At 74.4% G+C, this 55,767-nt stretch carries 50 protein-coding genes (1 of these 50 only partly in view); 33 read left to right on the top strand and 17 right to left on the bottom strand.

Annotated elements, in window-relative coordinates:
• The 4 genes from ACIQKA_RS30845 to ACIQKA_RS30830 form a co-directional block, all read right to left on the bottom strand.
• Positions 1-322 carry the 5' end (the start) of a 1,4-dihydroxy-6-naphthoate synthase gene (locus tag ACIQKA_RS30845; RefSeq protein WP_383430276.1) on the bottom strand. 530 nt of this gene lie to the left of the window's left edge, so only the first 322 of its 852 coding nucleotides appear in the window; the start codon lies at positions 320-322; its stop codon lies off the left edge, out of view.
• Positions 319-1,092, bottom strand: a complete 774-nt coding sequence (locus tag ACIQKA_RS30840; RefSeq protein ID WP_391094343.1) for a futalosine hydrolase — start codon at positions 1,090-1,092, stop codon at positions 319-321. The genes ACIQKA_RS30845 and ACIQKA_RS30840 overlap by 4 nt, the downstream gene beginning before the upstream one ends.
• Before the next feature lie 7 nt (positions 1,093-1,099).
• A complete protein-coding gene (locus ACIQKA_RS30835; RefSeq protein ID WP_383158640.1) occupies positions 1,100-1,579 on the bottom strand; it encodes a DUF2771 domain-containing protein in 480 nt (159 codons plus the stop codon).
• Positions 1,580-1,845: 266 nt separating this feature from the next.
• Positions 1,846-3,222, bottom strand: coding sequence for an MFS transporter (locus ACIQKA_RS30830; protein ID WP_383158637.1), 1,377 nt, complete (start codon positions 3,220-3,222; stop codon positions 1,846-1,848).
• A 757-nt stretch (positions 3,223-3,979) separates the two neighbouring features.
• Between ACIQKA_RS30830 and ACIQKA_RS30825 the strand changes: the two genes are divergently transcribed.
• On the top strand, positions 3,980-4,909 hold the full coding sequence (locus tag ACIQKA_RS30825; RefSeq protein WP_383158635.1) for a DUF3027 domain-containing protein: 930 nt from the start codon (positions 3,980-3,982) through the stop codon (positions 4,907-4,909).
• Positions 4,910-5,200: 291 nt separating this feature from the next.
• Positions 5,201-8,356: a sacsin N-terminal ATP-binding-like domain-containing protein gene (locus ACIQKA_RS30820; RefSeq protein ID WP_402543020.1), complete on the top strand. Its 3,156-nt coding sequence runs from the start codon at positions 5,201-5,203 to the stop codon at positions 8,354-8,356.
• Positions 8,357-8,372: 16 nt separating this feature from the next.
• On the opposite strand, the gene ACIQKA_RS30815 is transcribed toward ACIQKA_RS30820, so the two are convergent.
• On the bottom strand, positions 8,373-10,781 hold the full coding sequence (locus tag ACIQKA_RS30815) for an HAD-IC family P-type ATPase (protein WP_383159373.1): 2,409 nt from the start codon (positions 10,779-10,781) through the stop codon (positions 8,373-8,375).
• A 145-nt stretch (positions 10,782-10,926) separates the two neighbouring features.
• Entirely contained in the window at positions 10,927-11,211 is a 285-nt protein-coding gene (locus ACIQKA_RS30810; protein ID WP_402543019.1) for a DUF2530 domain-containing protein, read from the bottom strand.
• A 145-nt stretch (positions 11,212-11,356) separates the two neighbouring features.
• Between ACIQKA_RS30810 and ACIQKA_RS30805 the strand changes: the two genes are divergently transcribed.
• Positions 11,357-12,808, top strand: coding sequence for an NCS2 family permease (locus tag ACIQKA_RS30805; RefSeq protein WP_383159377.1), 1,452 nt, complete (start codon positions 11,357-11,359; stop codon positions 12,806-12,808).
• Here the strand turns inward: ACIQKA_RS30805 and ACIQKA_RS30800 are convergent.
• Positions 12,778-13,032 (bottom strand): hypothetical protein, encoded by a 255-nt coding sequence (locus tag ACIQKA_RS30800; RefSeq protein ID WP_121828227.1) that lies wholly within the window; start codon positions 13,030-13,032, stop codon positions 12,778-12,780. The genes ACIQKA_RS30805 and ACIQKA_RS30800 overlap by 31 nt on opposite strands.
• A 242-nt stretch (positions 13,033-13,274) precedes the next feature.
• On the opposite strand from ACIQKA_RS30800, the gene ACIQKA_RS30795 reads away from it, so the two are divergent.
• Both ACIQKA_RS30795 and ACIQKA_RS30790 read left to right on the top strand, forming a co-directional pair.
• A complete protein-coding gene (locus ACIQKA_RS30795; protein WP_062753095.1) occupies positions 13,275-13,718 on the top strand; it encodes a MarR family winged helix-turn-helix transcriptional regulator in 444 nt (147 codons plus the stop codon).
• 26 nt (positions 13,719-13,744) lie between these two features.
• The gene (locus ACIQKA_RS30790; RefSeq protein WP_383159381.1) at positions 13,745-15,082 is read left to right on the top strand and encodes an MFS transporter; all 1,338 of its coding nucleotides are present in this window, start codon (positions 13,745-13,747) and stop codon (positions 15,080-15,082) included.
• Between the two features lie 149 nt (positions 15,083-15,231).
• Here ACIQKA_RS30790 and ACIQKA_RS30785 read toward each other — a convergent pair whose 3' ends face one another.
• Positions 15,232-15,732, bottom strand: a complete 501-nt coding sequence (locus ACIQKA_RS30785) for a GNAT family N-acetyltransferase (RefSeq protein ID WP_383159383.1) — start codon at positions 15,730-15,732, stop codon at positions 15,232-15,234.
• A 221-nt stretch (positions 15,733-15,953) separates the two neighbouring features.
• On the opposite strand from ACIQKA_RS30785, the gene ACIQKA_RS30780 reads away from it, so the two are divergent.
• A complete protein-coding gene (locus tag ACIQKA_RS30780; protein ID WP_383430291.1) occupies positions 15,954-16,943 on the top strand; it encodes an aldo/keto reductase in 990 nt (329 codons plus the stop codon).
• 15 nt (positions 16,944-16,958) lie between these two features.
• Here the strand turns inward: ACIQKA_RS30780 and ACIQKA_RS30775 are convergent, their stop codons facing one another.
• Positions 16,959-17,642, bottom strand: coding sequence for a GDSL-type esterase/lipase family protein (locus ACIQKA_RS30775; RefSeq protein WP_402543018.1), 684 nt, complete (start codon positions 17,640-17,642; stop codon positions 16,959-16,961).
• A gap of 69 nt (positions 17,643-17,711) precedes the next feature.
• A complete protein-coding gene (locus tag ACIQKA_RS30770; RefSeq protein WP_402543017.1) occupies positions 17,712-18,551 on the bottom strand; it encodes an alpha/beta fold hydrolase in 840 nt (279 codons plus the stop codon).
• 69 nt (positions 18,552-18,620) lie between these two features.
• On the opposite strand from ACIQKA_RS30770, the gene ACIQKA_RS30765 reads away from it, so the two are divergent.
• Positions 18,621-19,634, top strand: coding sequence for a WD40 repeat domain-containing protein (locus ACIQKA_RS30765; RefSeq protein ID WP_383159392.1), 1,014 nt, complete (start codon positions 18,621-18,623; stop codon positions 19,632-19,634).
• Here ACIQKA_RS30765 and ACIQKA_RS30760 read toward each other — a convergent pair.
• Positions 19,621-20,364 (bottom strand): TetR/AcrR family transcriptional regulator, encoded by a 744-nt coding sequence (locus tag ACIQKA_RS30760; protein ID WP_390110642.1) that lies wholly within the window; start codon positions 20,362-20,364, stop codon positions 19,621-19,623. The two genes, ACIQKA_RS30765 and ACIQKA_RS30760, sit on opposite strands and share 14 nt — an antisense overlap.
• 157 nt (positions 20,365-20,521) lie before the next feature.
• Here ACIQKA_RS30760 and ACIQKA_RS30755 point away from each other — a divergent pair, with 157 nt between their 5' ends.
• Both ACIQKA_RS30755 and ACIQKA_RS30750 read left to right on the top strand, forming a co-directional pair.
• On the top strand, positions 20,522-21,652 hold the full coding sequence (locus ACIQKA_RS30755; protein ID WP_402543033.1) for an ATP-binding cassette domain-containing protein: 1,131 nt from the start codon (positions 20,522-20,524) through the stop codon (positions 21,650-21,652).
• A complete protein-coding gene (locus ACIQKA_RS30750; protein ID WP_383430300.1) occupies positions 21,649-22,479 on the top strand; it encodes an ABC transporter permease in 831 nt (276 codons plus the stop codon). The genes ACIQKA_RS30755 and ACIQKA_RS30750 overlap by 4 nt, the downstream gene beginning before the upstream one ends.
• A gap of 72 nt (positions 22,480-22,551) precedes the next feature.
• Here the strand turns inward: ACIQKA_RS30750 and serC are convergent, their stop codons facing one another.
• The gene (gene serC, locus ACIQKA_RS30745) at positions 22,552-23,670 is read right to left on the bottom strand and encodes a phosphoserine transaminase (protein WP_383159450.1); all 1,119 of its coding nucleotides are present in this window, start codon (positions 23,668-23,670) and stop codon (positions 22,552-22,554) included.
• A gap of 51 nt (positions 23,671-23,721) precedes the next feature.
• On the opposite strand from serC, the gene ACIQKA_RS30740 reads away from it, so the two are divergent.
• Entirely contained in the window at positions 23,722-26,544 is a 2,823-nt protein-coding gene (locus ACIQKA_RS30740) for an FAD-linked oxidase C-terminal domain-containing protein (RefSeq protein ID WP_391094351.1), read from the top strand.
• A 32-nt stretch (positions 26,545-26,576) separates the two neighbouring features.
• Here ACIQKA_RS30740 and ACIQKA_RS30735 read toward each other — a convergent pair whose 3' ends face one another.
• On the bottom strand, positions 26,577-27,446 hold the full coding sequence (locus ACIQKA_RS30735; RefSeq protein ID WP_383159444.1) for a LysR family transcriptional regulator: 870 nt from the start codon (positions 27,444-27,446) through the stop codon (positions 26,577-26,579).
• Positions 27,447-27,680: 234 nt separating this feature from the next.
• On the opposite strand from ACIQKA_RS30735, the gene ACIQKA_RS30730 reads away from it, so the two are divergent.
• Both ACIQKA_RS30730 and ACIQKA_RS30725 read left to right on the top strand, forming a co-directional pair.
• Positions 27,681-28,511 carry a DMT family transporter gene (locus ACIQKA_RS30730; protein ID WP_383159460.1) on the top strand — a complete coding sequence of 277 codons (831 nt, stop codon included), beginning with the start codon at positions 27,681-27,683 and terminating at the stop codon, positions 28,509-28,511.
• Between the two features lie 201 nt (positions 28,512-28,712).
• Positions 28,713-29,006 carry an SCO0607 family lipoprotein gene (locus tag ACIQKA_RS30725; protein WP_383159457.1) on the top strand — a complete coding sequence of 98 codons (294 nt, stop codon included), beginning with the start codon at positions 28,713-28,715 and terminating at the stop codon, positions 29,004-29,006.
• Positions 29,007-29,112: 106 nt separating this feature from the next.
• Here the strand turns inward: ACIQKA_RS30725 and ACIQKA_RS30720 are convergent, their stop codons facing one another.
• Complete coding sequence (locus ACIQKA_RS30720; RefSeq protein WP_390110646.1) at positions 29,113-29,697, bottom strand: hypothetical protein; 585 nt, start codon at positions 29,695-29,697, stop codon at positions 29,113-29,115.
• A 137-nt stretch (positions 29,698-29,834) separates the two neighbouring features.
• Here ACIQKA_RS30720 and ACIQKA_RS30715 point away from each other — a divergent pair, with 137 nt between their 5' ends.
• The 13 genes from ACIQKA_RS30715 (at position 29,835) to ACIQKA_RS30655 (ending at position 44,024) form a co-directional block, all read left to right on the top strand.
• Positions 29,835-30,026 (top strand): DUF1272 domain-containing protein, encoded by a 192-nt coding sequence (locus ACIQKA_RS30715; RefSeq protein WP_383159455.1) that lies wholly within the window; start codon positions 29,835-29,837, stop codon positions 30,024-30,026.
• Between the two features lie 398 nt (positions 30,027-30,424).
• Entirely contained in the window at positions 30,425-30,730 is a 306-nt protein-coding gene (locus tag ACIQKA_RS30710; RefSeq protein ID WP_402543016.1) for a hypothetical protein, read from the top strand.
• A gap of 85 nt (positions 30,731-30,815) precedes the next feature.
• Positions 30,816-31,235, top strand: coding sequence for a hypothetical protein (locus ACIQKA_RS30705; RefSeq protein WP_402543015.1), 420 nt, complete (start codon positions 30,816-30,818; stop codon positions 31,233-31,235).
• 130 nt (positions 31,236-31,365) lie between these two features.
• On the top strand, positions 31,366-32,184 hold the full coding sequence (locus tag ACIQKA_RS30700) for a TIGR03084 family metal-binding protein (protein WP_391094360.1): 819 nt from the start codon (positions 31,366-31,368) through the stop codon (positions 32,182-32,184).
• Positions 32,184-33,881, top strand: coding sequence for an acyclic terpene utilization AtuA family protein (locus ACIQKA_RS30695; protein ID WP_391094362.1), 1,698 nt, complete (start codon positions 32,184-32,186; stop codon positions 33,879-33,881). The genes ACIQKA_RS30700 and ACIQKA_RS30695 overlap by 1 nt, the downstream gene beginning before the upstream one ends.
• Before the next feature lie 34 nt (positions 33,882-33,915).
• Positions 33,916-35,514, top strand: a complete 1,599-nt coding sequence (locus ACIQKA_RS30690; RefSeq protein ID WP_402543014.1) for an acyl-CoA carboxylase subunit beta — start codon at positions 33,916-33,918, stop codon at positions 35,512-35,514.
• Positions 35,515-35,522: 8 nt separating this feature from the next.
• Complete coding sequence (locus ACIQKA_RS30685; protein WP_402543013.1) at positions 35,523-37,475, top strand: biotin carboxylase N-terminal domain-containing protein; 1,953 nt, start codon at positions 35,523-35,525, stop codon at positions 37,473-37,475.
• A gap of 219 nt (positions 37,476-37,694) precedes the next feature.
• On the top strand, positions 37,695-38,828 hold the full coding sequence (locus ACIQKA_RS30680; RefSeq protein ID WP_383159427.1) for an acyl-CoA dehydrogenase family protein: 1,134 nt from the start codon (positions 37,695-37,697) through the stop codon (positions 38,826-38,828).
• Positions 38,829-38,973: 145 nt separating this feature from the next.
• Complete coding sequence (locus ACIQKA_RS30675) at positions 38,974-39,261, top strand: excalibur calcium-binding domain-containing protein (RefSeq protein WP_402543032.1); 288 nt, start codon at positions 38,974-38,976, stop codon at positions 39,259-39,261.
• A 425-nt stretch (positions 39,262-39,686) separates the two neighbouring features.
• The gene (locus tag ACIQKA_RS30670) at positions 39,687-41,273 is read left to right on the top strand and encodes an AMP-binding protein (protein WP_383445283.1); all 1,587 of its coding nucleotides are present in this window, start codon (positions 39,687-39,689) and stop codon (positions 41,271-41,273) included.
• Positions 41,270-41,995, top strand: a complete 726-nt coding sequence (locus ACIQKA_RS30665; RefSeq protein WP_383159311.1) for an enoyl-CoA hydratase family protein — start codon at positions 41,270-41,272, stop codon at positions 41,993-41,995. The genes ACIQKA_RS30670 and ACIQKA_RS30665 overlap by 4 nt, the downstream gene beginning before the upstream one ends.
• Positions 41,983-42,561, top strand: coding sequence for a TetR/AcrR family transcriptional regulator (locus tag ACIQKA_RS30660; RefSeq protein ID WP_365542973.1), 579 nt, complete (start codon positions 41,983-41,985; stop codon positions 42,559-42,561). The genes ACIQKA_RS30665 and ACIQKA_RS30660 overlap by 13 nt, the downstream gene beginning before the upstream one ends.
• Positions 42,562-42,980: 419 nt before the next feature.
• Positions 42,981-44,024, top strand: a complete 1,044-nt coding sequence (locus ACIQKA_RS30655; RefSeq protein WP_383159313.1) for an isopenicillin N synthase family dioxygenase — start codon at positions 42,981-42,983, stop codon at positions 44,022-44,024.
• Here ACIQKA_RS30655 and ACIQKA_RS30650 read toward each other — a convergent pair.
• On the bottom strand, positions 44,003-45,103 hold the full coding sequence (locus ACIQKA_RS30650; RefSeq protein WP_383159315.1) for a citrate synthase 2: 1,101 nt from the start codon (positions 45,101-45,103) through the stop codon (positions 44,003-44,005). The two genes, ACIQKA_RS30655 and ACIQKA_RS30650, sit on opposite strands and share 22 nt — an antisense overlap.
• 263 nt (positions 45,104-45,366) lie before the next feature.
• On the opposite strand from ACIQKA_RS30650, the gene pdxH reads away from it, so the two are divergent.
• Together pdxH and ACIQKA_RS30640 are read left to right on the top strand one after the other, a co-directional pair.
• Positions 45,367-45,999, top strand: coding sequence for a pyridoxamine 5'-phosphate oxidase (pdxH, locus tag ACIQKA_RS30645; protein WP_383430424.1), 633 nt, complete (start codon positions 45,367-45,369; stop codon positions 45,997-45,999).
• Between the two features lie 425 nt (positions 46,000-46,424).
• The gene (locus ACIQKA_RS30640) at positions 46,425-47,759 is read left to right on the top strand and encodes a PAS domain-containing protein (protein WP_402543012.1); all 1,335 of its coding nucleotides are present in this window, start codon (positions 46,425-46,427) and stop codon (positions 47,757-47,759) included.
• A 160-nt stretch (positions 47,760-47,919) separates the two neighbouring features.
• On the opposite strand, the gene ACIQKA_RS30635 is transcribed toward ACIQKA_RS30640, so the two are convergent.
• A complete protein-coding gene (locus ACIQKA_RS30635) occupies positions 47,920-48,270 on the bottom strand; it encodes a winged helix-turn-helix transcriptional regulator (RefSeq protein WP_383159319.1) in 351 nt (116 codons plus the stop codon).
• A 108-nt stretch (positions 48,271-48,378) separates the two neighbouring features.
• Between ACIQKA_RS30635 and ACIQKA_RS30630 the strand changes: the two genes are divergently transcribed.
• A complete protein-coding gene (locus tag ACIQKA_RS30630) occupies positions 48,379-49,287 on the top strand; it encodes an NAD(P)-dependent oxidoreductase (protein WP_390110663.1) in 909 nt (302 codons plus the stop codon).
• 41 nt (positions 49,288-49,328) lie between these two features.
• On the opposite strand, the gene ACIQKA_RS30625 is transcribed toward ACIQKA_RS30630, so the two are convergent.
• Positions 49,329-50,084, bottom strand: coding sequence for an SIS domain-containing protein (locus ACIQKA_RS30625; RefSeq protein WP_383159323.1), 756 nt, complete (start codon positions 50,082-50,084; stop codon positions 49,329-49,331).
• Positions 50,085-50,246: 162 nt separating this feature from the next.
• Here ACIQKA_RS30625 and ACIQKA_RS30620 point away from each other — a divergent pair, with 162 nt between their 5' ends.
• The 5 genes from ACIQKA_RS30620 to ACIQKA_RS30600 all read left to right on the top strand — a co-directional run bounded on the left by ACIQKA_RS30620 (position 50,247) and on the right by ACIQKA_RS30600 (position 55,676).
• Complete coding sequence (locus tag ACIQKA_RS30620; protein WP_121828282.1) at positions 50,247-50,936, top strand: metal-dependent transcriptional regulator; 690 nt, start codon at positions 50,247-50,249, stop codon at positions 50,934-50,936.
• 661 nt (positions 50,937-51,597) lie between these two features.
• On the top strand, positions 51,598-52,635 hold the full coding sequence (locus ACIQKA_RS30615; protein ID WP_402543011.1) for an alpha/beta fold hydrolase: 1,038 nt from the start codon (positions 51,598-51,600) through the stop codon (positions 52,633-52,635).
• A 103-nt stretch (positions 52,636-52,738) separates the two neighbouring features.
• Positions 52,739-53,962, top strand: a complete 1,224-nt coding sequence (locus tag ACIQKA_RS30610) for an FG-GAP-like repeat-containing protein (protein WP_402543010.1) — start codon at positions 52,739-52,741, stop codon at positions 53,960-53,962.
• Positions 53,963-54,051: 89 nt separating this feature from the next.
• Positions 54,052-54,969, top strand: a complete 918-nt coding sequence (locus ACIQKA_RS30605; protein WP_402543009.1) for an arylamine N-acetyltransferase — start codon at positions 54,052-54,054, stop codon at positions 54,967-54,969.
• Positions 54,970-55,238: 269 nt separating this feature from the next.
• Complete coding sequence (locus ACIQKA_RS30600) at positions 55,239-55,676, top strand: GNAT family N-acetyltransferase (RefSeq protein WP_383159330.1); 438 nt, start codon at positions 55,239-55,241, stop codon at positions 55,674-55,676.
• The last annotated feature ends 91 nt before the right edge of the window (positions 55,677-55,767 follow it).

The raw sequence follows: 55,767 nt of genomic DNA, 5'->3' as shown, positions 1-55,767 counted from the left end.
GCTCGCTCGGCACGGCGACGGTCCTCCCGGCCAGGTCGGCGCCCGTTCCGGCGTCCCGGGTCAGGACGAGCGGCCCGCAGCCCCGGCCCAGCGCGCCGCCGCAGGGCAGCAGGGCGTACTCGTCGAGGATCCAGGGCAGCACGGCGTACGACACCTTGAGGACGTCGTGCGCGTCGGTGCCGCTCTCGGCCCAGCCGTTGGTGACGTCGATGTCGGCGAAGGTCACGTCGAGCCGGGGCGCGCCGGGGACGCGGTCGTGGGCCCAGGCGTCGAAGACGAAGGTGTCGTTCGGGCAGGGCGAGTAGGCGATCTTCAGTTTCACGGCGTCTCCACGGGGACGGTGCGGCTCAGTGCTCCGGCGGCCCGGCGGAGCGCGTCCAGGGCGTCGCCGATGCGCCAGGCTGCGCGGTCGCGGGGGCCGACGGCGTTCGACACGGCCCGGAGTTCGAGGACGGGCACGCCGTACGCGGCGGCGGCCTCGGCGACGCCGAAGCCCTCCATCGCCTCGGCGGCGGCCCCGGGGTGCCGCCCGGCCAGCTCGGCGGCGCGCCGGGCGCTGCCGGTGACGGTGGAGACGGTGAGGACGGGCGCGACGGCGCACGGCAGGCCGTCGGCGGCCAGGGCGGCGCGGAGGCGGCCGGTCAGCGCCCCGGGCACGGGGTGGACGGACCGTCCGAAGCCGAGCTCGTCGACGGCGAGGTACCCGTCGGGGGTCTCCGCCCCGAGGTCGGCGGCGACGATCGCGGACGAGACGACGAGGGTCCCGAGCGGGGCGGACGGCTGGAACCCGCCGGCGATACCGGCGGAGACGACGAGGTCGTAGGGGCGTTCCCGGTGGTCCGTGCCCGGCGCCGGAGCGTGTGCCGAGGCGTGTGCCAGGGCCGTTCCCGTCGCGGCGGCGACGGCCGCGGGGCCGACCCCGCCGACCAGGACGTCGACGCGCGCGCGGTCCCCGTCCGCGTGGCGGCGCAGGACGAAGCCCCCGGGCAGCGGGACGCGCTCCGGGGCGGCGGTCGAGACGGCGGCGAGGCCGGCGGTGACGGAGTCCGCCTCCGCCGCCACGGCCGTCACGATCAGGATCCGGTGGACCACCGGCGGATCAGGATTCCTTCTTCAGCTGGAAGTGCCAGATGCCGGTCAGCTTCTTGCCGGTGTTCTCGACGATGGTCACCTGGGCCTTGTCCAGGGTCTCGCCGCTCTGGCTGGAGAAGAAGGCGCTGGCCGGAATGGTCCGGTAGGTCTTCTTGTACGGCTCGGCCTCGGCCTGCTGGCCGCCGAGGAAGATCGTCCACCCGTTGTCGGCGATCTCGGGGTCCACGCCGAAGCGGATCCGGTCGTCCGGTGCGACGGTGAGGGTCTTCTCGGCCTTCTTGTTGAGGCACTCCTGGACCTGCGACTCCTTGATGGCGTCGCCGTCGTTGTAGCAGGCGGCCTCGGAGTGGACCGAGTCGGATCCGACCGTCAGGGTCGCGATCGGGGTCGGCTTGTCGCATGCGGAGAGGACGAGGAGCCCGGCGGAGACGGCCCCGAGGGCGACGGCGGTCCGGCGGCGCGAGCCGGAGAAGAACGCAACGGTCATGAGCCGAAGGCTATCGGGCCGTCGCTTCCGCGCCACGCGGGGGTACGGCGTGCCGCCTCCCGGTACCGGACGGGCTGGGTCATCCGTACGCCCGGAGGCCCCTTCCGCGCGGCCCGAGACGCCGCCCGAGACGCCGACCGAGACGTCGCTGGGGCCCGCCGTCCGTCCGTGCCCCGGGTCGCCGTCCGGTCACGTCCCGGGTCGCCGCACCGCCGTCCGTCCGCGCCCCGGGCCACCGACCGGTCACGTCCCGGGTCGCCGTCCGGTCACGCCACCCGGGTCTTCGAACGGTTCTTCGGGCCCGGGCGGCGGGCGGCCGAGAGCAGGCCGCGGACGGCCAGGAGGGCGCCCAGGGCCAGGATCGCGGCGGCGACGGACATGCCGAGGGTGCCGTTCAGGGGGAGCGCGATGCCGATCGCGCCGCCCACCACCCACGCCATCTGGAGCGCGGTCTCGGAGCGCGCGAACGCCGAGGTGCGCACCACCTCCGGCACGTCCCGCTGGATCAGCGCGTCCAGGGACAGCTTCGACAGGGCCTGGGTGAGGCCCGCGACCGCGCCGAGGACGGCGACCATCACGCCGCCGAAGAAGATCGCCGTGCAGACGGCGGTGCCCAGGACCACGCTGATCATCGTGGCGATGATCACCTCCGGACCGTGGCCCCGGTCCCGGAGCAGCGAGCCGACCGCCGTCCCGCACGCGTTGCCGACGCCCGCCGCCACGCCCACGATGCCGAGGGAGACGGCGGCGCTCTGCCCCGAGAGCGGGTGCTCGCGCAGCAGGAACGCCAGGAAGAAGATCAGGAAGCCGGACAGCATGCGCTGGGCCGCGTTGGCCGCCAGGCCGTGCAGGACCGCCGGGCCGACCGTCCGCAGGCTCGGCTTCTTCTCGCCGTGCGTCAGCAGGTGCGCCCGCCGTTCGCCCTTCGCGGAGTCCACCTTCGGCGGCATCCGCAGCGCCCAGAACACGCCGAGCAGGAACAGCGCGCACGCGCCGTACAGCGGCCAGCCCGGCCCGATCATCTGGAGCCCCGCCCCGACGGGCGCGGCGATCCCGGTGGCCAGCAGCCCGGCCAGGGTGACTCTGGAGTTCGCCTTCACCAGCGAGAAGTCCGGTGGCAGCAGCCGGGGCACGACCGCGCTGCGGACCACCCCGTACGCCTTGGAGGCCACGAGCACGCCGAGCGCCGCCGGGTACAGCTCGATCCCGCCGGTCGCGACGGCCCCGGACATCATGATCGCCAGCACCGCGCGCGTCCCCATCGCGCCCGCCATCGCCGCGCGCCGGCCGTGCGGGATGCGGTCCAGGAGCGGGCCGATCACGGGCGCGAGGAGGGTGAACGGGGCCATGGTGATGGCGAGGTAGAGGGCGACGCGGCCACGGGCCTCGTCGGTCGGCACGGAGAAGAAGACGGTGGAGGCGAGGGCGACGGTGATCATGACGTCCCCGGCGCCGTTCACGGCGTGCAGCTCGATCAGCTTGCCGAGCCCCGACTCGCCCGCGCCGTGCGCGTGCGTGGCCTTCCGGATGCCCTTCGCCGTGCCGGTGAACGGCAGGTGCAGGGCACGCCCGACCGCCCGGCCCGCTCTCCGGAGCGGCCCGGCGTGATCCTCGGATCGTGCGGGGGACCGTGCGGCTGCCACCCCGTCATAGTGCCCCAAGGTCGGGGGCCGAACCGTGGCGTGACGCGGGATACATCCGGACCGGCCGGACCGTGTGCGGCCCGGCGGAGGAGCCGGAGGCGCGCCGGAGACCCGCTCGAACGGACCCGCGCGCCGGGCGTGTCGCGACCGCGCCGGGGACGGGGGCGCGCCGTCGGCCGGTGCGGCCGGCCGGGGCCGTGGTTCCGCCGCCCGTGGACCGTACGGCCGACGCGGTGGTCCCGGGCCGCCACGACCGGACGCACATGGTCCGCCCCGTCGTTCCCGTGGCTCCGCGACCGGGCGCGCATGCTGTCCGTCCCGTCGTTTCCGGGTCCCCCTGGCCGGACACGCGCGCGGTCCGCCTTGTCGTTTCCGTGGCTCCGCGACCGGGCGCGCACGCTGTCCGTCCGGTCGTTCCCGGGTCTCCGCAGCCGGACACGCGCGCGGTCCGGCCGGCCGTTCCCGGGGCTTCGCGACCGGTCCCGCCGTCCGCGATGCGGCCCTCTTGGGGCGGGCAGGTGGGCGGAGGCCCGCGAACGGGGTAGCGTGCGTAGCGCGTCACCGGCGGAAGCTCTCGGCCGCGCGCCTCTTCGGCATCCCGCAGAATGGATGGCGTTAGGTGTGCCCGAGACGCGCGAGACACGTCGGGTGCGGACGTCGATGCGGCCCTCTGGTCCGCTCCGCCCGCCGCCCGTTGCTTCGCTCCCGCCTCCCGGCCGGCGCACCTGTGAGACGGCGTAGGAGAGAAGCGATACCTGTGAGTGCTGCGACGACGCGAAGCGGTACCCCGCGTGCCCCGCGAACCACGCGTACCCCCGACCGCCTGTGCGCCGAGGCGGTGGAACTCGCCCGGGAGGCCGCCGAGGAGGCGGCCGCGCCGGGGATCGTGGGCGCCCACGTGGAGGTCCTCGCGGAGGGCGACCGCGTCGTCACCCACTTCTTCGAGTGCAAGGAGCCCGGCTACCGGGGCTGGCGCTGGGCGGTGACCGTGGCGCGCGCCTCCCGCGCCAAGAACGTCACGCTCGACGAAACCGTCCTGCTGCCGGGACCCGACTCCCTCCTCGCCCCCGAGTGGGTGCCGTGGAGCGAGCGGCTGCGCCCCGGCGACATGGGCCCGGGCGACCTGCTGCCGACCGAGCAGGACGACCCGCGCCTGGAGCCCGGCTACACCGGCGAGGACGTGCCCCCGCCGAACTCCGCGGTCTCGGAGGAGCTGGCGGACCACCTCGACGTCGAGGACGCCGAGATCGTGACCCGCACCCCCTCGCGGGGCGCGATCGCGTCGGTCGCCGACGAGCTCGGCATGCGCCGGGCCCGCGTCCTGTCCCGCTACGGCCTGCACGTGGCCGCGGACCGCTGGGACGAGGCCTTCGGCGCCAAGACCCCGATGGCGCAGGCGGCCCCCGCCACCTGCGAGTCCTGCGCCTTCCTGGTGCCGCTGGACGGCTCCCTGAAGCAGGCCTTCGGCATCTGCGCCAACGAGTTCTCCCCGGCGGACGGCCGGGTCGTCTCCCTGGCGTACGGCTGCGGGGGCCACTCGGAGGCCGCCGTCATGCCGAAGCCGCCGCGCCCCGCGCCCCCGGTCCACGACTCGACGGCCGTCGACGCCTTCCCCCTCCGTCCCTCCAGGGACTCCGGCTCCACGACGGAACCGGACGAGGTCCTGGAGGACCTGGGCCACTCGTAGCGGCGGCCCTCCGCGGGGAGGGCGGTGCCGCGCGGCGCGGTACCTTCGGGCCCCCGGGACCTCCGGTCCGGGGACCCTGGGCCCGTCCGGCGGATCGGGGCCGGGGCCGCGACGTCCGGCACGGCACCGCGCCGCGTCGCCGGGACGGCACGACGGCTCGGTCGTCGTGCCCTCCCGGCGCCGTGCGGCGCACCGCCGGGCGCCGCGTCCCCCCGGCCCCGCTCCGCCGGACCGGCCCCGGACCCGGGAGCGGCACCGTCCCGGTCCCGCCCCGATTCACCGCACCGCAGAGTGGAGTCAGACGTGAGCGTCAGCGTCCGGACGACGACCGACGGAACCGACCCCTTCGGCACCGCACGGCTCCGCCGCGGCGTCCTCGACACCTGGGGGGCCTCGTCCGCCAGGTTCCGGGAGGACGCCAACGCCGAGGAGGACCTCGCGCTCGGCGGCTACCGCGACCGGCTGGTCGTCGAGCTGGCCCAGAACGCCGCCGACGCCGCCCGCCGCGCCGGCGTCCCCGGCCGCCTCCGCCTCACCCTGCACCCGGCGGACCACGAGGGCCCGGCCGTCCTGGCCGCCGCCAACACCGGCGCCCCGCTGGACGCCACGGGCGTCGAGTCGCTGTCCACCCTCCGCGCCTCCGCCAAGCGCGAGCAGGGCGGCGAGGGGGACACGGGGGCCGTGGGCCGCTTCGGCGTCGGCTTCGCCGCCGTCCTCGCCGTCACCGACGAGCCCGCCCTCCTCGGCCGCCACGGCGGCGTCCGCTGGTCCCTCGCCGAAGCCCGCGAACTGGCCGCCGACGCCGCCCGCCACAGCCCGGGCCTCGGCGACGAACTGCGCCGCCGCGACGGCCACGTGCCGCTGCTCCGCCTCCCGCTGCCCGCCGAGGGCACCGCGCCCGACGGATACGACACCGTCGTCGTCCTGCCGCTGCGCGACGCGGCCGCCCACGACCTCACCGAGCGCCTCCTCTCCTCGATCGACGACGCCCTGCTGCTCACTCTTCCGGGTCTGTCCGAGGTCGTCGTGGAGACACCCGAAGGTGTACGAACGCTCCGCCGCTCCGAGGCCGACGGCTACGTCCGCGTCGAGGACTCCGCGAGCGGCACGCACCGCTGGCGGACCGTCGGCCACGGCGGCCCGCTCGACCCCGAGCTCCTCGCGGACCGCCCGGTCGAGGAGCGCCTGCGCCCCCACTGGTCGGTCACCTGGGCCGTGCCCGTGGACGACGCGGGAGCCCCGCGCTACCCGCAGACCACCCCGGTCGTGCACGCCCCGACCCCCACGGACGAACCCCTGGGCATCCCCGCCCTCCTCATCGCCTCCCTGCCGCTCGACACCGCCCGCCGCCACCCGGCGCCCGGACCGCTCACCGACTTCCTGGTGCAGCGGGCGGCCGACGCGTACGCCGAACTGCTCGCCGACTGGCGGCCGGTGACGACCGCCGCGCTCGACCTCGTGCCCGGCCCGTTCGGCAAGGGCCCGCTCGACGGGGCGCTGCGCGAGGCGATCCTCGACCGGCTGCCGCGCGTCGGGTTCCTGGCGCCCGCCGTCCCCACCGAGGAGCTGCCCGCGCTCCGCCCGATCGAGGCGGAGGTCGTGGAGGGCGCGGGCGCGGACACCGTGAACGTGCTCGCGGAGGTCTTCCCGACGCTCCTCCCGGCCGGTCTGGAGCGCCGCCCGGAGCTGCGCACGCTCGGCGTCGGCCGGGTCCCGCTGACCGAGGCGATCGACCGCCTGGCCGGGGTCGACCGGCCCGCCGGCTGGTGGTGGCGCCTGTACGACTCCCTCGCGGGCGTCGACCCGGACCGGCTCACGGGCCTGCCGGTGCCGCTGGCGGAGGAGACGGAGGGCACCCGCCCCCGCACGGCGATCGGCCCCCGCCAGGTCCTCCTCCCGCAGGAGGGCACCCCGCCCGAGCTGGCCCGGCTCGGCCTGAAGGTGGCGCACCCGGACGCCGCCCACCCGCTCCTGGAGAAGCTGGGCGCCCTGCCCGCCACGCCCCGCGCGATCCTGACGACCCACCAGGTGCGGCTCGCGGTCGCCGCCTCCCTCGACGTGGGCGAGGTCTGGGACGAGGACGTCGACGCCCTGGACGCCGAGGAGCTGGCCGAGACCGTCCTCGGTCTGGTCCGCGACGCGGACCTCGCCCCGGGCGAGGAGCCGTGGCTGGGCGCGCTCGCCCTCCCCGACGAGGACGGCGAACTCGCCCCGGCCGGCGAACTCGTCCTGCCCGGCTCGCCCTTCGCCGCCGTCGTCCGCCAGGACGAGATCGCCTTCGTGGACGCCGGCCTCGCCGCCCGCTGGGGCGAGCAGCCCCTCACCGCGTGCGGGGTGCTCGCCACCTTCGCGCTGGTCCGCACGAGCGACCTCGTCCTCGATCCGGACGAGGTCGAGCCCCGCGAGGGCGACTACCCGGAGCCGGACGACGCCGGGCTCCTCGACGCGGTCGACGTGTGGTGCGAGGACGTCCTCGACCGCCTCCCGCAGACCCCGGTGCCGCCGGTGGCGACGGAGATCGCCGCCGTGCGGGACCTGGACCTGGTCGACGACGACGCCTGGCCGCAGGCGCTCGCCCTGCTCGCGGTGCCGCCCCTGAGGGACGCCCTGATCCAGCCCGTACGGGTCCTCCTGCCGGACGGCACGACGGAGACGGTCCGCCCGTACACGGCCTGGTGGCTCCGCGACCACCCCGTACTGGACGGCCGCCGCCCGGCCGGACTGCGCGCCGCCGGTACCGACCCCCTCCTGATCGGCCTGTACGACTCCGCCGACGCGACCGGCTTCGACGACGAGCAGGTCCTGCGGGCCCTCGGCGTCCGCACCTCGGTGTCCGCGCTCCTGGACGAGCCGGGCGGCGCGGCGGAGCTCCTGGGCCGCCTGGCGGACCCGGACCGCGTGGTGACGGCCCCGCAGCTGCACGCCCTCTACACGGCCCTCGCGGACCTCGACCCGGAGCGGGTGACCCTCCCGGACGAGCTGCGGGCGGTCGTCGACGGCGTCCTGACCGTCGTCGACGCGGCGGACGCGGTGGTGGCCGACGCCCCCGACCTCCTCCCGCTGACGGCGGGCCTGCCCCTCCTCCCGGTCGCCCCGTCCCGGGCGGCCGACCTGGCCGAGCTGCTCCAGGTGCGCCGTCTGAGCGAGACGGTCGAGGCGCACGTCACGACGGCCGGCGAGGAGCACGAGGTCCCGGACTCCGTGACGGCCCTCCTCGGCACCGCCACCCCCGGCTTCTACGTCGAGCACGAGGAGCTCCGCGCGGGCGGCACCGAACTCGACTGGCGCCGCACCCCCGACGGCACCGTCCACGCCGCCACCCTCGAAGGCGTCGCCGCCGGCCTCGCCTGGGCCGCCGGCCAGTGGCCCCGCCGCTTCGAGGTCGCGGCCCTCCTGGAGGACCCGACCCGCACGGAGGAGCTTTCGCGGGACCGGTGGTTCGACTGACCGGCCCGCCCGCCCCCTACGCCGGGAACCTCCGGTCCACCCAGCGCCACGCGACCTCCAGGACCGCCGCGCCCGTCGCCGCGATCGCGACCGCCGCCCACGGCATCGTCGTGCCGACCAGCTTCAGGGCGAAGAAGTCCTGGAGCCAGGGGACGACGAGGACCAGGAGGAAGGCGCCGGCCATGGTGGCGACCAGGGCGAGGCGCCACCAGGTGTAGGGGCGGGCGATGATCGCGAGGACCCAGAGGGAGACCAGGAAGAGCGTCAGGGTCGCCGCGCTGGTCTCCGCCTCCAGGGCGCCCTCGCCGCTGTAGTGGTGGCGGGCCAGGAGGTACGTGGTGAAGGTGGCCGCCCCGGCGATGGTCCCGCCCGGGATCGCGTACCGCATCACCCGGCGCACGAAGTGCGGCTTCGCCCGCTCCTTGTTCGGGGCCAGGGCCAGGAAGAAGGCCGGGACGCCGATGGTCAGGGTGGACAGCAGGGTCAGGTGGCGGGGCAGGAAGGGGTACTCCACCTGAGAGCAGACCACCAGCACCGCCAGGAGCACCGAGTAGACCGTCTTCGTCAGGAAGAGGGTCGCCACGCGCGTGATGTTGCCGATGACCCGGCGCCCCTCCGCCACCACCGACGGCAGGGTCGCGAAGGAGTTGTTCAGGAGGACGATCTGCGCGACCGCCCGGGTCGCCTCCGAGCCCGAGCCCATCGAGACGCCGATGTCCGCGTCCTTCAGGGCCAGGACGTCGTTCACGCCGTCGCCGGTCATCGCGACCGTGTGGCCCTTCGACTGGAGCGCGGCCACCATGTCCCGCTTCTGCTGCGGGGTGACCCGGCCGAAGACCGCGTTCTCCTCCAGCACCTCCGCCATCTTCTCCCGGTCCTCCGGGAGCGTGCGGGCGTCCACCGTGTGCTCCGCCCCCGGCAGGTCCAGCTTCCCGGCCACCGCGCCCACCGAGACCGCGTTGTCGCCGGAGATGACCTTGGTGGCGACGTTCTGGTCGGCGAAGTACGCGAGGGTGTCGGACGCGTCCGGGCGCAGCCGCTGCTCCAGGACCACGAGCGCGGCCGGGCGGGCCGCCTCCGCCGCCCCGGGGGCGCCGGGCGCGCGGTCCGTACGGGCCAGGAGGAGGACCCGCAGGCCCTGCTCGTTCAGGTGGTCGGTCTCGGCGAGCGCCGGGTCCCCCTCCGCCAGGAGCACGTCCGGCGCGCCGAGCAGCCACGACGACTCCTCGCCGCCGCCCTCGTCGAACGTCGCGCCGCTGTACTTGCGGGCCGACGAGAACGGCAGCGCCTCCGCGCAGCGCCATCCGTCCGCGTCCGGGCAGGCCTCGATGATCGCCTGGAGGGAGGCGTTCGGGTGCGGGTCGGACGCGCCGAGCGCGCCGAGGACCTTGCGCACGTACGCCTCGTCGGAGCCGTTCAGGGGGCGCAGGGCCGTCACGTCCATGCCGCCCTCGGTCAGCGTGCCCGTCTTGTCCAGGCAGACGACGTCGACCCGCGCCAGGCCCTCGATGGCCGGCAGCTCCTGCACGAGGCACTGCTTGCGGCCGAGCCGGACCACGCCGATCGCGAACGCCACGGAGGTGAGGAGGACGAGCCCCTCCGGGATCATCGGGACGATGCCGCCGACGGTCCGGGCGATCGAGTCCTTGAGGTTGCTGTCCTTGACGATCAGCTGGCTGATGATCAGACCGGTCGCGGTCGGGACCATCATCCACGTCACGTACTTGAGGATCGTGGAGATGCCGCTGCGCAGCTCGGAGTGGACGAGCGTGAAGCGGGAGGCCTCCTCGGCGAGCTGCGCCGCGTACGCCTCGCGGCCGACCTTCGTGGCCGTGAACGCGCCGCCGCCCGCCACCACGAACGAGCCCGACATCATCGGGTCGCCCGGCTTCTTCACCACCGGGTCCGCCTCGCCGGTGAGCAGCGACTCGTCGACCTCCAGACTGTCGGCCTCCGCCACCACCCCGTCGACGACCACCTTGTCCCCGGGCCCCAGCTCGATCAGGTCCCCGAGGACGATCTCCGAGGTGGACAGCTCGGCGGCGGTGCCGTCGCGCCGGACCGTCGGCTTGGCCTCGCCGATGACGGCGAGCCCGTCGAGGGTCTTCTTGGCGCGGAGCTCCTGGATGATGCCGATGCCGGTGTTCGCGACGATCACGAAGCCGAACAGGCTGTCCTGGATCGGCGCGACGAAGAGCATGATCACCCACAGCACGCCGATGATCGCGTTGAAGCGGGTGAAGACGTTGGCCCGGACGATGTCGACGGCCGAGCGGGAGCTCCGTACGGGGACGTCGTTGACCTCCCCGCGCGCGACCCGCTCCGCGACCTCGGCGGAGGTGAGTCCGGCCGGACGGTGCTCGACGGGCGGTCCGCCCCCCGCCGTCCCCCTGCTGTCGGTGTCGATCTTCGCCCGCTGCGTCATGCTCTCGACGGTACGGCCGGAAGGGGGCGTTCACCTGCCGGAGAGGGGGATGTGGGGGTGAGGATCGGACCCTGGGGGGACGGGGGTGGTCCTGTGGGACTACGTCCGGGCGCCGGGCGGGCCCTCCCGGCGTCGGGCGGGGGTCTTACGGAGCCGACCGTTCCTCCGGGGCTTCCCCCGTCGCCGTCGCCGCGTGCCGCTTGAGCGCCTCGTCGCGCTTGCGCACGTACCAGATGCCGATCAGGCCGAGCCCGGCCCCGGCCAGGCAGGTCCACACCCACCAGGTCAGGTCCCGGTCGTCGAACCAGCCGTAGAAGGGGAGCTGCACGAGGAAGAGGGCGAACCAGAGGATCGTGCCGCCGGTGATGGTGGCGACGACGGGCCCTTCCAGGGGCTCGGGTGCCTCGTGCTTCGGTGTCCACTTCGCCATGGGGGCCAGTCTAGGTGGCCCGAATTCTTGTCTACGCGCGGAGATGGACGCTCGCTCGTTCATGTGTTCATACTGAAACGGTTTGCCTGTGGCGGGTTTCCTTCGTATGAACCGCCAAAACGGACACTCTTCTCCGAGGATTCCCATGAGCACCACGGCCACCGCCAAGGCCCCGTCCCCCGAGCCGTCCGGTTCCCCCGAACCGACCTCCGGACTCGACCGCTTCTTCAAGATCTCCGAACGCGGCTCGACCGTGGCCCGCGAGGTCCGGGGCGGCTTCGCCACCTTCTTCGCGATGGCCTACATCATCGTGCTGAACCCGATCATCCTCGGCAGCGCCAAGGACATGTACGGGCACCAGCTCGACGGCGGCCAGCTCGTCACCGCCACCGTCCTCACGGCGGCGTTCACCACCCTCCTGATGGGCGTCATCGGCAACGTCCCGATCGCCCTCGCCGCCGGCCTCGGCGTCAACACCGTCGTCGCGCTCCAGCTCGCGCCCCGGATGTCCTGGCCCGACGCCATGGGCATGGTCGTCCTCGCCGGCCTCGTCGTCATGCTGCTCGTCGCGACCGGTCTGCGCGAGCGCGTGATGAGCGCCGTCCCGGCCGGGCTCCGCAAGGGCATCGCGATCGGCATCGGCCTCTTCATCATGCTGATCGGCCTCGTCGACTCGGGCTTCGTCTCCCGCATCCCCGACGCCGCCCACACCACCGTCCCGCTCCAGCTCGGCGGCGACGGCCACCTCAACGGCTGGCCGGTGCTCGTCTTCGTCCTGGGCGCCCTGCTCACCCTCGCGCTGATCGTCCGCAAGGTCCCCGGCGCCATCCTCATCTCGATCGTCGTCATGACGATCGTCGCCATGGTGATCAACGCGGTCGCGGACGTCCCGTCCTGGGGCCTGACCACCCCGGAGTGGCCCGGCAACCCCGTCGCCTCGCCCGACTTCGGCCTCTTCTGGGAGTTCAGCCTCTTCGGCGGCTTCCACAAGGTCGGCGTCCTGACCGGCGTCCTCTTCGTCTTCACCGTGCTGCTGTCCTGCTTCTTCGACGCCATGGGCACGATCCTCGGCGTCGGCGACGAGGCCAAGCTGACCGACAAGGACGGCAACTTCCCCGGCATCAACAAGGTGCTCCTCGTCGACGGCCTGGCCGTCGCCTCCGGCGGCGCGACCTCCTCCTCCGCCACCACCTGCTTCGTGGAGTCCACGGCCGGCGTCGGCGAGGGGGCCAGGACCGGTCTCGCCTCCGTGGTCACCGGCGGCCTCTTCTCCGTGGCGCTGTTCCTCACCCCGCTGGCCACCATGGTCCCCTCCCAGGCCGCCACCCCCGCGCTGCTCGCGGTCGGCTTCCTGATCATGGCCGGTTCGGTCAGGGACATCGACTGGAGCGACTTCACCATCGCGGTGCCGGCGTTCCTGGCCATGGTGATGATGCCGTTCACGTACTCGATCACGAACGGCATCGGCATCGGCTTCATCGCCTTCAGCGTGCTGCGCCTCGCGGCCGGCCGGGGCCGTGAGGTGCCGGTGGCCATGTACGTCGTGTCGGCGGTCTTCGTCTTCTACTACGCGATGCCGGCGCTCGGCCTCACGTGATCCCGGGGCGGGGCGGGGGCCTGCGGCGGCTCCCCCTCCGTCCCCTCCGCGCCGTAGAACTTCTCCGTCTCGTCGACGGCGGTCTTGAACCGCTCGTCGAAATCCTCGCGAATGAGCGTCCGGGCCACGTAGTCCTGGACGCTCATTCCTCTTTTCGCGGCGTGACTCCTGAGCCGGTCGAGCAGCTCACCGTCGATGCGCAGGCTGAGCACTGTCGATCCCATGCCGTCAGGGTCGGGGCACCCGAGGCTCCTTTGCGTCACTTTCTGGATCCGACTCACTCGTTCGGGTGATACATGGATGCCGAAGCGTGATCTGGGCCGGTGTGTGTTGTCGCGCGCGGGTGCGCGGGACGTGCGCGGGCACGGGGGTGCGCGGGTGCGCGTGGGGTTGGGGTGTGTGATTCGCGCGACGTCGGTGGGGCCCCGGTGGTATTTAGAGAGAGTAATGAGTTAGGCTAACAAACATGCCTGACCTGTCCCACGGCACCGCCGACGACGTCGCGGCCGTGAACGCGCTCCGCTCCTCCGTCATGCGGCTGGGCCGACGCCTCAAGCACCAGCGCGTCGACGAATCGCTGAGCCCCACCGAGATGTCGGTGCTCGGCACCCTGTCGCTCTGCGGCTCCGCGACCCCCGGCGAGCTGGCCCGCAAGGAACACGTCCAGCCGCCCTCGATGACCCGCATCGTCGCGCTGCTCGAAGCCAAGGGACTGGTCCGGCTGGAGCCGCACCCCGACGACCGCCGGCAGAAGGTGGTCAGCCAGACCGAGCAGGCCGAGGCCATGCTCGAAGAGTCCCGCCGCAAGCGGAACGCCTGGCTGGCCGCGCTCGCCGAGGGTCTGGACGAGGACGAATGGGCCAAGCTGCGCGCGGCCGCCCCCGTCCTGGAGAAGCTCGCGCACCTGTAGACCACGAGCCGAGGAGGCGACGCACTTTGAGTACGGGACCCGGAGCAGACTCCGCACCCGTCCACAAACCCGATACCTACACCCGCCGGGGCGGGGGGACCTTCTCCTCGCTCACGATCCGGAACTACCGGCTGTTCTTCACCGGAGCGATCGTCTCCAACACCGGTACGTGGATGGCCCGGATCACCCAGGACTGGCTGGTCCTGAGCCTCACCGGCTCGGCCGCCGCCGTCGGCATCACGACGGCCCTCCAGTTCCTGCCGATGCTGCTCTTCGGCCTGTACGGCGGTGTCATCGCCGACCGGTACCCGAAGCGGCAGCTGCTTCTCGTCAGCCAGGCGGCCCTGGGGCTGTGCGGCGTCGCGCTCGCCGCCCTGACGCTGTCCGGGCACGTGCAGGTCTGGCACGTCTACCTGATCGCTTTTCTGCTCGGCATGGTCACCGTCGTCGACAATCCGGCGCGGCAGTCGTTCGTGTCCGAGATGGTCGGGCCCGAGCAGCTTCGTAACGCCGTTTCGCTGAACTCGGCCAACTTCCAGTCCGCTCGGCTCGTCGGGCCCGCCGTGGCCGGTGTCCTCATCGCCGGGGTCGGGAGCGGGTGGGCCTTCCTGCTGAACGGTCTTTCTTTCGTCGCGCCCGTGATCAGCCTGCTGCTCATGCGGACCGGTGAGCTCCACAAGGTGGAGCGCGTTCCCCGGGGGAAGGGGCAGCTCCGGGAGGGGCTGCGGTACGTGGCAGGGCGGCCCGATCTGCTGTGGCCCATCGTGCTGGTCGGGTTCATCGGGACCTTCGGCTTCAACTTTCCGATCTGGCTCACCGCTTTCGCCGACGGGGTCTTCCACGTGGGGGCCGGTACCTACGGGTTCCTCAACACCCTGATGGCCGCCGGGTCGCTCGTGGGCGCCCTCGCCGCGGCCCGGCGCGGCTCGACCCGGCTGCGGATGCTGGTGATCGCCGCCGGCGTCTTCGGCGTGCTGGAGGTCGTCGCGGCGCTGTCGCCGGCGTTCTGGCTGTTCGCGCTGCTGCTCGTGCCGATCGGCATGATCGGGCTCACGGTCAACGTCACCGCCAACTCCGCCGTGCAGATGGCCACGGATCCCGCGATGCGGGGGCGGGTGATGAGCCTCTACATGATGGTCTTCGCCGGGGGGACGCCCATCGGTGCTCCGTTGCTCGGGTGGGTCACCGATGTCTACGGCGCTCGGGTCGGGTTCGCCGTGGGCGGGGCGATCTCGCTGGCCGCCGCTGTCGTGGTGGGGCTGGTGCTCGCTCGGCTCGGGGGGCTCAAGGTCGCCGTCGGGTGGCGGCGGGGGCATCCGCAGGTTCGGTTCGTGGCGCGGGAGCGTTTGACGACCGCGGCGTAGTGCTTGGGGGGCACGGGTGACGGGGCCGGGGCCTCCGCGGGGGAGGTGGTGTCCGGGCTGCGTCTCACCACGCTTCGCGGGTTGAAGACGCTTTTACGCCCGGACACCACCTCCCCCGTTCCGGCCCCGCCCCCTTCCGTGCGTCGTCGTCAGACCCGCCGCTCCAGGATCTGGCCCTGCCAGTCGCCCACCGCGAAGGTGTCCGTGCGGGTGAAGCCCTGCTTCTCGTAGTACGCGATCAGGCGGCCCTCGCTGCCCGCGAAGCAGTCCACGCGGAGGAGCGAGACGTTCTTGCGGCGGGTCTCCGCGGCGGCGTGTCGGAGGAGGGCCGCTCCCACGCCCCGGTGGTGGAACCGGGAGTCGGTGGCCAGGAGGCGGATGTAGACCTCCGGTTCCCCGGCGTGGGGGACGTGCTTGCCGGGGTGGGGGGTCAGGGTCATCGTGCCCGCCGGTGTGCCGTCGACCTCCGCCATCCAGAGGTCGCCCTCGGCCACGGTCTCCTCGACCTGGCGTACGGCGGCGGGGCGGGCCGTGAAGGGGTCCGTGCCCCACTGGGCGGTGATGCCCCTGTCGTTCAGCCAGACCACGGCGCTGTCCAGGATGGCGAGTATCGCGGGTATGTCTTCGGGCCCGCCCCTACGGATCTTCATGGGGGTGAGGGTAGGGGGTGACGCGGGCCGGTGAGCGGTTCCGGCGGGGGCGGGGGTGGGGGCGTGGTGGGGCGGGTTAACCTCGAAGGGTGGACCCCAAGACTCGCAACCGGATCATGGCCGGTGTTCTCGTGCTGATGTTCGTCGTCGTCGCCGTGGCGTCGGTGGTCGGGCAGTAGGTGCTTGCCCGGAGGGCGTTCCCCGTAGTTGGCTGGTGACTCATGGAGTACACGCAGCTCGGACGCACCGGACTCAAGGTCAGCCGACTTGTCCTCGGCACGATGAACTTCGGACCCCAGACGGACGAAGTCACCAGTCACGCCATCATGGACGCGGCGCTGGACGCGGGGCTCAACTTCTTCGACACCGCCAATGTGTACGGGTGGGGTGAGAACAAGGGGCGGACCGAGGAGATCGTCGGCTCCTGGTTCGCCAAGGGGGGCGGTCGGCGCGACCGCACCGTGATCGCCACCAAGGTGTACGGGAACATGGGCGCCGACGGGGAGGCCTGGCCCAACCACGACAAGCTCTCCGCCCTCAACGTCCGGCGGGCCGTGGAGGGCAGCCTCCGGCGGCTCGGGACCGATCACATCGATCTCTACCAGTTCCACCACGTCGACCGCTCCACTCCCTTCGAGGAGATCTGGCAGGCCGTCGACGTGCTGATCCAGCAGGGGAAGATCCTTTACGCGGGGTCGTCCAACTTCCCCGGCTACAAGATCGCCCAGGCCAACGAGGTCGCCGCGCGGCGGGGAGCGGTCGGGCTGGTCAGCGAGCAGTGCCTGTACAACCTCTTCGAGCGGCGTGCCGAGATGGAGGTGATCCCGGCCGCGCGGGAGTACGGGCTCGGGGTCATCCCCTGGTCGCCGCTGCACGGCGGTCTGCTCGGCGGGGTCCTGAAGAAGGAGGCCGAGGGCAGGCGGCGTACGGAGGGGCGCGCGGCGGCCACGCTCGCCGACCCGGCCGCCCGGGCGCGGCTCCAGGCCTACGAGGACCTCCTCGACAAGCACGGGCTCCGGCCCGGTGAGACCGCCCTGGCCTGGCTGCTCACCCGGCCCGGGGTGACGGGGCCGATCGTGGGGCCCCGGACGCCCGCGCAGCTCGACGGCGCGCTGCGCGCGCTGGAGGTCGAGCTGGGTGAGGAGCTCCTGGCGTCCCTGGACGAGATCTTCCCCGGCCCCGGACCCTCGCCGGAGGCCTTCGCCTGGTGACGCCTCCGGCGTCCGTCAGGGCCGGGCGGCGTACGGGCCGCCCAGGGCCCACGCCCGGTGCATCGCGTCCGCGAAGGCCGAAGCCAGCTTGTGTTCGCCGGTGGGGCTCGGGTGGGTGCCGTCGTAGGTGTCGGCCGGGAGGGCGTACGCGTCCGGGACCGTCGCCAGGAGCAGCGGGGAGGCGGCCTCGTCCAGGTCGGCGACGGCCTTCGCGAGGAGGTCGTTGAAGCGGGCGCACTCGGCGGCGAAGGGGGCGTCGTAGGTGGCGCGGACGTTCGGGATGACCGGGAGGAGGACCGCCCGGACGCGCGGGTTCGCGGCGCGGGCGGCCTCGACGAAGGACCGGACGTTCTCGTCCGTCTGGTCGCTGTTCGTGTAGAAGCCCAGGTCGATCAGGCCGAGGGAGACGAGGAGGACGTCCGCCCCGGTCGCCGCGACCGTCTCGCCGATCACCGGCGCCATGTGCAGCCAGCCCTCGCCCCAGCCGGCCAGGTGGCGGCGGGCGGGGGCGGGGAAGTCCGGGGCGGCGTACGCCTCGGGCGCGTGGGTGCCGTCCGGGTCGTACAGGCCCGTGCGCGGTCCCACGATCTCGTACCCGCCCGGGAGGGTCGCCTCCAGGTGCTGCCACATCCGGTAGCGCCAGGTCCAGTCGCCGGCGCGTCCGATGGTCATGCTGTCGCCGACGAACAGAAAACGCATGGTCATATCATCGCGGATCGTGTGGCGGGGCCTGTGGTGATCCGGGGCACCTCCGGGACCCGGGCGCCCTCAGGCGAGGAAGGCGTTCAGGGTCGCGGTGAAGCGTTCCGGGGCGTCGTGCCACGGGAAGTGGCCCGCCCCGGGCAGGACGGTCAGCTCCGCCCTCGGGAACAGGGCCGCGTACGCGGCGGCCGTCGGCGGCGGGGTGTTCACGTCGCCCTCGCCCGCCACGACCAGGACCGGGCGGTCGAACCCCGCGAGCGCCGCTCGGGTGGTCGGCGGGTCGAAGGCGCCCTCGCCCGCGTGGGCCGCCGCGGCCCCGTCGTTGCGCCGCCTGCCGCTCTCGGCGTGCCGCTCCCGCGCGGCCCCGTCCCAGGTCCCGTGGAGGAACGGCGCGACCGCCGCGAACGCCTCCGCCCCGCCCCGTCCCGCCGTGACCTCCTCCAGGGCCGCGTACGCCGGGCCGAACCACGGCTCCGCGCTCCGCAGCCGCGCCGCCGCGAGCCGCTCCTCCGGGGGCGTGTCGAGCCCCACCGCCGCCGTGCCCGGGGCGACGAGCACCAGGCGGCTCACGCGGTCGGGGTGCCGGGAGACGTAGAGCGCGGCCAGATCGGCGCCCGCCGAGTGGCCGAGCAGGTCGACGGCGTCCAGGCCGAGGTGCGTCCGCAGCGCCTCCACGTCGTCCACCAGCCGGTCGCAGCGGTACGAGGCCGGGTCGGCGGGGGCCGCCGACGCGCCCGTGCCCCGCGGGTCGAGGCGGATCGGGCGCCGGTGGGCCGCCAGGCCGCCGAGGTCGCCCAGGTAGGCGGAGTCCTGCATCGGACCGCCGGGGAGGCAGAGCAGCGGGGCCCCGGAGCCGGAGTCGTGGTAGGCGAGTTCCGTGCCGTCGGCCGCGGTGAAGGGGGGCATGGACGCGACCCTGACAGCGGTTCCGATCATGGTCAACCGGGTTGTCGCCGCCCGTGGCAGGCTGGGGGCATGCGATCTGCTCTGTGCGCCCTCGGCACGGCGGCGGCCCTGGTGCTGCTCCCGGCCGGTCATGCCCGTGCCGAAGGCCAGGAGCCCGACCGGGACTTCACGATCCGGGACGCCCGGATCACCGAGTCCAGCGGCCTCGCCGCGAGCCGCGCCCACCCGGGGATCTACTGGACGCACAACGACCAGGACGCGCCCCTGATCTACGGCGTCGACTCCCGTACGGGAGAGACGGTCGCGACCCTGACCATGCAGGGGGTCGGCACGCCCCGGGACATGGAGGCGATCTCCGTCGGCCCCGACGGGGACGTCTACGTCGGCGACATCGGCGACAACCTCGACGGCTCCTGGGACCACGTCTGGATCTACCGCTTCCCCGAGCCGAAGGTCCTGAAGGACCAGAAGGTGGCGGCGCGGCAGTACGTCGTGCAGTACGCCGACGGGCCGCGCAACGCCGAGGCCCTGATGGTCCATCCGAAGACCGGCCGGGTGTACATCGCGAGCAAGAAGCAGGACGGCGGCGGCCTGTACGCCGGGCCCGAGCGGCTCTCGTCGTCGGGGACGAACGTCTTCCGGCGGGTGGGCGAGGTGCCGTGGGTGACCGACGGCGCCTTCTCGCCGGACGGCGGCCGGCTCGTCCTGCGGGGCTACTTCACGGCCCAGGAGTACGCCTGGAAGGACGGGCGGCTCGGGGACGGCGGGACGGCCGTGGGGGCGCCCTTCCAGGGACAGGCGGAGTCGGTGACGTACACGGCGGACGGCTCGGCCCTCATGTTCGGCTCGGAGGGCGGGAACAGCCGGGTCCTGCGCGTGGAACCGCCGTCGGGCGGCGGGCGGGGGACGGAGGGCCCCGGCGCTCCGGCCACCCCCGGCGCGCCGCGTTCGCCCGGCGCCTCCGCGTCGCCGTCCGCGGCCCCCGGGGCCGGTGAGCGGGGGAACGTCACCGTGGGCTTCCTCGTCCTCGCCGGCGCCACGCTCCTGGTGGTGGCCGGGAAGCGGCTGGTCAGGCGCCGCTGACCCGCTTCCGCCGGTCCACCAGGGCCTCGAAGCCGTCCAGGAGCCGTTCGAGGCCGAAGGCGAAGTGGTCGGTCTCGCGGGCGAAGGCGTCGTCCGCGAGCGCCGCCATCAGCGGGTAGTCGCCCGAGAGCATCGCCCGCTCCAGGTAGGGGCGCTGCGCGTCCCAGAACGCGTCGTCGCCGATCCCGGTCTCCCGCGCGGCCTCGGAGGCCTGGAGCTCCATGCGGGCCGTGCCCGCCGCGTACCCCTGCACGGTGATGATCACCGAGAGGGTCTCGGGGTCGCTCAGGCCCATGCCCCGCGGCCCCTTGAGCCCGGTGAGGCACAGCTCCAGGCCGCGCAGGGCGCTCGGGCCGAGGACGGAGCGGGCCTGGTTGACCCGGAGCAGCCAGGGGTGGGCCCGGTAGAGGCCGAGGGTGGTGCGGGCCAGGGCCGTGACGGTCTCCCGCCAGTGGGCGGGGGGCGGCGGGTCGTCGGGCAGGGAGTCGCCCTGGACCCGGTCGAGCATCAGGTCGAGGAGCTCGGTCTTGCCGGGGACGTACCGGTAGAGCGACATCGTGCCCACGCCCAGTTCGTTCGCCACCCGCCGCATCGAGACCGCGTCGAGCCCCTCCGCGTCGGCGAGGCCGACCGCCGTCGTGACGATCCGGTCGACGGTGAGGCCGGGTTTGGGCCCGCGGCTGGGACGTTCGGCCGTGCCCCAGAGGAGGTCGAGGCTGCTCTTGGTCATGCGGCCACTTTAAAGCGCTCCGTTTTGAAACTGGGTACGGTGTACTCGTAAGGGAGTACGGTGTACTCGGTTACGGGTTCCACCGCCGTTCCCGTGTGCTCCGTACGTGTTCCGAGAGACCCGCCGACCGGAGGCCTCCGTGTCCCAGCACGCCGTCATGCCCGAACGCACCGACGCGACCGCCCGCGCCCCCGAGTACGCCGTCCTCGCCGAGGACCTGCGCAAGGAGTACCGGGGCCGGGACGGCGCCACCCACGCCCTCGACGGCTTCGACCTGGCCGTCCGCCCCGGCACCGTCCACGGGCTCCTCGGCCCCAACGGCGCCGGGAAGACCACCGCCGTCCGCATCCTCGCCACCCTCCTCCGGGCCGACGGCGGACGCGCCGAGGTCGCCGGTGCCGACGTCGCCCGCGACCCGCGCGCCGTCCGCGCCCGCATCGGACTCGTCGGCCAGTACGCCGCCGTCGACGAGGGCCTGACCGGCCGCCAGAACCTGGAGGTCTTCGGCCGCCTCTTCCACCTCGGCGCCCGCCGCGCCCGCGACCGCGCCGCCGAACTCCTCGACCGCTTCTCCCTCACCGAGGCCGCCGACAGGGGCGCCGGCCAGTACAGCGGGGGCATGCGGCGCCGGCTCGACCTCGCCGCCTCGATGATCCTCGCCCCCGCCGTCCTCTTCCTCGACGAGCCGACCACCGGACTCGACCCGCGCGCCCGCGGCGAGGTCTGGGAGGCCGTCCGCACCCTCGTCGCGGGCGGCACGACCGTGCTCCTCACCACCCAGTACCTGGACGAGGCCGACCGGCTCGCCTCCCGGATCACGGTCGTGGACCGGGGCCGGGCCATCGCCGACGACAGTCCCGACGGCCTCAAGAACCTCGTCGGCGGCGACCGCGTCGAGGTCGTCGTCGCCGAGGCCGCCGACCTGCCGGCCGTCCGCGCGGTCCTCGCCCGGGTGGCGGGCGCCGAACCCCGCACCGACGAGGCCGAGCGGCGCGTCCACGTCCCCGTCACCGACCGGGTCGCCGCCCTGACCGAGGTCGCGCGCACCCTCCAGGAGGAGCGGATCGTCGTCGAGGACCTCGCCCTGCGCCGCCCCGCCCTCGACGACGTCTTCCTCCGGCTGACCGGTCAGGAGGCCGATCGGCCCGACGGGCGGGAGGCCGGCCGCTCCGACGGCCGGGAGACCGATCGCCCTGTCGGTCGGGAGGCCGATCACCCCGGCGGGCGGGAGGCCGACGCCCGTGGAACCGACGCCCGCGAAACCGCCCCCCGGGAGACCGCCGCATGAGCACCGCCGCCCCCGCCGCCACCGTCACCGCCCCCGGAGGCCGCGCCCGCTGGGCCCTCGCCGACGGCCTCACCCTCGTCCGCCGCACCCTGCTCAACTACCGCCGCAACCCGGCCGCCATCCTCTGGCAGCTCGGCTTCCCCATCGTCTCCGTGCTGCTCTACGGGTTCGTCTTCGGCAGCGCGATGCGGGTGCCCGGCGGCGGCGACTACCGCGCGTTCCTGATGCCCGGCATGTTCGTCATGGCCATGGCCTTCGGGCTCATGAACACCGCCGTGGCCGTCGTCACCGACAGCGGCAAGGGGGTCGTGGACCGCTTCCGGTCCATGCCGATGGCGCCCTCGGCCGTCGTCACCGGCCGCGCCCTCTCCGACCTCGTGATCGCCACCGCCGAACTCGCCGTCCTGGCCGTCACCGCCCTCGCCATCGGCTGGACCCCGGGCAACGGGTTCGGCCCCGCGGTCCTCGGCTTCGGGCTGATCCTGCTGCTGCGCTTCAGCCTGATCTGGGCGGGCGTGTGGTGCGGCCTCGTGCTGCCGAACACGGAGGCGGCCGGTGCCCTGTACGCCGTGGTCTTCCCGGTCACGATGATCTCCAGCGTGTACGTGGCGCCGTCCCTGATGCCCTCCTGGCTCGCTCCCGTCGCCGCCTGGAACCCGATCTCGTCCACCGTGACGGCCACCCGCGAGCTCTTCGGCAACCCCGGCGCGGGCGGCGGCTCCTGGGTCGAGCAGCACGCCGTCCTCATGGCCGTCCTCTGGCCGCTCGTCCTCGCGGCGCTCTTCCTGCCCCTCGCGGTCCGCCGCTACCGGTCCCTGAGCCGGTGACGTGCCGCCGCGCGCGGAAAAGGGCCCGGCGCCGCGTGCGCGGCGCCGGGCCCTCCGTACGGGGCGGGGGAGTTACAGCTTCTCGATCACGTGGTCCACGCAGGCCGTCAGGGCCCGCACGTCCGCCGGGTCGATCGCCGGGAACATCGCGATCCGCAGCTGGTTGCGGCCCAGCTTGCGGTACGGCTCGGTGTCCACGATGCCGTTGGCGCGCAGCACCTTCGCGACCGCCGCCGCGTCGACCTCGTCCGCGAAGTCGATCGTGCCGATGACCTGCGAGCGCTTCGCCGCGTCCGCCACGAACGGGGAGGCGTACTTGGACTCCTCGGCCCAGGAGTACAGCGCGTCCGACGACTCCTTCGTCCGGGCCACGGCCCAGTCCAGACCGCCCTGGCCGTTGATCCACTTCAGCTGCTCGTTCAGCAGGAAGAGGGTCGAGAGCGCCGGGGTGTTGTACGTCTGGTTCTTCAGGGAGTTGTCGATCGCGGTCGGCAGCGAGAAGAACTCCGGGATGTGCCGGCCGGAGTCGTGGATCCGCTGCGCGCGCTCCAGGGCGGCGGGCGAGAAGGCCGCCAGCCACAGGCCGCCGTCGGCCGCGAAGGACTTCTGCGGGGCGAAGTAGTAGACGTCCGACTCGGTGATGTCGACGGGCAGGCCGCCCGCGCCGGAGGTCGCGTCGACCAGGACGAGCGCGCCCTCGTCGGCGCCCGCGACCCGCTCGATCGGGGCGGCGACACCGGTGGAGGTCTCGTTGTGGGTGTACGCGTAGACGTCGACGCCCGCCTCGGCCACCGGCTCCGGGTGGGTGCCCGGGTCGGAGGAGATCACGCTCGGGTCGGCCAGCCAGGGAGCCAGCTTGGCGGCCTTCGCGAACTTGGAGGAGAACTCGCCGAAGGTGAGGTGCTGGGACTTGTTCTCGATCAGTCCGTGGGTCGCGATGTCCCAGAAGGCGGTGGAGCCGCCGTTGCCCAGGATCACCTCGTAGCCCTCGGGCAGCGAGAAGAGGTCACGGATGCCGGTGCGCACCTCGCCGACCAGGTTCTTGACCGGAGCCTGGCGGTGGGACGTGCCGAGGAGGGAGGTGCCGGTGGCGGCCAGGGCGTCCAGCGCCTCCGTACGCACCTTGGAGGGGCCCGCGCCGAAACGGCCGTCGGCGGGCTTGATGTCAGCGGGAATCTGGATATCAGCCACGAGGCGGAGAGTATCGGGTCGGGAAGGGGACGGTCGCCGGATGTCCGCCGGATGAGACGAAGGACGCGAGATCCTGGAGTTGTGGGAAGACACCGGGAACACGCGTCCGAGCTCGCCGCCGCCCTGCGTTCGGCCGTCGCCGGAGAGGTCGACTTCTCCGTCACGGCCAGGGCCCTGACCACCATGGACGCCTCCAACTACCGCCGCGTTCCGGCCGGTACGGTCGCCCCGCGCGACGCCGCCGACGTCGCGGCGGCCCTGGAGGTCTGCCGGGCGCACGGCACGCCCGTGGTCGCCCGGGGCGGCGGGACGTCCATCGGCGGGCAGGCCACGGGGACGGGCGTCGTGCTGGACCTCACACGGCACATGGGCGGCGTCGTCTCCCTGGACCCGGAGGAACGGACGGCGGTCGTCCGGCCGGGGCTCGTCCTCGACCGGCTGCGGGCGGCGGCCCGCCCGTACGGGCTGACCTTCGGTCCCGATCCGTCCACCCACGGCCGCTGCACGCTCGGCGGGATGATCGGCAACAACGCCTGCGGGGCGCACTCGGTCGCGTGGGGCACCACGGCGGACAACGTGCGCTCCCTCGACGTGGTGACCTACCGGGGCGCGGAGTTGACGCTCGGGCGGGAGGGGCGCGGCGCGCCGCCCGGACTGCGGGAGCTGGTGGAGCGCCACCTCGCCCTGCTGCGGACCGGCTACCCGGAGGGGCTCCCGCGCCGGATCTCCGGGTACGCCCTCGACGCGCTGCTCCCGGAGCGGGGCGTGGACGTGGTCCGCTCCTTCTGCGGCAGCGAGGGCACGCTCGGGGTGGTCACGGAGGCGACCGTACGGCTCGTGCCGCTGCCCGCCGAGCCCGTACTGGTGGTGCTCGGGTACGCCGACGAGAGCGCGGCGGCGGACGCGGCGCCGGGTCTCCTGGAGCACGGGCCGCTGACGGTGGAGGGGATGGCCCTCGACCTGGTGCCGGACGCCGTGGGGCTGCCCCGGGGCGGGGCGTGGCTGTTCGTGGAGGTGGACGGCGAGGGGGCGGCCCGGCGGCTCGTCCGGGCGGCGGACGCGGTGGACGCGGCCGTCGTGCGGGACCCGGCCGGGCAGCGGGCGCTCTGGCGGATCCGGGAGGACGCGGCGGGGACGGCGACCCGGGCGCTCGGCGGGGGCGAGGCGTGGCCGGGGTGGGAGGACTGCGCGGTGCCGCCGGCGCGGCTCGGCGCGTACCTCCGCGAATTCCGTTCCCTCCTGGCCGATTTCGGCCTCCGGGGCGTCCCGTACGGGCACTTCGGGGACGGCTGCGTCCACGTCCGGATCGACTTCGACCTGTGGACGGAGGAGGGGGTGCGGCACTTCCGCCGCTTCTCGGAGGCGGTGGCCGACCTGGTGGTCGCCCACGGCGGCTCGCTCTCCGGCGAGCACGGCGACGGGCGGGCGCGGGCCGAACTCCTGCCGAGGATGTACGGGGAGGAGCTGGTCGGCCTCTTCGGCGCGGTCAAGGACGTGTGGGACCCGGACGGGGGCCTGAACCCGGGGACGCTGGTCCGGCCGGGGCGGCTGGACGAGGGGCTGCGGTTCGAGGGGCTCGGGACGGCGGATGCGGGTGCTCCGGCGGCGGGGCCGGGGCTCGCCCTGGCCGGGCTTCCGGTCACGGCGGTGGGGCGGGCGGCGGCCCGGTGCGTGGGGGTGGCCAAGTGCCGCGTGGAGGGTCCGGGTTCGGGCCCGGGCGTGATGTGTCCCTCCTACCGGGCGACGGGCGAGGAGCGGCACTCGACGCGGGGGCGGGCGCGGCTGCTGCACGAGATGGCGCTCGGAGAGGTCGTCACCGGCGGCTGGCGCTCGGAGGAGGTCCGCGAGGCGCTCGACCTGTGCCTGTCCTGCAAGGGCTGCCGCAGCGACTGCCCGGTGGGCGTCGACGTGGCCGCGTACAAGGCGGAGTTCCTGGACCGGCACTACGCGGGCCCGCTCGGCCTCCTGCGCCGGCCGCGCTCGCACTGGACGATGGGGCGCCTTCCGCGCTGGCTCGACCTGTTCGGGCGGGGCCTGAACGCGGCGACGCGGCTGCCGTTCGCGGCGCGGCTCGCGGGGGTGACGCCGGAGCGGACGATGCCGGAGGTGGCGGCGGCCTCGTTCACCTCCTGGTTCGCGGAGCGCGCCTCGGACCGCCCGCCGGCCCTGACCCTCTGGCCCGACACCTTCACCGACCACCTGTCCCCGGAGGTGGGCCGGGCGGCGGTCCGGGTCCTGGAGGACGCGGGGCTGGGCGTGAGGCTGCCGGAGGGGCGGGTGTGCTGCGGGCTCACGTACGTGTCGACGGGGCAGCTGGGGGCGGCGAGGCGGGTGATGCGCAGGACGCTGGACGCGCTGGATCCGTCCGGAGGCGGCCTTCCCGTCGTGGTCCTCGAACCCTCCTGCGCGGCGACCCTCCGCACCGACCTGCCCGAGCTGCTGCCGGACGACCCCCGGGCCGCCCGGCTCGCCGCCTCCGTCCGCACCTTCGCCGAGGCGCTGGAGGAGCTCGCGCCCGACTGGGACCCGCCGCGCGTCGACCGCCCGGTCACCGGCCAGACCCACTGCCACCAGCACGCCGTCCTGGGTGACGCGGCCGACCGGCGGCTGCGCGCCCGCGCGGGCCTCACCGGCGGCCTGGCGGGCGGCTGCTGCGGCCTGGCGGGCAACTTCGGCTTCGAACCGGGCCACTACGAGGTCTCGGTCGCCTGCGCCGAGGACCAGCTCCTGCCGGCCCTGCGTGACGCGCCCCCGGACGCCGCCGTCCTGGCGGACGGCTTCTCCTGCCGCACGCAGATCGCCGACCTGACGGGCGGACGGGGGCGGCACGTGGCGGAGCTGCTCGCGGAGGCGGTGGACAGGGCGGCGCGGTGAGCGGCGGCGCGGGAAGTCCCGCGCCGGGGGGTTCAGGGCGCCGTGCGGGCCTTCGCGGCGATCTCGCGGGCCAGCGCCGCCAGGGCCCCCGTCGCCGGGTGCGGGAAGGCGTCCCGCCAGGCCAGGACGACCGGGAGCGGCGGCGCGTCCGGCAGGGGGCGGTAGACGACGCCGGGGTACGGGTGGAGGGCGGCGGTGGAGGCGGAGGAGACGCCGACGCCCCGGCCCGCGGCGATGGCGGTGAGCCAGTCGTCGGTGTTGGCGACGGTCAGGGTGGCCGCCGGACGGGCGGCGGCGGGCCACAGGGTGAGGGCGGTGGTGCCGGAGACGGTGTTGAGGACGACCGTCTCGCCGGCCAGCTCGCCGAGCGCGAGCCGGGGCCGCCCGGCGAGCGGGTGGTCGGCGGGCAGCGCGGCGACCCGGGGCTCGGTGGCGAGCTCCTCGGTGACCAGGCCGGGGGCGTCCACGGGGCCCCGGAGCAGGGCGGCGTCGACCTCGCCGCGGACGAGCCCGGCGGTGCGGTCGTCGACGCGGAGGAGTTCGAGCGGGGTGCCGGGGTGCTCCCGCTGCCAGCGCCGGAGCAGGGGAGTGGTGTACGGGCCGAACGCCGACCAGGCGTGCCCGAGGCGCAGGGGGCGGTGGCGGAGCCCGGCCGGGTCGACGGCGGCGTCGAAGGCGGTGAGGGCGGCGGCGGCCCGGTCCCGGAAGGCGAGGCCCTCGGCGGTGAGGGCGAGGTGGTGGGTGGAGCGGTCGACGAGCCGGACGCCGAGGTGCCGCTCCAGGGCGGCGAGGGTGCGGGAGACGGCGGGCTGGGTGAGGTGGAGCCGGGCGGCCGCCCTGGTCAGGCTGGACTCCTCGGCGATGGCGAGGAAGCAGCGGAGGTGGCGCAGCTCGATGCTCATGCGCTCGGAGCATAACCGCAGTGCAAGAGGCATTTCCGCTGCCGCGCGGGGGCCCGTACGGTGAGGTGGTGCCGCGCCGGCCCGGCGCGGCGGACCGCCGTGCGTGGCGTGTCCACGTGTCGTGTGGAGGAGCAGCCGGTGGACAGTCCGGTCAAGGACGTGACCCCGGTCGCGACGGCGGCGGGGCCCGGCGGCCTTCCCGTACGGGACGGGGACGGGGGTGCGGGCCGCCGGCTGGGCCCGGTCGCGCTGGTCGTCACGAGCGGGCTCTCCGTGCAGTTCGGGGCCGCCGTCGCCGTCCTCCTGATGCCGCGCGCCGGCGCCCTCGGCGTGGTGACCCTGCGGCTCGTGCTCGCCGCGGTCGTGCTGCTGGCCGTCTGCCGGCCCCGGATCCGCGGCTACGGACGCGCGGACTGGGGCACGATCGTCGCGTTCGGCACGGCGATGGCGGGGATGAACGTCCTCATCTACCAGTCGTCGAGCCGGATCCCGCTGGGCGCCGCCGTGACCCTGGAGGTCCTCGGCCCGCTGATCCTCTCCGTGGTCGCCTCGCGCCGCTGGACGAACCTGCTGTGGGCCGGGCTCGCGCTCGTCGGCGTGGTCCTGCTCGGCGGGGGCGGCTTCGACCGCCTGGACCCGCTGGGGGCGGCCTTCGCGCTCGGGGCGGGCGGCATGTGGGCCGCGTACATCGTCTTCGGCGCCCGCACCGGCCGCCGCTTCCCGCAGGCCGACGGGCTCGCGCTCGCCATGGCCTTCGGCGCCCTCCTCAGCCTGCCGCTCGGCCTCGCGGAGGCGGGCGACCGGCTCCTGGTGCCGTCGACGCTCGCCCTGGGCCTCGCGGTCGCGCTGATGTCGTCGGTCCTGCCGTACACCCTGGAACTCCTCGCGCTGCGCCGCATGCCGGCGCCCACCTTCGCGATCCTGATGAGCCTGGAACCGGCCGTCGCGGCCATGGCCGGCTTCCTCGTCCTCAGCCAGGCCCTGTCGGCCGTCGACGCCCTGGCCATCGCCCTGGTGATCGCGGCGAGCATCGGGGCGGTCCGCACGACGCGGCGGAAGGGGTAGGGGCCGGGGGCGCACCGCACTCTTTCCGGCCAACTGTGGCCGGGAGAGGCTCTGCTGAGTAGGGACGCGGCGGCCCGCTTGAGTACCGGTACTCACGCTCCGGCGATCGCGGGGAACGAGAGTGGGGTCAGACCGAACGACCGACAGGAGACCCCCGTGACCACCCCCCCGACCGGCAAGGCCCCTTCCCTCCGCCGCCGGATCCGCGCCTCCGCGACCGCCGCGCTCACGGGAGCGGCCGCGGTCCTGGCCCTGACCGGCTGCTCCGGCCTCTCCTTCCGGGACGACATCTGCGGCGGGGGCGAGTACCCCGTCATGACCGTCGGCGGGACCGGCTCCGCCTGCGTCAAGGACGGCGAGGAGGTCCCGGAGGGCTACACGCGCTACCCCGAGGGCAAGGTGCCGCAGAAGGTCGACGACGAGTGGGACGTGTACTGGCGCACCCACACCGTCGACAAGGACGGCACCGTCGTCGACGCCCCCGAGGCGGGCTGACCGGCACGGCCCCCCGGCGGGGAGCCTGGGGCGGGCTCCCCGGGCGTGTCCGGTGGAACACGGCCGGGGACGCGGCCCGCCTTCCCCCGCCGCGCTTCTCCGGCGCTCAGTCGAACAGGTCCAGCAGCCCCGTCCCCGACCCGCCGTCGGACGAGCGGGCCCGCATCGGGCGCGGTTCCGGGTAGTCGGCCGTCGCGGCCCTCGCGCGGACCAGGTCCGGGCCGCCGCACGCCGTGACCGCGAAGCCTCCGAAGATCCCGGCGAACGCGGCCGGGTCGCGGAACTCCACGCCGTGGGCCCGGCCGTCGTGCAGCGGCACCCACACCACCCGGTCGGACCGCGTCCACTCCGCGACCGGCCGCTCGTCCGCCGTCGACCGGCCCTCCAGCCACAGCCGCGCCACGTGCAGCAGGTTCACCCGGTCCATCGGCAACCGCCTGCGCCGCACGCGCAGTTCGCGCGTCGTCAGGGTGACCAGGTGGTCCTTCCGCGCGTACCAGACGACACCGATCCCGAACGGCACCCACAGCAGGATCCCGATCAGCGGCCAGACGAGGGCGTCGCCCCACGACCGGACCAGCCCGCCGTCCAGCAGGTACAGGGCCCCGAAGACCACGACCCACTTCGCCGTCATCCGCCAGAACCCGGTGCCCTGCCGGTACAGCACGCGCTGCTTCCCCGTCGTCGTCATGCCCGCACGCTATCCGCCGCCCGAACGCGCGGAACGGGCGGCCCGATTCCGTCGAATCCCGGCCGCCGGACTGTTGAGACGGGCCGGGCGGGTGAAGAGCATGGGTGGTCACAGCCGTACGAGGAGGGGAGCGGGCCATGGCCCTGGAGATGCGCGACCGGTGCGAGCGGTGTCAGGTGGCCGTGCTGCCGGCGGACGGGCCCGCGCGGATCTGCTCGTACGAGTGCAGCTTCTGTGTGGGGTGCGCCGACGCGATGGGGAGCATCTGCCCCAACTGCGGGGGCGAGCTCGTTCCGCGACCGCGTCGTTTCGCCGCCGTGCAGGGGTGAGGCCGCCGGACGGGGGACGGAGACGGAGACGGAGACGGAGACGGGGATGGGGATGGGGGACGGGGGTGGGTCCGGGAGCCGGGCGGGTCCGGTGACGGGTCCGGGACGGCGGGTCCGGGGGCCCGGGAAAAAGACCCGAGAAACCTTGCGCGGCGGCGCGCATGCTCCGGGACTTCCCGGGCACACGGAGGGCGAGCGCGTGGGACCGCTCCAGAAACGCCGGGCCCGTGGTTCCCCCCGTACCGCGGGCCCGGTGAAGCAGAGCGCGCGGCCCGTACACCTGGCAGAGGTGCGGGCCGCGCGCCGCTCGTCCACGGCGCGGGTTCCGTGAGGGGGATTTCTCCGTAGGCCTCGGCGCCCCGTGCGCGCGGCGCCCCTCCCCGGCCCCCGTCCGCACCATGACGGCGCCCGTGAACGCCCGCGACGTCGCAGACGAATCCGTCATCCCTGTCGTGGGAGCGGCCTGGCTCGACGCCGGCCACGGGGTCGTCTGGCTCGTCGCCGCCGGTCACGGCCCCGCATCCGCCGAGCGCTGGGCCGCCGAGATTCCCTCCTGGCACGGCGCCCCCGCCGGGGGCGTCACCGCCTTCGCCGCCGCCGACGCCGACGTCCGGTCCGAGATCGGCAACGTCGGCCCCGACCCGTGGGCCCCGCGCCTCGCGGCTGCCGCCACCGCCTGGCACGCGCACCGCAGGACCGGTTGAGCCGGACTCTCCACCCGGGTGGGACGGGGCCTGCGCCCAGGGGTCTATACATCCGATGTATACACCGTGAGTATAGTCAAGCACCATGGCATCACCCGCACCCACCCCCGCCGCCCCCCGCCTCCTCAAAGCGCTGATCGTCTCGGCGGTCGGTGTCGCGGCGTCCCATCTGGTCCTGTCCGACGCCCTCTGTCTGTCGCTCGCCGCCCAGGCCTCCGCCGCGCTCGGGGCCGGGCTCGGGTACTCCTCCGACCAGGCGTTCACCTCGGCGCTCATCAACACGTTCCTGCTCATGCCGCTGGTCCTGTGGTTCGGCATGCGGATCACCGGGGAGCGGAAGGCCGGGCCGATGGTGCTGGTGGGGACCGTCGGATGGGTCGTCGCCGTCGGGAACGGCATCGGCTCCATCGACGACCGGCCCGGCGCGGTCCTCCCCCTCGGCTCCCTCCTCCTCGTCGTCGGCGTCACCGCGCTCGCCTCGCTGGTGCGGCGGGCCCGGACGTAGGGGACCCCTCTCTCCTCCCCGAGCTCTTTCCGAAACTAAAGCAAGCACGCTTGCTTGTTTCTCTTCCCGCTGCCATGCTCCTCCGCGAAGGCCCGTGACCGGGACCGCCCGTCCCCGAGGGGAGCGCACCGTGTCCGACCCCGTCGTCGTCCTCGACGACCTGCGCGACGAGAGTGAAGAACTCGACCGTCTCGTGGGGGAGTTGAACGAGGGGCAGTGGGGGGCGCCGACCCCCGCCCCCGGCTGGACGATCGCCCACCAGATCGCCCACCTCGCCTGGACCGACCGGGCCGCCCTCCTCGCCGCCACCGACGCCGAGGCCTTCGCCGCCGAGACGGAGAAGGCCCTCGTCGCCCCCGACCGCTTCGTCGACGAGGGCGCCGAGGAGGGGGCGGCGCTGCCGCCCGCCACACTGCTCGCCCGCTGGCGCGCCGACCGCGCACGGCTCCAGGAGGCCCTGCGCGCCGCCCCGCCCGGCACCCGCTTCCCCTGGTACGGGCCGCCGATGAGCGCCTCCGCCCTGGCCACCGCCCGGCTGATGGAGACCTGGGCCCACGGACAGGACGTCGCCGACGCCCTCGGGGTCGTCCGCGCCCCGACCGCCCGCCTCCGGCACGTCGCCTGGATCGGCCACCGCGCCCGCGACTACGCCCACCTCGTCCGGGGCGAGCAGCCCCCCGCCGAACCCTTTCGCGTCGAACTCGTATCGCCCGGTGGGGAGTTGTGGACGTACGGGCCCGAGAGCGCCGTCCAGAAGGTGACCGGGCCCGCCCTCGACTTCTGCCTCCTCGTCACCCAGCGCGTCCACCGCGACGACACCGCCCTCGTCGCCCACGGCCCCGACGCCGCGCACTGGCTCACCCTCGCCCAGGCCTTCGCCGGTCCGGCCGGAGCGGGACGCCCGGCGGGCGCGGGACGCCCGGCCCGTACCGCGCCCGGGGAGGCCTAGTGGTCCTCCGCATCGGCAACGCCTCCGGCTTCTACGGCGACCGCTTCGACGCCGTCCGCGAGATGCTCACCGGCGGCGGGCCCGGCGGCGGGCTGCACGTCCTCACCGGTGACTACCTCGCCGAGCTGACCATGCTCATCCTCGGCCGCGACCGGCTCAAGGACCCGGCCGCCGGGTACGCGAAGACCTTCCTGCGCCAGATGGAGGAGGGCCTCGGCCTCGCCCACGAGCGCGGGACCCGGATCGTCACCAACGCCGGCGGCCTCAACCCCGCCGGACTCGCCGACGCCCTGCGCGCCCTCGCCGACAAGCTCGGCCTGCCCGTACGGGTCGCGCACGTCGAGGGCGACCGGCTGCCCGCCCGGGACGGCGCCCTCGCCACCAACGCCTACCTCGGCGGCGCCGGCATCGCCGCCTGCCTCGCCGCCGGCGCCGACGTCGTCGTCACCGGCCGCGTCACCGACGCCGCCCTCGTCACCGGGCCCGCGCAGTGGCACTTCGGCTGGGGCCCGGAGGAGTACGACCGGCTCGCGGGCGCGGTCGTCGCCGGGCACGTCCTGGAGTGCGGCACCCAGGCCACCGGCGGCAACTACGCCTTCTTCCGCGACCACGACCCCGCCCTCCTGCGCCGCCCCGGCTTCCCCGTCGCCGAACTGCACGACGACGGCTCCTGCGTGATCACCAAGCACCCCGGCACCGGCGGCCTCGTCGACGTCGGCACGGTCACGGCCCAGCTCCTCTACGAGACGGCGGGCGCCCGGTACGCGGGGCCCGACGCGACCGCGCGGCTCGACACCGTACGGCTCACGCAGGAGGCCCCCGACCGGGTCAGGGTCGAGGGCGTACGGGGCGAGGCCCCGCCGCCCACCCTCAAGGCCGGGCTCAGCCGCCTCGGCGGCTTCCGCAACGAGGTCGTCTTCGTCCTCACCGGCCTCGACGTCGAGGCCAAGGCCGCGCTCGTGCGGGACCAGATCGAGGACGCCTTCGTACGGGGCGGGTCCCGTCCGGCGGAGGTGCGGTGGGACCTCGTCCGCACCGACCGGCCCGACGCCGGAACCGAGGAGACCGCGAGCGCCCTGCTCCGGCTCGTCGTCCGCGACCCCGGCCCCGACGCCGTCGGCCGCACCCTGACGGGGGCGGCCGTCGAACTGGCCCTCGCCAGCTACCCCGGCTTCCATGTCACCGCCCCGCCCGCGAAGGGTTCCCCCTACGGGGTCTTCGAGACGGTGTACGTGGACGCCGCCGAGGTCCCGCACACGGCCGTGCTCCCCGACGGGACCCGGCAGGGGATCCCCGTACCGGCACGGACCCGCGTCCTCGAACCCGTGCCCGAGCCGGAGCCTCCGGAGCCGCCCGCCGGCGGGCCCGTCCGCCGCGTCCCCCTCGGCCGGATCGCCGGGGCCCGCAGCGGCGACAAGGGCGGCGACGCCAACGTGGGCGTGTGGGTGCGCACGGAGGAGGAGTGGCGCTGGCTCGTCCACGCCCTCACCGTCGAGAGGTTCCGGGACCTGCTGCCCGAGACGGCGGACCTGCCGGTCACCCGGCACGTCCTGCCGAACCTGCGGGCCCTCAACTTCACCGTCGCCGGGATCCTCGGCGAGGGCGTCGCCTCCCAGGCCCGCTTCGACCCCCAGGCCAAGGCCCTCGGCGAGTGGCTGCGCTCGCGCGAGATCGACGTACCGGAGGGGCTGCTGTGACCGCCGTAACGAAGGCCTCCCGAGAGGAATCCCCGTGACCGTCCTCGCCTCCGCCCTCGACACCGGCGGACCCGACTACGCCGACGCCCGCGCCGCCATGCTCGACAAGCTCGCCGCGCTCGACGCCGAGCACGCCAAGGCCCTCGCGGGCGGCGGCGAGAAGTACACGGCCCGGCACCGGAAGCGCGGCAAGATGCTCGCCCGGGAGCGGATCGAGCTGCTGCTCGACCCCGACAGCCCCTTCCTGGAGCTGTCGCCGCTCGCCGCCTGGGGCAGCGCCTACACCGTAGGGGCCTCCCTGATCGCCGGGATCGGGGTGGTCGAGGGCGTCGAGTGCCTGATCACCGCCAACGACCCGACCGTGCGCGGCGGCGCCTCCAACCCGTGGACCCTGAAGAAGGCCCTGCGCGCCAACGAGATCGCGTACGCCAACCGCCTCCCCGTCGTCTCGCTCGTGGAGTCCGGCGGCGCCGACCTGCCCTCCCAGAAGGAGATCTTCATCCCGGGCGGGGCGCTCTTCCGCGACCTCACCCGGCTCTCCGCCGCCGGGATCCCCACGATCGCGGTCGTCTTCGGCAACTCGACGGCCGGCGGCGCGTACGTCCCCGGCATGTCCGACCACGCCGTGATGATCAAGGAGCGGTCGAAGGTCTTCCTCGGCGGACCGCCCCTGGTGAAGATGGCGACGGGCGAGGAGAGCGACGACGAGTCCCTCGGCGGAGCCGAGATGCACGCCCGGACCTCCGGCCTCGCCGACCACTACGCCGTGGACGAGGCCGACGCGCTCCGCCAGGCCCGCCGGATCGTCGCCCGCCTCAACCACCGCAAGGCGCACCCCGATCCGGCGTTCGCGGAGCCGCCGAAGCACGACGGGGACGAGCTGCTCGGGATCGTCCCCGGCGACCTCAAGACCCCGTTCGACCCGCGCGAGGTGATCGCGCGGATCGTGGACGGCTCGGACTTCGACGAGTTCAAGCCGCTGTACGGGCCGAGCCTGGTCACCGGCTGGGCGTCGCTGCACGGCTACCCGGTCGGCGTCCTGGCCAACGCGCGGGGCGTGCTCTTCGGGCCCGAGTCGCAGAAGGCGGCCCAGTTCATCCAGCTCGCCAACCAGCGGGACGTTCCGCTGGTCTTCCTGCACAACACCACCGGCTACATGGTCGGTAAGGAGTACGAGCAGAGCGGCATCATCAAGCACGGCGCGATGATGATCAACGCCGTCTCGAACTCCAGGGTCCCGCACCTGTCGGTCCTGATGGGCGCGAGCTACGGCGCCGGGCACTACGGCATGTGCGGCCGGGCCTACGACCCCCGCTTCCTCTTCGCCTGGCCCAGCGCCAAGTCCGCCGTCATGGGCCCGCAGCAGCTCGCGGGCGTCCTGTCGATCGTGGCGCGGGCCTCCGCCGCCGCGAAGGGGCAGCCCTACGACGACGAGGCCGACGCCGGACTGCGGGCGCTCGTCGAGGCGCAGATCGAGTCCGAGTCGCTGCCGATGTTCCTCTCCGGCCGGCTCTACGACGACGGGGTCATCGACCCCCGCGACACCCGCACGGTCCTCGGGCTGTGCCTCTCCGCGATCCACACGGCACCGGTCGAGGGCGCGCGCGGCGGCTTCGGCGTCTTCCGAATGTGAGACCCCTGATGACCTCTTCGAACCCGACGGCCGCGACGCCCCCCGTGAACCCGCCGATCACCTCCGTCCTCGTCGCGAACCGCGGAGAGATCGCCTGCCGCGTCTTCCGCACCTGCCGCGACCTGGGCATCTCCACCGTCGCCGTGTACTCCGACGCGGACGCCGACGCCCTGCACGTGCGGGAGGCCGACGCGGCCGTGCGGCTGCCGGGGGCCGCGCCCTCGGAGACGTACCTGCGCGGCGACCTGATCGTGGCGGCGGCCCTCGCGGCGGGCGCGGACGCCGTCCACCCCGGCTACGGCTTCCTCTCCGAGAACGCCGCCTTCGCCCGCGCGGTGACCGGCGCCGGGCTCGTCTGGATCGGCCCGCCCCCGGCCGCGATCGAGGCCATGGCCTCGAAGACCCGCGCCAAGGAGCTCCTCGGCGTCGAGCCCCTGGACCCGGCCCGGGTCACGGACTCCGACCTGCCCGTCCTGGTGAAGGCGGCGGCGGGCGGCGGCGGGCGCGGCATGCGGATCGTACGCGAACTCGCCGACCTGCCGAGGGAGTTGGAGTCGGCTTCGGCGGAGGCGGCGAGCGCGTTCGGGGACGGCGAGGTCTTCGTCGAGCCGTACGTGGAGGACGGGCGCCACGTCGAGGTGCAGCTCCTCTGCGACGCCCACGGCACGGTCTGGGCGCTCGGCACCCGCGACTGCTCCCTCCAGCGCCGCCACCAGAAGGTCATCGAGGAGGCCCCGGCCCCCGGCCTGCCCGCGGCCCTGGAGGCCTCCCTCCTCGACACGGCCGTCCGCGCGGCCAAGGCCGTCGGCTACGTCGGCGCGGGCACGGTCGAGTTCCTCGTCGCGGACGGCCGGGCGCACTTCCTGGAGATGAACACCCGCCTCCAGGTCGAGCACCCCGTCACGGAGGAGGTGTACGGGGTCGACCTCGTCGCCCTCCAGCTCTCCGTCGCCGAGGGCGGGAAGCTGGCGCCGGAGACCCCGGCCCCGCGCGGCCACGCGATCGAGGCGAGGCTCTACGCGGAGGACCCGGCCCGGGGCTGGGCCCCGCAGACGGGCCTCCTGCGCCTCTTCGACGTGCCGGACGGGGTCCGGCTCGACACCGGCTACGCCTCGGGGGACGCGATCGGCGTCCACTACGACCCGATGATCGCCAAGGTCACCGTCCACGCCGCCACCCGCGCCGAGGCCGTCCGCAAGCTCGCCCGCACCCTGGAACGGGCCCGGATCCACGGCCCCGTCACCAACCGGGACCTGCTCGTCGCCTCCCTCCGCCACCCGGAGTACGCGACGGCGGACCGCCTCGACACCGGCTTCTACGACCGCAACCTGCCCGCCCTCACCACGGCCCCGGAGGGCGGGGAGCTCGCGGCCGTCGCCGCCGCCCTCGCCGCCGCGTCCGCCCGCCGGGGCCGCTTCGGCGGCGGCTGGCGGAACCTCCGCTCGCAGGACGAGACCCGGACGTACGGGGGGACGGGCGGAGGAACGGACGGGGACCACGAGGTCCGCTACCGGCCGGCGCGGGACGGCGGGTTCGAGGTCACGGCGCCGGAAGGGGTACGGGTCGTGGCGGCGGCCCCGGGCCGGGTGAGCCTCGAAACGGCCGGAGTCGTACGCCACTTCGACGTGACGGCCTACGAGGACGGAACGGTCCACGCGGGCCCGCACCGCCTCGTCGCCCGCCCCCGCTTCACCGATCCCCGCGAGCAGACCGCGCCCGGCTCCCTGCTCGCCCCCATGCCCGGCACCGTCGTCCGCGTCGCGGACGGCCTCGCCGTCGGCGACCCGGTCACCGCCGGGCAGCCGCTCCTCTGGCTGGAGGCCATGAAGATGGAGCACCGCGTCACCGCTCCCGCCTCCGGCACGCTCACCGCGCTCCACGCCGCCCCCGGCCGCCAGGTCGAGGTCGGCGCCCTGCTCGCCGTCGTACAGGCCGCCGCACCGCCCGAGGCGCGGTCCTGAGAAGGCCCGCCGCACCGCCCGAGGCGCGGTCCTGAGAAGGCCCGCCGCACCGCCCGAGGCGCGGTCCTGAGAAGGCCCGCCGCACCGCCCGACGCGCGGTCCTGAGGAGGCCCGCCCCATCGCCCGAGGCGCTGTCCTGAGAAGGCCCGCCCCACCGCCCGACGCACAGTCCTGAGAACGGCCCGCCGCACCGCCCGACGCACAGGAGGACCCGTCCGCATGAGCACCATGATCGAGACCGAAGAACTCACCGCGCTCCGCGCCGCCGTCTCCGCGCTCGGCCACCGGCACGGCCCCGGCTTCGACCGGGCCGCGCTGTGGGCCGAGGCCGGGAAGCTCGGCTACCTGGGCGTGAACCTGCCCGAGGAGTACGGCGGCGGGGGCGGCGGCATGGCCGAGCTGTCCATCGTCCTGGAGGAGGCGGGCGCGGCCGGCGCGCCGCTCCTGATGATGGTGGTGTCGCCCGCGATCTGCGGCACGGTCATCTCCCGCTTCGGCACGGAGGAGCAGAAGCGGGCCTGGCTGCCGGGGCTCGCGGACGGCACGAGGACGATGGCGTTCGGCATCACCGAGCCCGACGCCGGATCGAACTCGCACCGGATCACGACCACGGCGACCCGCACCGAGGAGGGCTGGGTCCTCAACGGCCGGAAGGTCTTCGTCTCGGGCGTGGACATCGCGGACGCGACCCTGATCGTGGGCCGCACGTCGGACGCCCGCACGGGGAAGCTCAAGCCCTGCCTCTTCATCGTGCCGCGCGACGCCCCCGGCTTCGGGCGCCGCCACATCGAGATGGAACTCGACGCGGACGAGAAGCAGTTCGAGCTGACCCTCGACGACGTGCGCCTGCCGGAGGACGCGCTCGTGGGCGACGAGGACGCGGGCCTCCTCCAGCTCTTCGCGGGGCTCAACCCGGAGCGGATCATGACGGCCGCGTTCGCGATCGGCATGGGCCGGTACGCGCTCGCGCAGGCCGTGACGTACGCGAAGCAGCGCCAGGTCTGGAAGGCCCCGATCGGCGCCCACCAGGCCGTCGCCCACCCCCTGGCCCAGGCGCACATCGAACTGGAGCTGGCCCGCCTGATGATGGCGAAGGCGGCGCAGCTCTACGACGCGGGCGACGACTTCGGCGCGGGCGAGGCCGCGAACATGGCCAAGTACGCCGCCGCCGAGGCCTGCGTGAAGGCGGTCGACCAGGCCGTCCACACCCTCGGCGGCAACGGCCTCACCAAGGAGTTCGGCCTCGCGCGCCTGATCACGGCGGCCCGGGTGGCCCGGATCGCCCCCGTCAGCCGGGAGATGATCCTCAACTACGTGTCCCACCAGACGCTGGGGCTGCCGAAGTCGTACTGACGGCCCTGACGGCCCCGACGGCCCCGACGGCCCCGACGGCCCCGACGGCCCCGACGGCCCCGACGGCCCCGACGGCCCCGACGGCCCCGACGGCCCCGACGGCTCTGACGGCCCTGACGGCCCTGACGGCCTCGACGGACCCGACATCGGCCCGCCGGGCCCCGCCGGCGACGAGGACGAACAGGGCCGTGCCGGCGAGCGCGGTGCCCGGGACCGCCGTCACGCCGCGCCGATCGCCCTCCCGCACCGCCTGGTACTCCCGCCGGCCCCGGAACCCGAGCCGGAGCCCACGCGGGACGCCGCCGACGAGGACGTCTCCTGCGCCGACTGCGCGGCCGCCCGTGCCGCCGGCGCCGCGCCCGTCCGCGTGGGCGATCCCGGCCACAGCCGTCGCCTCGACCGCGACGGCGACGGCGTGGCCTGCGAGAACTGACGCCGGTCCGGCCGGGGGAGGTGCCGCCGGGGGCCGACTCCGTACGGGTCGGCCCCCGGCCCGCCCCGGCGGGTGCCCCCGGGCACCCGGACACCCGCCAGGACCCCCGGGGTCACGAGCCCGCCGACCCCGGGGGTCCTGGAGGACCGCCCACACCCGGGCCCCCTGGGGGACCCGCCCGACTCCGGAACCCCTGGGGGACCACCCGCGCCCAAGGCCCCTGAGGGGCCCCTGAAGGGCCGCCCGCGCCCGGGGTCCCTGGAGGACCCCCCCCGCACGCGAGGGCTGGAGGGGCCCGTCCCGCACCCTCCCCGAAATCATGCATGCGTGCTTGATTGTTCTACGGGGTACTGACAAGGTCTCCCCAAGTCGCCGCCCCACCCGCGATCCTGTCGCTCACCTTCCACCTCTCCAGGGGGTCACACATGGTGTTCCACAGCGCGTACGAGGACGTCCGGACCGTCTCGCTCCCCATCCACGACGCGGTCCTCGGCCGCGCGGCCGAGTACGGCGACACCCCGGCCCTCGTCGACGGCTCCGGCGCGGAGGGCGCGCTCACCCTCACGTACGCCCAGGTCGACGCCTTCCACCGGCTCGTCGCCGCCGGGCTCGCCGAGGCCGGCGTCCGCAAGGGCGACGTGCTCGCCCTGCACAGCCCCAACACCGTGCTCTTCCCCGTCGCCTTCTACGCCGCCACCCGCGCCGGCGCGGCCGTCACCACCGTCCACCCGCTCGCCACCCCCGCCGAGTTCGCCAAGCAGCTCCGCGACTCCTCCGCCCGCTGGATCGTCACCGTCTCGCCCCTGCTCCCCGCCGCCCGCGCGGCGGCCGAACTCGCGGGCGGGATCGAGGAGATCTTCCTCTGCGACCAGCCCCCGGCGGGGGAGACCGTCCGCTCGCTCCAGGCCTTCCTCGGCTCCACCGGGCCCGTCCCCGACATCGAGGTCGACCCCGACGAGGACGTCGCCGCCCTCCCGTATTCGTCCGGCACGACCGGGGTACCCAAGGGGGTGATGCTCACGCACACCTCGATCGCGACCAACCTCGCCCAGCTGGAGCCGTTCATCCCGATGGGACCGGGCGACCGGATCCTCGCCGTCCTGCCCTTCTTCCACATCTACGGGCTCACCGCCCTCATGAACGCGCCCCTCCGCCAGGGCGCCACCGTCGTCGTCCAGCCCCGCTTCGAGCTCGACACCTTCCTGCGCGCCGTCCAGGAGCACCGCATCAACGGCCTGTACGTCGCCCCGCCGATCGTCCTCGCCCTCGCCAAGCACCCGGCCGTCGCCGACTACGACCTGTCCTCCCTGGAGTACATCGTCAGCGCCGCCGCCCCGCTCGACGCCGCCCTCGCCGAGGCCTGCTCGAAGCGGCTCGGGCTCCCGCCGGTCCGGCAGGCGTACGGCATGACCGAGCTGTCCCCGGGCACCCACGTCGTCCCGCTCGACGCCGAGACGCCCCCGCCCGGCACCGTCGGCAGGCTCCTGCCCTCCACCGAGATGCGGATCCTCTCCCTCGACGACCCCGCGAAGGACGCCGCCCCCGGCGAGGAGGGCGAGATCGCCATCCGCGGGCCCCAGGTCATGAAGGGCTACCTGGGCCGCCCCGACGCCACCGCCGCCATGATCGACGCCGAAGGGTGGGTCCGCACCGGCGACGTCGGGCGCGTCGACGACGACGGCTGGCTCTTCGTCGTCGACCGCGTCAAGGAACTCATCAAGTACAAGGGCTTCCAGGTCGCCCCCGCCGAACTGGAGGCGCTGCTCCTCACCCACGAGGGCATCGCCGACGCCGCCGTCATCGGCGTCACCGACGCCGAGGGCACCGAGATCCCCAAGGCCTTCGTCGTCCGCCAGCCCTCCGCGCCCGGCCTCACCGCCGAGGAGGTCGTCGCGCACGTCGCCGCGCGCGTCTCCCCGTACAAGAAGGTCCGCGACGTGGAGTTCGTCGACGCCGTCCCCCGGGCGGCGTCCGGGAAGATCCTCCGAAGGGAACTGAGGGAACGCGCATGACCACACTCGTCACCACGTCCGAGGAACGGGGCGTCACCACCCTCACGCTGAACTCGCCCGCCACCCGCAACGCCCTCTCCGCCGCCCTCGTCGGCGAACTCGCCGACGCGCTCGCCGCGTGCGGCAAGGACCCGGGCGTACGGGCCGTGGTCCTCGACCACGCCGGCACCACCTTCAGCGCGGGCGCCGACCTGAAGGCGCCCCCGAGCCCGTACGACTTCGTCGCCCTGCTGCGGCGGATCGTCGAGCTGCCGAAGCCCGTCGTCGGCCGGGTCACCGGCCACGCGCGCGCGGGAGGCCTCGGCCTGCTCGGCGCGTGCGACCTGGTGGTGGCGGGGGAGGGGGCGGACTTCGCCCTCACGGAGGTGCGGATCGGGGTCGCGCCCGCGGTCGTCTCCCTGACCCTCCTGCCGAGGCTGGAACCGCGCGCGGCGGCCCGCTACTACCTGACGGGCGAGCGGTTCGGGGTGCCGGAGGCCGTCGCCATGGGCCTGGTGACGGCCGGGGACGACGCCCTCGACGGCATCCTCGACGCCCTGCGTGCCGCCTCCCCGCAGGGCCTGCGGGAATCGAAACGGCTGGTCACCGCTAAAGTCCTGGAGACCTTCGAGAGCGACGCGGAGGACCTGGTGCAGAGGTCGGCCACGCTCTTCGCCTCCGCCGAGGCGCGCGAAGGGATGACGGCCTTCCTCGAACGACGGGACCCCGCATGGCGGCTGTGACCGCACCCAAGCAGGACCGGAGCCGCGCCACCCGGCAGCGGCTCCTGGAGGCCGCCGTGTCCTGCCTGGCCGAGCACGGCTGGGCGGGCTCGACGGTCTCCGTGGTGGCGGAACGGGCCGGCGTCTCCCGGGGCGCCGCCCAGCACCACTTCCCCACCCGCGAGGACCTCTTCACGGCCGCCGTCGAGTACGTCGCCGAGGAGCGTTCCCAGGCGCTGCGGGCGCTGCCCTCCGACGACCGCGCGGCCGCCGTCGCCGCCCTCGTCGACCTCTACACCGGCCCCCTCTTCCGGGCCGCCCTCCACCTCTGGGTCGCCGCCACCGGCGAGGACCAGCTCCGCGCCCGCGTCACCGAGCTGGAGGCCCGCGTCGGCCGCGAGTCCCACCGCATCGCCGTCGAGGTCCTCGGCGCCGACGAGTCCCGCCCCGGCGTCCGCGAGACCGTCCAGGGCCTCCTGGACATGGCCCGCGGCCTCGGCCTCGCCACCCTCCTCACCGACGACCGCGCCCGCCGCGAACGGGTGGTCGCCCAGTGGGCACGGCTGGTGAACGAGGCGCTGAGGTAGCGACGGGGCCCGCACCACGACCGCCGGACGGGGCGGCACGCCCCCGACCGGGAGGAACGCCCCGTCGCGTGACCCGCGCCACACCCCTCCCGGCCCCCTCGCAGTACCCTGTTCGCATGCCTCCGCTCGTACGCCGTCGCCACGTGGACTTCGTCCGCGTCACGAGCATGAGCTGTCGACGCTCCGTCTGACCCCACGGCCTCCCGGGCCCCGGCCTCCCGTCTCCCGGCAGGCCACCGGCCTCTCCGGCCCCCGGGCCTCCCGGGTCCTCCGGACCCGCCCGGCCCTCCCAGACCTTCCGGGGTACCTCTCCACCCACCCCTCCGGGTCCGTCACCGAGCACCAGCAGACCGGCACCCGCGGCACCCGCCCCACCCCCGGCGGCCGCCCCGGGCACCCGTAGACCCCGCGGACACCTCATGACCAGCAGCTCGTACTCCTCGCAGCTCCCCATCGTGGACCTCTCCGCCGCCGACCGCGGCCCGCAGGCCCGCAGGCTGCTCCACGCCCAGCTCCACTCGGCCGCCCACGACGTGGGCTTCTTCCAGCTCGTCGGGCACGGGGTGACCGAGGCCGAGACGGGGGCCCTCACCTCCGCCATGCGCGCCTTCTTCGCGCTGCCCGAGGCCGACCGGCTCGCCCTCGACAACGTGAACTCGCCGCACTTCCGCGGCTACACCCGCATCGGCGACGAACGGACGCGGGGCGCTCGCGACTGGCGCGACCAGCTGGACATCGGCGCCGAGCGCCCCGCGCACGTCCCCGCGCCCTGGGAGGCCCCGTACTGGTGGCTCGAAGGCCCCAACCAGTGGCCCGGGGCCCTGCCCGAGCTGCGCACCGCCGCCCTGCACTGGATCGACCGGCTCAGCGGCGTCGCCGAGCGCCTGCTGCACGAGCTCCTCGCCTCGATCGGCGCGCCCGAGGACTTCTACGACGACATCTTCGGCCCGCACGCCCACCCGCAGCTCAAGCTGGTGCGCTACCCGGGCAGCAGCGGCGAGGGCGACGAGCAGGGCGTGGGCGCCCACAAGGACTACGGCTTCCTGACCCTGCTGCTCCAGGACCAGGTGGGCGGGCTCCAGGTCCAGCGCGAGGACGGTGACTTCCACGACGTGCCGCCGCTGCCCGGCGCGTTCGTCGTCAACCTGGGCGAGCTGCTCGAAGTGGCCACGAACGGCTACCTGATCGCCACCAACCACCGGGTGGTCTCCCCGCCCGGCGCGACGGAACGGTTCTCCGTCCCGTTCTTCTACAACCCGCGGCTCGACGCCCGGATCGCCCCGCTGGACTTCCCGCACGCCTCCACGGCGCCGGGCGTCACCACGGACCCGTCGAACCCGCTGTTCGCGGAGTACGGGCGCAACGCCCTGAAGGGGAAGCTCCGCGCCCACCCGTCGGTGGCGGCCCGCCACCACGCGGAGCTCCTGCCGCACCCCGAGGGTCAGCCGGCGATGTCGGCGTAGCCCTCGATGTCGCGCGGGTCCCGGCGGCCGGGACCCGTGTAGCGGGCCGAGGGGCGGACCAGGCGGCCGGTGCGCTTCTGCTCCAGGATGTGCGCCGACCAGCCGGCCGTGCGCGCACAGGAGAACATCGAGGTGAACATGTGCGCCGGGACCTCGGCGAAGTCGAGGACGATGGCCGCCCAGAACTCGACGTTGGTCGCCAGGACGCGGTCGGGACGCCGGTTGTGCAGCTCCTCCAGGGCGGCCTTCTCCAGGGCCTCGGCGACCTCGAAGCGCGGCGCGGCCAGCTCTTTGGCGGTGCGGCGCAGCACGCGGGCGCGGGGGTCCTCGGCGCGGTAGACGCGGTGGCCGAAGCCCATGAGCCGCTCGCCCTTGTCGAGGGCCTGCTTGACGTACGCGGTGGCGTCGCCGGTCCGCTCGATCTCCTCGATCATGCCGAGGACGCGGGAGGGCGCGCCGCCGTGCAGCGGGCCGGACATGGCGCCGACGGCGCCGGAGAGCGCGGCGGCCACGTCGGCGCCGGTGGAGGCGATGACGCGGGCGGTGAACGTGGAGGCGTTCATGCCGTGCTCGGCGGCGGAGGTCCAGTAGGCGTCGACGGCCTTGACGTGCTTCGGGTCGGGCTCGCCGCGCCAGCGGATCATGAACCGCTCGACGACGGACTGCGCCTTGTCGATCTCGCTCTGCGGGACCATCGGGAGGCCCTGGCCGCGCGCGGACTGCGCGACGTACGAGAGGGCCATGACGGCGGCGCGGGCGAGGTCGTCGCGGGCCTGCTCGGGCGAGATGTCGAGGAGCGGTTTGAGGCCCCAGACGGGCGCGAGCATCGCGAGCGCGGACTGCACGTCGACGCGGATGTCGCCGGAGTGGACGGGGATCGGGAACGGTTCGGCTGCGGGCAGGCCGGGGTTGAAGGCGCCGTCGACGAGCAGGCCCCAGACGTTGCCGAACGAGACGTGGCCGACGAGGTCCTCGATGTCGACGCCGCGGTAGCGGAGGGCGCCGCCCTCCTTGTCGGGTTCGGCGATCTCCGTCTCGAACGCGACGACTCCCTCGAGCCCGGGTACGAAGTCGGACATCAGGCGGCTCCTCTATCGATGATCGATCAAGCGGGTTGACCGATGGCGGGAATCAACAGTCATCCAGCCGAAGAGTCTGTACGGTTCCGATGATGCGGGGAAGCGTGACATCCGGCACACTCCGCCGATCCGGCGGGGAAGGATTAGGGCCCTCCGGTGCCGGGCAGACTGGCCCGCTGCCGCAGAATGGCCCCGTGACCGATTCCGCGAGCGACGATCCCACGCACCGCCCGGCGACCGGCGGCGCCCCGGACCCCGCCGGCATGCGCGAGCAGTACCGGACCACGGAACTGACCCCGGCCGACCTCGCGCCCGAGCCGGTCGCGCAGTTCACCCGCTGGTTCAGGGAGGCGGCGGAGGACCCGGCGATCCACGAGCCGAACGCGATGGTGGTCTCCACCGCGACCCCCGACGGCCGCCCGTCCTCCCGGACGGTCCTGCTCAAGCACTACGACGGGGCCGGCTTCGTCTTCTTCACCAACTACGACTCCCGCAAGGGCCGGGAGCTGGCGGCCAACCCGTACGCCTCGCTGCTCTTCCCCTGGCACCCGGCGGCCCGCCAGGTCGTCGTCACGGGCCGCGCCGAGCGCGTCGGGCGCGACGAGACGGTGGCGTACTTCCGCACCCGCCCGCACGGCTCCCGGCTCGGCGCCTGGGCCAGCCCGCAGTCCTCGGTGATCGCCTCCCGCGAGGAGCTGCTCGCCCGCTACGGGGAACTGGCGGCCCGCTACCCCGAGGGCGCCCAGGTCCCGGTCCCGCCGCACTGGGGCGGCGTCCGGGTCGTCCCGGACGCGGTCGAGTTCTGGCAGGGCCACGAGAACCGCCTCCACGACCGCCTGCGCTACGTCCGCGAGGACGGCGGGGAGTCCTGGCGGGTGGAGCGCCTGGCCCCGTGAGGGCCCGGGGCCCCGGAGACGCGGACGACCCGTGAGCCTTGGTCCCGTCCGCCCAGGCGCCTGGGTCGGACGGGAGCCGGCCGGACTGACCGGCGACTCACGGGTCGGGTGACTGCGTTGGTCTTCGGCAGACTGGCCTGCCGAGGTGCACAGAGTGCGACGGCAGGCCTTAGCCCGCAATCACCTCACGAGTCCGAAAAGAAACCATTTTTTCGGATCACCTCCTTTCGCGTGTACCTCCACCCTAGGCACCGCCCCGACGCCCTTCAAGGGATTTTTTCGCGTCGTCGGGGACGCCCTCCGCGCCCCGTCCGAGGGGCCCGTTCGTCCGCTCCCGTTCGTTTCCGGGAGGAAACAATGTGGACGAAGGTGGTGTGCTCTGCGTCACGTTCCAGTTGAATGGTCCACAGCATGGGGGGTGTCGGGTGAGTGCTTTCGCGGAGTCCACGAGTGAGGCCGCTTCGGTTCCCGGGGCGGGGGCCGATCTGCTGGCCGCGCTGCTCGACGGGATGGACGCGGCGCTCTGTGCGTTCGACGCCGACGGGACGGTCACGCACTGGAACCGGGAGGCCGAGCGGATCCTCGGGTGGTCCGCCGGGGAGGCCGTCGGGCGGCGCGGGTTCGAGGGCTGGGCGGCGCGGAGCGCGGACGCCGAGGAGACCCTGGGGCGCCTGATGGGGGCCATGAAGGGGGCCGGGCGGCAGGTCCACGAGTTCGTGCTGTTCCGCAAGGACGGCGGGCGGGTGCTCGTGCGGAGCCAGGCGGCCGGGGTGCGGGGCGCGGACGGCGCGCCGGCCGGGGTGTACTGCGCGTTCAGCGAGGTCCACGTCCAGCTCGACCTGGAGCGTTCGGTCGCCCTCAGCGAGGCCCTGTTCGACGACGCCTCCTGGGGCGTCGTCCTGGTCGACGCCGACCTGCGCCCCGCCATGGTCAACGCCCACGCGGCCCGGTCCTTCGGGGCCGGGCGCACCACCCTGCTCGGGCGCCCGCTCGGCGACGTCGTCGTGCACGGCGCCGAGGAGCTGGAGGCCGCCTTCCAGCACGTCCTGGCGGAGGGCACCCCGCCCTCGCCCGCCGAGGTGTGGGTGACGCTGCGGACGCCCTCGGGGGAGCGGCGGCGCTGCTGGCGCAGCGGCTTCCTGCGGCTCGCGTCCCCGATGACGGAGGCGGCGGTGCCGCTGGGGGTGGCCTGGCTGTTCCAGGACGTCACCGAGGAGCGGCTCGCGGCGCGCGAGGCGGACCGGCTGCGGTTCCGGTGGAGCCAGCTGCACCGGGCGGGCGCAGCGGCGGCCGAGTGCGAGGACCCGGCGGAGGCGGCGGCGGTGCTCCTGGAGTTCTCGCTCGCCGGGTTCGCGGACCACGCGCTGGTGGACCGGGAGGCGGGCGACCGCCGTCTGACGCGGGCCCTGGCCGTCCCGGCGACCGCCCCCGGCCCGTCCTCCCCGCCCGTGGGCGGCGGCATCCCGCTGCGGTACGGGCCGAGGCACCCGGCGCTCCAGGCCTGGGACCGCGCGGGCACGGTCCGGGCGAGCGCGGGCCGCACCGCCGAGGTGTGGGCGGAGGCCCACCAGTGGCCCGGCGACGCGGCGCACGCCCTGTGCGTGGTGCTGCGCTCCCGGGCCCGGACCCTGGGCGTCCTCACCTTCCTGCGGGCCGCCTGCCGCCCGGCCTTCGAGCGCGAGGACGCGGTCTTCGCGGAGTCGGTGGCGACGGGGGTCGCGTCGTTCCTGGCCCTCAGGGACGGGCCCGCGGCGTACTGACCCGGCACACCGGACCGGCGTGCCGACCCGGTGTGCCGGCAGGCCCCGGCGTCCCGGCCCGGCGCGCTCCTCGACACCCACTTTTTTGTGGGTACTTGTCGCTCCCCGGCGCCCGGGAGAACCTGGTGTCGGGCCCGGGCGAGAGGGGAGCGACGGGGCCTCAGGAAGCGGTCCGCGCTTCCGCGAGCCGGTCCAGACGCCGGTGGCCCCAGTCCGACAAGGGGCCGAGCAGGGCGGACAGTTCGCGTCCGGCCTCCGTCAGCGAGTAGACGGTCTTCGGCGGCAGGACGTCGTGCGCCTCGCGGTGGACGAGGCCGTCCTCCGCCATCTCCCGCAGCGCCTGGGTCAGCACCTTCTCGCTGATCCCGGGGAGCCCGCGGCGCAGTTCGCCGGGCCGCTGCGGCCCGGACTCCAGCAGCCACAGCAGCGACGTCTTCCACTTGCCGTCGATCACGGAGATCGCGGCCGTGACACCGCAGACGTCCGTTTCCTGGCCCCGGCGGCTCGCCATGCGCGCCCCTCTCCTCGTTCGGTCGCCCGCGCCCGCTCCACGGCGGACGCGCGCGTCGCCCCACGCCCTTCACGACAGACGTTCACGACAGACAAAGGAAACACCGCCATGCCTTCTTCCCTCCAGCCGGCCGCCGAGCGGCACTCCGTCACCGTCCTCGGGCTCGGGCCGATGGGCCGGGCGCTGGCCGGCGCGTTCCTGGCCGCCGGGGTCCGGACCACCGTGTGGAACAGGACCCCGGGCCGGGAGGGCGACCTGGTCGAGCGGGGCGCGGTCCCGGCCGCGAGCGCCGAGGAGGCGGTCGCCGCGAGCGCCCTGACGGTGATCTGCCTGGTCAACTACGACGCCACCGACGCCGTACTGCGCCGGCCGGCCGTCACGGACGCGCTCAGGGGCCGGACGGTGGCGAACCTGAGCGCCGACGTCCCTGACCGGGCGCGCGACACCGGCCGCTGGGCCGCGGAGCACGGCATCGGGTACCTGGACGGAGCCATCATGACCCCGACCCCGACCATCGGCACGCCCGAGGGCGTGTTCCTGTACGGGGGTCCGGAGCCGCTCTATCTCGAACACCGCCCGGTGCTCGACGCGCTGAGCGGCTCCCACACGCACCTGGGCGAGGACATCGGCCGGGCCGCCGCGTACGACGTGGCGCTGCTCGACATCTTCTGGACGTCGATGTCGGGGTACGTCCACGCCCTCGCGCTCGCCCGCGCGGAGGGGATCACGGCCCGGGAGCTGGCGCCGTTCGCGCAGGGGATCGGGGCGATCCTGCCGCCGCTGTTCGAGGAGTGGGCGGGGGACGTGGACGACCGCACGTACTCGGGCGAGGGCAACCCGCTCACCTCGGGCCTGTCGACGATGGAGCACGTCGTGCACGCCGCCGAGGGCCACGGGATCGACGCGAGCGTCATGCGCGCCACGGCCGCCCTGACCCGCCGCGCCGTGGACCGGGGGTACGGCGCGGACGGCTTCACCCGCGTGACGGAGCTCCTGGACCTCCGCCGGGGCGAGTGAGGGGCGCGGGGGGCCCGGCTTCCCGGCCGGGCCCCCCGCCGTCAGCGCCGGTAGAAGATCCGGTCCCCGTACTCCGTCATGACGCGCCCGTTCCACTCGTGCCCGCCGTCCACGTTCCCCGAGCGCAGCAGCGGCGGCTCGATGCCGCGCCGCACGAGCTCCTCGGCGGCGGCGGCCAGCGTGGCCTGCATGAGGGCGCTGGTGACGACGGTGGACGCGGGCGCGAAGGGGGCCTCGATGCCCTCGTGGGTCAGCTCCGCGTCGCCGACGGCGATCCGGGAGTCGAGGACGACGTCGCAGTGGTCCTTGAGGTAGGTGCCCGAGACGTGCCGGGACTTCGTCTCCGTCGCGTACGCCACCGAGGTGACCCCGATGACGGTGAGGCCGAGCGCGCGGGCGTTCATGGCCATCTCGACGGGCAGGGCGTTGCGCCCGGAGAGGGAGATGACGATCAGGACGTCCCCGGCCTTGGCGGGGGAGGAGTCGAGGACCGCGCCCGCGAGGCCGTCGACCCGCTCCAGGGCGGAGCCGAGGGTGGCCGGCATGACGTCGACGCCGACGACGCCGGGGACGGCGAGCAGGTTCATGAGCGCCAGGCCGCCGGCCCGGTAGACGACGTCCTGCGCGGCGAGGGAGGAGTGGCCCGCGCCGAACGCGAAGAGCCGGTTGCCGTTCGCGACGGCCTCGGCGATGGCCTCCCCGGCGGCGGCGATCTCGGCGGAGTCCCCGTCGCGCACCTCCTGGAGCAGACCGATCGCGGCGTCGAAGAACTGTCCGGCCAGCTTGCTCTCGCCCATCGCGGCGGCTCCTTCTCGTCGTGGTCGCCGATCACGGTGCGGTCTGGACCATTGCTCTGTCAATACCGTCTGCGGTACCGCCTCACCCGGGCGAGGCCCGGTTGTCCGTCCGATGCGTCAGAATTGGGGCAGGGCCAGCGCACGACTCATCGAGGGGCACGTATGTCCGGACTGATCGACACAACGGAGATGTATCTCCGCACCATCCTCGAGCTTGAGGAGGAAGGTGTGGTCCCCATGCGTGCCCGGATCGCCGAGCGGCTCGACCAGAGCGGCCCCACGGTGAGCCAGACGGTGGCCCGGATGGAGCGCGACGGCCTGGTGGCCGTGGCGAGCGACCGCCACCTGGAGCTCACCGACGAGGGCCGCCGCCTCGCCACCCGCGTGATGCGCAAGCACCGCCTCGCGGAGTGTCTGCTCGTCGACGTGATCGGCCTGGAGTGGGAGCAGGTCCACGCGGAGGCGTGCCGCTGGGAGCACGTGATGAGCGAAGCCGTGGAGCGGCGGGTCCTGGAGCTGCTGCGGCACCCGACGGAGTCGCCGTACGGGAACCCGATCCCGGGCCTGGAGGAGCTGGGCGAGAAGGCGGAGGCCGAGGCCTTCCTCGACGACTCGATGGTCTCCCTCGCGGACCTGGACGCGAGCGGCGGCAAGACGGTGGTCGTGCGCCGGATCGGCGAGCCGATCCAGACGGACGCCCAGCTGATGTACACCCTGCGGCGCGCGGGCGTGCAGCCCGGCTCCGTGGTCTCCGTCTCGGAGTCCGCGGGCGGCGTCCTGGTGGGCAGCAGCGGCGAGGCCGCCGAGCTGGACGCGGAGGTCGCGGCGCACGTGTTCGTCGCGAAGCGCTGAGACGAGGCTCCGCCGGGGAACGGCGGAGCGCGGAGCGGGGCCGTCCCGGGCCGAGAGGCCGGGGGCGGCCCTTTCGCGTGTGCGGGTACGCGGCTCCTCCGCGTGCGGGGCGGTACGGGGTCGGGCTCCGGGCCGGACCGCTGGCATCCGCGCCGGGCTCCCGTGCTCCGTGCCGGGTTCCCGTGCTCCGCGCCGGGTCCCGTGCTCTGCGCCGGACCGCCGGACCGCCGGGCTCCGCGCCCCCGGCTCCGCGCCGGGCCGCCCGGCATCCGGCCGCCGCTCCCGTGACACCGCCCCGGTTTACGTCGGAATGGCCACGCCCGCCCCTTCGGCGTGCCACGCTGGTACGAGCCGGGCGTGGAGGGGGTGGGGCCGTGAGGGCCGCGAACGACGCCACCGAAGACAGAGGGCCCCGGCGCCCTTGGGCGCCGGGGCCTGTCCTCCCCGGTTCCGACCTGGAGCCCCGAGCTCTCAAGGTCGTTCCCCGCGGACCGTTTTTCCCCGAGCGGTCCGCCTCCCGCTCAAGATCTCCCCTCGGTCACGGGCGTCAATCCTTGAGGCCTGTCACTCGAACGAGGGGTGTTGTGTGGCAGGAGAGCATTTTCGAATGCGAGTTCGATACTCTGGCGAGGTTCGACGGAAAAGAGGGGGTGCCGGAGACATGGCGCGACGACTCGACGTCACCGGGGCCGACGGCGTCCGGCTGACGGCCTGGGACTACACGGCCGGACCCGGGGACGCCGACAGCGCGAACGGCACCGCGGGCGGCGGCACGACGGGCGGGGACGGCACGGGCGGCGGCGCCCCCGGCCGCGGCACCGCTCCCGGCCGCGCCGTCCCCGGCATCGTCCCGCAGCCCGGCCCCGGCCGGGGCGCCGTTCCGCGTCCGGGCGGCCGTCCCGCCCCGGAGCCGCCCGCCTCCCGGGCCACCGGCCCCGGCGTGTTACTCCTCCACGGACTGATGGGCCACGGCGGCCACTGGGCCCGCGCCGCGAGCCGTCTCACCGGCGGGCACCGGCTCGTCGCCCTCGACCAGCGCGGCCACGGCGGCAGCGAGAAGCCCGCCGCCGGACCGTTCACGCGCGAGGCGTACGTGGCGGACGCGGCCGCCGTCGTCGAGCGGCTCGGCCTCGGCCCCGTGACCCTGATCGGCCACTCCATGGGCGCCCTGACGGCCTGGCAGCTCGCCGCCGAGCGCCCGGACCTCGTCCGCGCCCTCGTCATCTGCGACATGCGCGCCTCCGCCCTCGGCGCGGCCTCGCAGCGCGCCTGGCAGGACTGGTTCCGGAGCTGGCCGGCGCCCTTCCCGTCCCTGGAGGCCGTCCACCGCTGGTTCGGCGACGAGGACCCCTGGGTGGAGACCCCGAACCCGGCCCGGGGCGCCTTCTTCGCCGAGGTGATGACCGAGCGCGCCGACGGCTGGCGCCCGGTCTTCGACCCGGAGCAGATGCTGACCTCCCGCGAGACCTGGGTCCACGACGCCCACTGGGACTCGCTCGCCCAGGTCCGCTGCCCGACCCTCGTCGTCCGGGGCCTGGACGGCGAACTGGGCCGCGCCGAGGCCCAGGAGATGGTCCGGGTCCTCCCGCACGGGGAGTACGCGGAGATCCCCGACGCCGGCCACCTCCTCCACTACGAGCACCCGGACGCGTGGCGCGAGGCCGTGGAGCCCTTCCTGAACGGAGTCCTCACCCCCTAGGGGGTGAGTGGAGTGCCCCGCCCGACGACCGGAGGCCGCGACCGGATACCTTCCTCCTCGCGGTACGTCGAGAGCATCTCCGTGCCGCCCGAGGAGGAAATGAATGCGCATATCCATCCCGCGGCGCCTGGCCGCGGCGGCCACGACGCTGGGGCTCGCTTCGTTCGGTCTGCTGGGCGCGGGCGCGGCGCCGGCCCAGGCCGCGGCCACGGACTGCCCGGCGGGCTACTTCTGTGCCTGGAAGACCGACAACGCCACCGGCACGATGTACAAGACGAACACGAGCGCGGCGAAGCTGGGCGCCTGGGACAACGCGTTCCGCTCGGTCGTCAACCGCACGAACCGGGCCGTCTGCCTGTACGACGACCCGGACTACGGCCTCGACGGCATGGTCGGCGTCGTCGAGTCCAGCCCCTCGGGCTCCGAGTGGGGCGGCCCCGGCAGCACCACCGTCAGCTCGGTGAAGCTGGTCACCACCGAGCGCGAATGCGTGATGGAGCCCTACCCGGACTGGTACGCGGCCACCTCTCCCAAGGCGTCCGGCTTCGGCGACCTGAACAACGACCGGAAGGCGGACGTCCTCGCCCGCGACAAGGCGGGCCGGCTCTGGTTCCTGCCCGGCGACGGAAGCGGGCAGCTCGTCGGCACCGGCGGCTGGAACGCCTTCAACACGCTCACGCGCCACGGCGACCTCAGCGGTGACGGCAAGGAGGACGTGATCGCCCGCGAGGCGGCCACGGGCAAGCTCTGGCTGTACCCGGGGACGGGCAAGGGCACCCTCGGCGCCCGCACGCTCATCGGCACCGGCGGCTGGAACGGCATGAGCCAGTTCCTCGCCTTCGGCGACATGAACGGCGACACCCGCCTCGACGTGATCGCCGTCGAGAAGTCCACGGGCAAGCTGTGGCTGTACCCCGGCACCACCGCCGGCACCCTCGGCCCCCGCGCGCTCATGGGCACCGGCGGCTGGAACGGCATGAACTCCCTGGTCGGCGCCGGTGACATGAACGGCGACACCCGCGCCGACCTGATCGCCCGCGAGCCGTCCACGGGCAAGCTGTGGCTCTACCCGGGCAAGGCCGGCGGCGGCTTCGGCAACCGCCTGTCCCTGGGCACCGGCTGGAACGCCATGGGCTCGCTGCTGACCGTCGGCGACTACAACGGCGACGGCCACAACGACCTGGTTGCGGTCACCAACAGCAGCTACAACCACGACGGGCTCCGCGGCGTCGGCATCCTGGTGCTCTACGGCGGCACCGGCAAGGGCACGCTCAACACGGGTTCCCCCGAGAGCGACGGCTGGTGGGACCTGAACGGCACGTTCTGATCCCTCCCGGCCGCGGCGCGGAGAACCGGTCGCCGGTTCTCCGCGCCGCGGCTTGACCTCAACAACGGTCGAGGTACGAGGCTGGTGCCATGACCACTCGACCCGCCGACACCGGGAGCGCCCCGACCGCCGTTCCCCGCGCCCCCGTCCCCAGCCCGACCGACCACCTCCCCGACCGGTGGTCCGGCGACCTGCTCGACCTCGACGCCTACCTGGCCCGCATCGGCTACGAAGGCCCCCGCGAGCCCACCCTCGCCGTCCTGCGGGACCTCCAGCGCGCCCACACCACCGGCATCCCCTTCGAGAACGTCCACGCCGTCCTCGGCCGGGACCTGCCGCTCGACCTGCCCTCCGTCGAGGCCCGCCTCGTCCACGGCGGTCGCGGCGGCTACTGCTTCGAGCACGTCGTCCTCTTCGCCGCCGCCCTCGAACGCCTCGGCTTCCGCGTCACCGCCATGATGGGCCGGATCAGCCTCGGCGTGCCCAAGGTCCTGCCCGCGACCCACGGCCTGCTCGCCGTGACCGCCCGCGACGACGCCCGCGAGTGGCTGTGCGACGTCGGGTACGGGGCCGGTCCCCTCGGGCCGGTCGAGCTCGCCGACGGGGCGCACGCCGCGTACGACGGCTGGCGCTACCGGCTGGAGCGGCGGCCCGGCGCCCACGGCGTCGACCACTGGTGGCTCCACCAGACCGCTCCCGACCGGGGCCCGTCCGGCTGGATCGACCGGCACACCTTCACCCTCACCGAGCAGTACCCGATCGACTACGCCGTCGCCAGCCACTTCGTCGGCACGCACCCGCGCTCCCCGTTCGTCCGCCGCCTCTACGCCCAGCGCATGACCCCGGAGGCCCACCACGGCCTGGACGGCCTCACCCTCGCCACGACCCGCCCCGACGGGACGCGCACGACGCGGGAACTCGCCCCGGAGGCCCTGGACGGCACCCTGCGCGAGCTGTTCGGCATCGCCCTCACGGAGGAGGAACTCCACGCGATCACCGCACGGTGACCGGCGGGCCCCTCCTCCGCGCGCGCCGTCGGACGCCCGACTCGACAGAGCCCGCCGCTGAAGCGTCCACTCCCGAAGAGCCCACTTCCGAAGCGTGCACTCCCGAAGCGTCCACTTCCGAGCGCCCGCCGCTCTCCCTCCGGCACCGGAGCCGGAGCCCGGGCGGGGCGGCGGGGCGGTGGTCCGGCGGGACCGCTTCGACAAGGCCGCCCGCGGGGTCGTCACCCGGGCCGCACCGGCGGCGGGCAACCGTGCCAGACTCGGGCGGCATGACGGAAGACCACCGCGCACCGGCCCTGAGCGTCGGCGCCGAGGACGCCGGGCTCGGCACGTACCTGGGCGAGCGGCTCGACGCGTACAACCTCGAAGCGACCGGCACCACCCCCGACGACCTGGGCGAGCTGTCCGTGAAGGTCGTGGACGCGGAGGGCGCGCTCGTGGGCGGGCTCACGGCCTCGACCTGGGGCGGGCTGCTCTCCGTGGACATGCTGTGGGTGCGCGAGGACAGCCGTCGCGACGGCTGGGGGAGCAGGATCCTGCGCGCCGCCGAGGACGAGGCCCGCCGCCGGGGCTGCGACCGCGCCTGCGTCTCCTCGTACACCTTCCAGGCCCCGGCCTTCTACGAGCGGCACGGCTACGTGGAGAAGGGCCGCGTGCCCGGGGTCCCGGGCGGCGCGGAGGACGTCTACCTGTACAAGCCGCTCTAGAGATCGTCTTCAAAGGTCAGATCCAGAGCAGGATTGAGGCGATGGTGACGGCGGCCTGGTAGGACTCGCGGGTCTTGTCGTAGCGAGTGGC

Origin of the sequence: Streptomyces sp. NPDC092045, assembly GCF_044756005.1 — a bacterium.
Classification (GTDB): domain Bacteria; phylum Actinomycetota; class Actinomycetes; order Streptomycetales; family Streptomycetaceae; genus Streptomyces.
The sequence above is the reverse complement of the archived record's forward strand: the minus strand, read 5'-3'. Positions and strand labels throughout refer to the sequence as shown.

What these genes read in the sequence shown, in the direction of transcription:
- ACIQKA_RS30835 (WP_383158640.1), bottom strand. Translation starts at nt 1,579, where the DNA reads ATGACCGTTGCGTTCTTCTCCGGCTCGCGCCGCCGGACCGCCGTCGCC.
- ACIQKA_RS30815 (WP_383159373.1), bottom strand. Translation starts at nt 10,781, where the DNA reads ATGACGCAGCGGGCGAAGATCGACACCGACAGCAGGGGGACGGCGGGG.
- ACIQKA_RS30810 (WP_402543019.1), bottom strand. Translation starts at nt 11,211, where the DNA reads ATGGCGAAGTGGACACCGAAGCACGAGGCACCCGAGCCCCTGGAAGGG.
- ACIQKA_RS30805 (WP_383159377.1), top strand. Translation starts at nt 11,357, where the DNA reads ATGAGCACCACGGCCACCGCCAAGGCCCCGTCCCCCGAGCCGTCCGGT.
- ACIQKA_RS30800 (WP_121828227.1), bottom strand. Translation starts at nt 13,032, where the DNA reads ATGGGATCGACAGTGCTCAGCCTGCGCATCGACGGTGAGCTGCTCGAC.
- ACIQKA_RS30795 (WP_062753095.1), top strand. Translation starts at nt 13,275, where the DNA reads ATGCCTGACCTGTCCCACGGCACCGCCGACGACGTCGCGGCCGTGAAC.
- ACIQKA_RS30785 (WP_383159383.1), bottom strand. Translation starts at nt 15,732, where the DNA reads ATGAAGATCCGTAGGGGCGGGCCCGAAGACATACCCGCGATACTCGCC.
- ACIQKA_RS30780 (WP_383430291.1), top strand. Translation starts at nt 15,954, where the DNA reads ATGGAGTACACGCAGCTCGGACGCACCGGACTCAAGGTCAGCCGACTT.
- ACIQKA_RS30775 (WP_402543018.1), bottom strand. Translation starts at nt 17,642, where the DNA reads ATGCGTTTTCTGTTCGTCGGCGACAGCATGACCATCGGACGCGCCGGC.
- ACIQKA_RS30770 (WP_402543017.1), bottom strand. Translation starts at nt 18,551, where the DNA reads ATGCCCCCCTTCACCGCGGCCGACGGCACGGAACTCGCCTACCACGAC.
- ACIQKA_RS30765 (WP_383159392.1), top strand. Translation starts at nt 18,621, where the DNA reads ATGCGATCTGCTCTGTGCGCCCTCGGCACGGCGGCGGCCCTGGTGCTG.
- ACIQKA_RS30760 (WP_390110642.1), bottom strand. Translation starts at nt 20,364, where the DNA reads ATGACCAAGAGCAGCCTCGACCTCCTCTGGGGCACGGCCGAACGTCCC.
- ACIQKA_RS30755 (WP_402543033.1), top strand. Translation starts at nt 20,522, where the DNA reads ATGCCCGAACGCACCGACGCGACCGCCCGCGCCCCCGAGTACGCCGTC.
- ACIQKA_RS30750 (WP_383430300.1), top strand. Translation starts at nt 21,649, where the DNA reads ATGAGCACCGCCGCCCCCGCCGCCACCGTCACCGCCCCCGGAGGCCGC.
- ACIQKA_RS30740 (WP_391094351.1), top strand. Translation starts at nt 23,722, where the DNA reads ATGAGACGAAGGACGCGAGATCCTGGAGTTGTGGGAAGACACCGGGAA.
- ACIQKA_RS30735 (WP_383159444.1), bottom strand. Translation starts at nt 27,446, where the DNA reads ATGAGCATCGAGCTGCGCCACCTCCGCTGCTTCCTCGCCATCGCCGAG.
- ACIQKA_RS30720 (WP_390110646.1), bottom strand. Translation starts at nt 29,697, where the DNA reads ATGACGACGACGGGGAAGCAGCGCGTGCTGTACCGGCAGGGCACCGGG.
- ACIQKA_RS30715 (WP_383159455.1), top strand. Translation starts at nt 29,835, where the DNA reads ATGGCCCTGGAGATGCGCGACCGGTGCGAGCGGTGTCAGGTGGCCGTG.
- ACIQKA_RS30710 (WP_402543016.1), top strand. Translation starts at nt 30,425, where the DNA reads ATGACGGCGCCCGTGAACGCCCGCGACGTCGCAGACGAATCCGTCATC.
- ACIQKA_RS30705 (WP_402543015.1), top strand. Translation starts at nt 30,816, where the DNA reads ATGGCATCACCCGCACCCACCCCCGCCGCCCCCCGCCTCCTCAAAGCG.
- ACIQKA_RS30685 (WP_402543013.1), top strand. Translation starts at nt 35,523, where the DNA reads ATGACCTCTTCGAACCCGACGGCCGCGACGCCCCCCGTGAACCCGCCG.
- ACIQKA_RS30680 (WP_383159427.1), top strand. Translation starts at nt 37,695, where the DNA reads ATGAGCACCATGATCGAGACCGAAGAACTCACCGCGCTCCGCGCCGCC.
- ACIQKA_RS30670 (WP_383445283.1), top strand. Translation starts at nt 39,687, where the DNA reads ATGGTGTTCCACAGCGCGTACGAGGACGTCCGGACCGTCTCGCTCCCC.
- ACIQKA_RS30665 (WP_383159311.1), top strand. Translation starts at nt 41,270, where the DNA reads ATGACCACACTCGTCACCACGTCCGAGGAACGGGGCGTCACCACCCTC.
- ACIQKA_RS30660 (WP_365542973.1), top strand. Translation starts at nt 41,983, where the DNA reads ATGGCGGCTGTGACCGCACCCAAGCAGGACCGGAGCCGCGCCACCCGG.
- ACIQKA_RS30655 (WP_383159313.1), top strand. Translation starts at nt 42,981, where the DNA reads ATGACCAGCAGCTCGTACTCCTCGCAGCTCCCCATCGTGGACCTCTCC.
- ACIQKA_RS30650 (WP_383159315.1), bottom strand. Translation starts at nt 45,103, where the DNA reads ATGTCCGACTTCGTACCCGGGCTCGAGGGAGTCGTCGCGTTCGAGACG.
- pdxH (WP_383430424.1), top strand. Translation starts at nt 45,367, where the DNA reads ATGCGCGAGCAGTACCGGACCACGGAACTGACCCCGGCCGACCTCGCG.
- ACIQKA_RS30635 (WP_383159319.1), bottom strand. Translation starts at nt 48,270, where the DNA reads ATGGCGAGCCGCCGGGGCCAGGAAACGGACGTCTGCGGTGTCACGGCC.
- ACIQKA_RS30630 (WP_390110663.1), top strand. Translation starts at nt 48,379, where the DNA reads ATGCCTTCTTCCCTCCAGCCGGCCGCCGAGCGGCACTCCGTCACCGTC.
- ACIQKA_RS30625 (WP_383159323.1), bottom strand. Translation starts at nt 50,084, where the DNA reads ATGGGCGAGAGCAAGCTGGCCGGACAGTTCTTCGACGCCGCGATCGGT.
- ACIQKA_RS30620 (WP_121828282.1), top strand. Translation starts at nt 50,247, where the DNA reads ATGTCCGGACTGATCGACACAACGGAGATGTATCTCCGCACCATCCTC.
- ACIQKA_RS30615 (WP_402543011.1), top strand. Translation starts at nt 51,598, where the DNA reads ATGGCGCGACGACTCGACGTCACCGGGGCCGACGGCGTCCGGCTGACG.
- ACIQKA_RS30610 (WP_402543010.1), top strand. Translation starts at nt 52,739, where the DNA reads ATGCGCATATCCATCCCGCGGCGCCTGGCCGCGGCGGCCACGACGCTG.
- ACIQKA_RS30605 (WP_402543009.1), top strand. Translation starts at nt 54,052, where the DNA reads ATGACCACTCGACCCGCCGACACCGGGAGCGCCCCGACCGCCGTTCCC.
- ACIQKA_RS30600 (WP_383159330.1), top strand. Translation starts at nt 55,239, where the DNA reads ATGACGGAAGACCACCGCGCACCGGCCCTGAGCGTCGGCGCCGAGGAC.